Origin of the sequence: Streptomyces phaeolivaceus (assembly GCF_009184865.1) — a bacterium.
GTDB classification, from domain to species: Bacteria; Actinomycetota; Actinomycetes; order Streptomycetales; family Streptomycetaceae; genus Streptomyces; species Streptomyces phaeolivaceus.
Genome location: NZ_CP045096.1, coordinates 6,478,325 through 6,535,995, shown reverse-complemented (window position 1 = coordinate 6,535,995; position 57,671 = coordinate 6,478,325). Strand labels below are relative to the sequence as shown.

The 57,671-nt window shown below is 71.4% G+C and carries 51 protein-coding genes, 1 tRNA gene and 1 pseudogene (2 of these 53 running past the window's edge); 26 read left to right on the top strand and 27 right to left on the bottom strand.

Translation table 11 applies throughout. From position 1 onward, the window contains the following. A protein-coding gene (locus tag F9278_RS30320; RefSeq protein WP_152171154.1) for a tyrosine-type recombinase/integrase crosses the window boundary here: on the top strand, positions 1-518 show its end. 847 nt of this gene lie to the left of the window's left edge; the window shows 518 of its 1,365 coding nt (coding positions 848-1,365); its start codon lies off the left edge, out of view; the stop codon is at positions 516-518. Between the two features lie 158 nt (positions 519-676). On the opposite strand, the gene F9278_RS30315 is transcribed toward F9278_RS30320, so the two are convergent. Beyond that, a tRNA-Tyr gene (locus F9278_RS30315) sits at positions 677-758 on the bottom strand. A 169-nt stretch (positions 759-927) separates the two neighbouring features. On the opposite strand from F9278_RS30315, the gene F9278_RS30310 reads away from it, so the two are divergent. Further along, positions 928-1,416, top strand: a complete 489-nt coding sequence (locus tag F9278_RS30310; RefSeq protein ID WP_152171153.1) for a YajQ family cyclic di-GMP-binding protein — start codon at positions 928-930, stop codon at positions 1,414-1,416. Positions 1,417-1,487: 71 nt separating this feature from the next. Here F9278_RS30310 and F9278_RS30305 read toward each other — a convergent pair whose 3' ends face one another. After that, positions 1,488-1,754: a GlsB/YeaQ/YmgE family stress response membrane protein gene (locus tag F9278_RS30305; RefSeq protein WP_152171152.1), complete on the bottom strand. Its 267-nt coding sequence runs from the start codon at positions 1,752-1,754 to the stop codon at positions 1,488-1,490. A 190-nt stretch (positions 1,755-1,944) separates the two neighbouring features. Here F9278_RS30305 and F9278_RS30300 point away from each other — a divergent pair, with 190 nt between their 5' ends. Further along, entirely contained in the window at positions 1,945-3,204 is a 1,260-nt protein-coding gene (locus tag F9278_RS30300; RefSeq protein ID WP_152171151.1) for an APC family permease, read from the top strand. A 10-nt stretch (positions 3,205-3,214) separates the two neighbouring features. Here the strand turns inward: F9278_RS30300 and F9278_RS30295 are convergent, their stop codons facing one another. The 13 genes from F9278_RS30295 to F9278_RS30235 all read right to left on the bottom strand — a co-directional run bounded on the left by F9278_RS30295 (position 3,215) and on the right by F9278_RS30235 (position 15,908). Then, positions 3,215-4,387 carry a barstar family protein gene (locus F9278_RS30295; RefSeq protein ID WP_152171150.1) on the bottom strand — a complete coding sequence of 391 codons (1,173 nt, stop codon included), beginning with the start codon at positions 4,385-4,387 and terminating at the stop codon, positions 3,215-3,217. Between the two features lie 25 nt (positions 4,388-4,412). Further along, entirely contained in the window at positions 4,413-4,811 is a 399-nt protein-coding gene (locus tag F9278_RS30290; protein WP_152171149.1) for a YccF domain-containing protein, read from the bottom strand. Further along, entirely contained in the window at positions 4,808-5,671 is an 864-nt protein-coding gene (gene htpX / locus F9278_RS30285) for a zinc metalloprotease HtpX (protein WP_152171148.1), read from the bottom strand. Before htpX ends, F9278_RS30290 begins: the two co-directional genes overlap by 4 nt. A gap of 162 nt (positions 5,672-5,833) precedes the next feature. After that, positions 5,834-7,441 carry an NADH-quinone oxidoreductase subunit N gene (locus F9278_RS30280; RefSeq protein WP_404819029.1) on the bottom strand — a complete coding sequence of 536 codons (1,608 nt, stop codon included), beginning with the start codon at positions 7,439-7,441 and terminating at the stop codon, positions 5,834-5,836. A 5-nt stretch (positions 7,442-7,446) separates the two neighbouring features. Then, positions 7,447-9,030, bottom strand: coding sequence for a complex I subunit 4 family protein (locus F9278_RS30275; RefSeq protein WP_152171147.1), 1,584 nt, complete (start codon positions 9,028-9,030; stop codon positions 7,447-7,449). A gap of 6 nt (positions 9,031-9,036) precedes the next feature. Then, the gene (locus tag F9278_RS30270) at positions 9,037-11,031 is read right to left on the bottom strand and encodes an NADH-quinone oxidoreductase subunit 5 family protein (RefSeq protein WP_152171146.1); all 1,995 of its coding nucleotides are present in this window, start codon (positions 11,029-11,031) and stop codon (positions 9,037-9,039) included. Further along, positions 11,028-11,438 (bottom strand): NADH-quinone oxidoreductase subunit NuoK, encoded by a 411-nt coding sequence (gene nuoK / locus F9278_RS30265; protein WP_152171145.1) that lies wholly within the window; start codon positions 11,436-11,438, stop codon positions 11,028-11,030. The genes F9278_RS30270 and nuoK overlap by 4 nt, the downstream gene beginning before the upstream one ends. Then, positions 11,438-12,097 (bottom strand): NADH-quinone oxidoreductase subunit J family protein, encoded by a 660-nt coding sequence (locus tag F9278_RS30260; RefSeq protein WP_152171144.1) that lies wholly within the window; start codon positions 12,095-12,097, stop codon positions 11,438-11,440. The genes nuoK and F9278_RS30260 overlap by 1 nt, the downstream gene beginning before the upstream one ends. Then, positions 12,094-12,660: a NuoI/complex I 23 kDa subunit family protein gene (locus tag F9278_RS30255; RefSeq protein WP_152171143.1), complete on the bottom strand. Its 567-nt coding sequence runs from the start codon at positions 12,658-12,660 to the stop codon at positions 12,094-12,096. The genes F9278_RS30260 and F9278_RS30255 overlap by 4 nt, the downstream gene beginning before the upstream one ends. 2 nt (positions 12,661-12,662) lie before the next feature. Continuing rightward, complete coding sequence (locus F9278_RS30250; protein WP_152171142.1) at positions 12,663-13,631, bottom strand: complex I subunit 1/NuoH family protein; 969 nt, start codon at positions 13,629-13,631, stop codon at positions 12,663-12,665. Next, positions 13,628-14,815, bottom strand: a complete 1,188-nt coding sequence (locus F9278_RS30245) for an NADH-quinone oxidoreductase subunit C (RefSeq protein WP_152171141.1) — start codon at positions 14,813-14,815, stop codon at positions 13,628-13,630. Before F9278_RS30245 ends, F9278_RS30250 begins: the two co-directional genes overlap by 4 nt. Then, positions 14,812-15,498: an NADH-quinone oxidoreductase subunit B gene (locus tag F9278_RS30240; protein WP_152171140.1), complete on the bottom strand. Its 687-nt coding sequence runs from the start codon at positions 15,496-15,498 to the stop codon at positions 14,812-14,814. Before F9278_RS30240 ends, F9278_RS30245 begins: the two co-directional genes overlap by 4 nt. Beyond that, on the bottom strand, positions 15,489-15,908 hold the full coding sequence (locus tag F9278_RS30235) for an NADH-quinone oxidoreductase subunit A (RefSeq protein ID WP_152171139.1): 420 nt from the start codon (positions 15,906-15,908) through the stop codon (positions 15,489-15,491). The genes F9278_RS30240 and F9278_RS30235 overlap by 10 nt, the downstream gene beginning before the upstream one ends. A 238-nt stretch (positions 15,909-16,146) precedes the next feature. Here F9278_RS30235 and F9278_RS30230 point away from each other — a divergent pair, with 238 nt between their 5' ends. The 6 genes from F9278_RS30230 (at position 16,147) to F9278_RS30210 (ending at position 23,226) form a co-directional block, all read left to right on the top strand. Continuing rightward, positions 16,147-17,373, top strand: a complete 1,227-nt coding sequence (locus F9278_RS30230) for a sensor histidine kinase (protein ID WP_152171138.1) — start codon at positions 16,147-16,149, stop codon at positions 17,371-17,373. A gap of 279 nt (positions 17,374-17,652) precedes the next feature. After that, positions 17,653-18,984 carry a sensor histidine kinase gene (locus F9278_RS30225; protein WP_152171137.1) on the top strand — a complete coding sequence of 444 codons (1,332 nt, stop codon included), beginning with the start codon at positions 17,653-17,655 and terminating at the stop codon, positions 18,982-18,984. 257 nt (positions 18,985-19,241) lie between these two features. Next, positions 19,242-19,901, top strand: coding sequence for a response regulator transcription factor (locus F9278_RS30220; RefSeq protein ID WP_319023147.1), 660 nt, complete (start codon positions 19,242-19,244; stop codon positions 19,899-19,901). A gap of 12 nt (positions 19,902-19,913) precedes the next feature. Beyond that, entirely contained in the window at positions 19,914-20,045 is a 132-nt protein-coding gene (locus F9278_RS48275; protein ID WP_264300187.1) for a hypothetical protein, read from the top strand. Between the two features lie 153 nt (positions 20,046-20,198). Next, positions 20,199-22,136, top strand: coding sequence for a 2-oxoacid:acceptor oxidoreductase subunit alpha (locus F9278_RS30215; RefSeq protein ID WP_152171135.1), 1,938 nt, complete (start codon positions 20,199-20,201; stop codon positions 22,134-22,136). After that, the gene (locus F9278_RS30210) at positions 22,129-23,226 is read left to right on the top strand and encodes a 2-oxoacid:ferredoxin oxidoreductase subunit beta (RefSeq protein ID WP_152171134.1); all 1,098 of its coding nucleotides are present in this window, start codon (positions 22,129-22,131) and stop codon (positions 23,224-23,226) included. The genes F9278_RS30215 and F9278_RS30210 overlap by 8 nt, the downstream gene beginning before the upstream one ends. Before the next feature lie 38 nt (positions 23,227-23,264). Here F9278_RS30210 and F9278_RS30205 read toward each other — a convergent pair whose 3' ends face one another. After that, positions 23,265-23,663 carry a winged helix-turn-helix transcriptional regulator gene (locus F9278_RS30205; RefSeq protein WP_193241702.1) on the bottom strand — a complete coding sequence of 133 codons (399 nt, stop codon included), beginning with the start codon at positions 23,661-23,663 and terminating at the stop codon, positions 23,265-23,267. Between the two features lie 91 nt (positions 23,664-23,754). Between F9278_RS30205 and F9278_RS30200 the strand changes: the two genes are divergently transcribed. The 3 genes from F9278_RS30200 (at position 23,755) to F9278_RS30190 (ending at position 26,874) form a co-directional block, all read left to right on the top strand. Next, positions 23,755-24,609 (top strand): SDR family oxidoreductase, encoded by an 855-nt coding sequence (locus F9278_RS30200; protein ID WP_152171133.1) that lies wholly within the window; start codon positions 23,755-23,757, stop codon positions 24,607-24,609. Between the two features lie 195 nt (positions 24,610-24,804). Next, complete coding sequence (gene rarD, locus F9278_RS30195) at positions 24,805-25,776, top strand: EamA family transporter RarD (protein WP_152171132.1); 972 nt, start codon at positions 24,805-24,807, stop codon at positions 25,774-25,776. Positions 25,777-25,896: 120 nt separating this feature from the next. Further along, positions 25,897-26,874 (top strand): M28 family metallopeptidase, encoded by a 978-nt coding sequence (locus F9278_RS30190; RefSeq protein ID WP_152171131.1) that lies wholly within the window; start codon positions 25,897-25,899, stop codon positions 26,872-26,874. A gap of 104 nt (positions 26,875-26,978) precedes the next feature. Here F9278_RS30190 and F9278_RS30185 read toward each other — a convergent pair whose 3' ends face one another. Both F9278_RS30185 and F9278_RS47525 read right to left on the bottom strand, forming a co-directional pair. Then, positions 26,979-29,504: a tetratricopeptide repeat protein gene (locus F9278_RS30185; protein ID WP_152171130.1), complete on the bottom strand. Its 2,526-nt coding sequence runs from the start codon at positions 29,502-29,504 to the stop codon at positions 26,979-26,981. A gap of 447 nt (positions 29,505-29,951) precedes the next feature. Further along, a complete protein-coding gene (locus F9278_RS47525) occupies positions 29,952-30,284 on the bottom strand; it encodes a lysozyme family protein (RefSeq protein WP_226967027.1) in 333 nt (110 codons plus the stop codon). 324 nt (positions 30,285-30,608) lie between these two features. On the opposite strand from F9278_RS47525, the gene F9278_RS30170 reads away from it, so the two are divergent. The 4 genes and pseudogenes from F9278_RS30170 (at position 30,609) to F9278_RS30160 (ending at position 33,904) form a co-directional block, all read left to right on the top strand. Further along, positions 30,609-31,133 carry a DUF6668 family protein gene (locus F9278_RS30170; protein ID WP_152174217.1) on the top strand — a complete coding sequence of 175 codons (525 nt, stop codon included), beginning with the start codon at positions 30,609-30,611 and terminating at the stop codon, positions 31,131-31,133. A gap of 420 nt (positions 31,134-31,553) precedes the next feature. Further along, a pseudogene (locus F9278_RS48855) lies at positions 31,554-32,168 on the top strand (amidase family protein); the annotation flags it as partial. Next, a complete protein-coding gene (locus F9278_RS49065) occupies positions 32,142-33,113 on the top strand; it encodes an amidase family protein (RefSeq protein ID WP_450373566.1) in 972 nt (323 codons plus the stop codon). The pseudogene F9278_RS48855 and the gene F9278_RS49065, both read left to right, overlap by 27 nt. 143 nt (positions 33,114-33,256) lie before the next feature. Further along, on the top strand, positions 33,257-33,904 hold the full coding sequence (locus tag F9278_RS30160; protein WP_152171128.1) for a flavodoxin family protein: 648 nt from the start codon (positions 33,257-33,259) through the stop codon (positions 33,902-33,904). A 22-nt stretch (positions 33,905-33,926) separates the two neighbouring features. Here the strand turns inward: F9278_RS30160 and F9278_RS30155 are convergent, their stop codons facing one another. The 5 genes from F9278_RS30155 to F9278_RS30135 form a co-directional block, all read right to left on the bottom strand. Next, the gene (locus F9278_RS30155; protein ID WP_152171127.1) at positions 33,927-34,865 is read right to left on the bottom strand and encodes an ABC transporter permease; all 939 of its coding nucleotides are present in this window, start codon (positions 34,863-34,865) and stop codon (positions 33,927-33,929) included. Beyond that, entirely contained in the window at positions 34,852-35,796 is a 945-nt protein-coding gene (locus tag F9278_RS30150) for an ABC transporter ATP-binding protein (protein ID WP_152171126.1), read from the bottom strand. The genes F9278_RS30155 and F9278_RS30150 overlap by 14 nt, the downstream gene beginning before the upstream one ends. Before the next feature lie 121 nt (positions 35,797-35,917). After that, positions 35,918-37,276 (bottom strand): LolA family protein, encoded by a 1,359-nt coding sequence (locus F9278_RS30145; RefSeq protein ID WP_152171125.1) that lies wholly within the window; start codon positions 37,274-37,276, stop codon positions 35,918-35,920. Between the two features lie 223 nt (positions 37,277-37,499). Continuing rightward, entirely contained in the window at positions 37,500-38,237 is a 738-nt protein-coding gene (locus tag F9278_RS30140) for a DUF3455 domain-containing protein (protein WP_152171124.1), read from the bottom strand. 191 nt (positions 38,238-38,428) lie between these two features. Next, complete coding sequence (locus F9278_RS30135) at positions 38,429-39,439, bottom strand: polyprenyl synthetase family protein (protein ID WP_152171123.1); 1,011 nt, start codon at positions 39,437-39,439, stop codon at positions 38,429-38,431. Between the two features lie 745 nt (positions 39,440-40,184). Here F9278_RS30135 and F9278_RS30130 point away from each other — a divergent pair. Further along, entirely contained in the window at positions 40,185-40,946 is a 762-nt protein-coding gene (locus F9278_RS30130) for a LysM peptidoglycan-binding domain-containing protein (protein WP_152171122.1), read from the top strand. A gap of 86 nt (positions 40,947-41,032) precedes the next feature. Here the strand turns inward: F9278_RS30130 and F9278_RS30125 are convergent, their stop codons facing one another. The 3 genes from F9278_RS30125 to F9278_RS30115 form a co-directional block, all read right to left on the bottom strand. Further along, positions 41,033-41,839 (bottom strand): HAD family hydrolase, encoded by an 807-nt coding sequence (locus F9278_RS30125; protein ID WP_152171121.1) that lies wholly within the window; start codon positions 41,837-41,839, stop codon positions 41,033-41,035. A 198-nt stretch (positions 41,840-42,037) separates the two neighbouring features. Beyond that, the gene (locus tag F9278_RS30120; protein WP_152171120.1) at positions 42,038-43,240 is read right to left on the bottom strand and encodes an NAD(P)-binding domain-containing protein; all 1,203 of its coding nucleotides are present in this window, start codon (positions 43,238-43,240) and stop codon (positions 42,038-42,040) included. A 72-nt stretch (positions 43,241-43,312) separates the two neighbouring features. Continuing rightward, a complete protein-coding gene (locus tag F9278_RS30115; protein ID WP_404818958.1) occupies positions 43,313-44,590 on the bottom strand; it encodes a carboxylate--amine ligase in 1,278 nt (425 codons plus the stop codon). 190 nt (positions 44,591-44,780) lie between these two features. Between F9278_RS30115 and fahA the strand changes: the two genes are divergently transcribed. The 9 genes from fahA (at position 44,781) to F9278_RS30065 (ending at position 56,251) form a co-directional block, all read left to right on the top strand. Continuing rightward, entirely contained in the window at positions 44,781-46,049 is a 1,269-nt protein-coding gene (gene fahA, locus F9278_RS30110) for a fumarylacetoacetase (protein WP_152171118.1), read from the top strand. Between the two features lie 264 nt (positions 46,050-46,313). After that, positions 46,314-47,114: a GntR family transcriptional regulator gene (locus F9278_RS30105; protein WP_152171117.1), complete on the top strand. Its 801-nt coding sequence runs from the start codon at positions 46,314-46,316 to the stop codon at positions 47,112-47,114. 59 nt (positions 47,115-47,173) lie between these two features. After that, positions 47,174-47,401, top strand: coding sequence for a 4Fe-4S dicluster domain-containing protein (locus F9278_RS30100; protein WP_030379773.1), 228 nt, complete (start codon positions 47,174-47,176; stop codon positions 47,399-47,401). 27 nt (positions 47,402-47,428) lie between these two features. Further along, positions 47,429-48,781, top strand: coding sequence for an ABC transporter substrate-binding protein (locus F9278_RS30095; protein ID WP_152171116.1), 1,353 nt, complete (start codon positions 47,429-47,431; stop codon positions 48,779-48,781). After that, complete coding sequence (locus F9278_RS30090; RefSeq protein ID WP_152171115.1) at positions 48,778-49,731, top strand: ABC transporter permease; 954 nt, start codon at positions 48,778-48,780, stop codon at positions 49,729-49,731. Before F9278_RS30095 ends, F9278_RS30090 begins: the two co-directional genes overlap by 4 nt. Before the next feature lie 328 nt (positions 49,732-50,059). Beyond that, on the top strand, positions 50,060-50,758 hold the full coding sequence (locus tag F9278_RS30080) for an ABC transporter ATP-binding protein (protein WP_152174216.1): 699 nt from the start codon (positions 50,060-50,062) through the stop codon (positions 50,756-50,758). A gap of 19 nt (positions 50,759-50,777) precedes the next feature. Next, positions 50,778-53,588, top strand: coding sequence for a fumarate reductase/succinate dehydrogenase flavoprotein subunit (locus tag F9278_RS30075; RefSeq protein WP_152171114.1), 2,811 nt, complete (start codon positions 50,778-50,780; stop codon positions 53,586-53,588). A 1,296-nt stretch (positions 53,589-54,884) separates the two neighbouring features. After that, positions 54,885-55,610, top strand: a complete 726-nt coding sequence (locus F9278_RS30070; RefSeq protein WP_226967026.1) for a Crp/Fnr family transcriptional regulator — start codon at positions 54,885-54,887, stop codon at positions 55,608-55,610. 122 nt (positions 55,611-55,732) lie between these two features. Further along, complete coding sequence (locus F9278_RS30065) at positions 55,733-56,251, top strand: hypothetical protein (protein WP_152171113.1); 519 nt, start codon at positions 55,733-55,735, stop codon at positions 56,249-56,251. 116 nt (positions 56,252-56,367) lie between these two features. Here the strand turns inward: F9278_RS30065 and recQ are convergent, their stop codons facing one another. Then, positions 56,368-57,671: the 3' portion of a DNA helicase RecQ gene (recQ, locus tag F9278_RS30060; RefSeq protein ID WP_152171112.1), read on the bottom strand. 748 nt of this gene lie beyond the right edge of the window; only the last 1,304 of its 2,052 coding nucleotides appear in the window; the start codon falls outside the window, past its right edge — the gene reads right to left on this strand; the stop codon is at positions 56,368-56,370.

Here is a 57,671-nt window from a genome sequence, read left to right as displayed (position 1 = left end):
AGAACTGCGAACTTCCCCTGTCCGGTTGGGGCACCCTGCACCTGGACGGCTCCCGCCCGCGAGTCGGGCGAGGGTGGACCGACTCCGGGCAACCCCACGACGAACGCGGCCTCAAGTGGCGGGCGGAGCGCGAGATCCGGCACGTCCCCATCCCGCCGCACTTCACCGCCATGCTCCGGGAGCACGTCCAAGCCCACGGCGTGGCACCGGACGGCCGGCTCTTCCGCACGGCACGCGGCGGGCTCGTGCAGGAGAGCGGGTACGGCGAAGTGTGGGCGAGGGCGCGGAAGAAGGCGCTCACCGCGCAGCAGCACGCGTCACCGCTCGGAGCGCGGCCCTATGATCTTCGCCACGCCTGCGTCTCGCTGTGGCTCAACTCCGGGGTCGACCCGGTGGAGGTCGCCCGGCGTGCCGGGCATTCCGTGGCAGTCCTGTTGAAGGTCTACGCGAAGTGCCTGGACGGAGCCACCGCCATGGCGAACGCCCGGATCGACGACGCGCTCAAGCGCTGGCAGTGACCCACGGCGCCCCACAGATGCCCCACACGCGCTGGTCAACACGTGATCCAGGGTGAGACAAAGTGGGGCAATCCACCATGAAACGCCCCACGGGCGCCCTGGAAAGCAAAAGGGCCCGCGATCAGCATTCCTGCTGGTCACGGGCCCTTTTATCCACGTGGCGGCGCCAGGATTCGAACCTGGGTAGGCTAAGCCGACGGATTTACAGTCCGCTCCCATTGGCCACTCGGGCACACCGCCTGGGATTTTGTCGTCCTTCGAACCGCTTTTCGGCGGCGCTCCGTGGCGACGACGTAAACGATACCTGATGCCCGGGGGTGCTCCGCCACCTGATTGATCAGTACCCGGAGGTGCTGGTGTGGCTAGGCTTGTCGCCCCCCGATACCCCGATTTCAAGGAGCCACAGGACATGGCCGACTCCAGTTTCGACATCGTCTCGAAGGTCGAGCGGCAGGAGGTCGACAACGCCCTCAACCAGGCCGCCAAGGAGATCTCGCAGCGCTACGACTTCAAGGGCGTCGGCGCCTCGATCTCGTGGTCCGGCGAGAAGATCCTGATGGAGGCGAACTCCGAGGACCGGGTGAAGGCCATCCTCGACGTCTTCCAGTCCAAGCTGATCAAGCGCGGGATCTCCCTGAAGTCGCTGGACGCGGGTGAGCCCCAGCTGTCCGGCAAGGAGTACAAGCTCTTCGCGTCGATCGAGGAGGGCATCTCCCAGGAGAACGCCAAGAAGGTGGCGAAGATCATCCGCGACGAGGGTCCCAAGGGCGTCAAGGCCCAGGTCCAGGGCGACGAGCTGCGCGTCAGCTCCAAGAGCCGCGACGACCTGCAGACCGTGATCGCCCTGCTCAAGGGCCAGGACTTCGACTTCGCGGTGCAGTTCGTCAACTACCGGTGAGCAAGGTGAGCCATGGGTAGAGGGCGGGTCCCCCGGCTCCGTTCCGGCCGGGAGGCCCGCCCCCTTCGCGGTCAGCGGCGGGAGTGGCCGAACAGGATGCGGTAGGCGATCAGCAGGACCAGGGAGCCGCCGATCGCGGCGGCCCAGGTGGCGCCGTCGTAGAAGTTCTCGGAGATCGGGTGGTCCAGCCAGCGGGAGGAGATCCAGCCGCCGGTGAAGGCGCCCGCGACGCCGATGAGGGTGGTGCCGAGGAAGCCGCCCGGGTCCCGGCCCGGCAGCAGGAACTTGGCGATGGCGCCGGCCAACAGCCCCAGAACGATCCAGCCGATGATGCTCATTCCGTGAACCTGCCCTTTCGTGCCGTACCTCTGCCGCACCCGGGCTGTGTTTCCCCCCACACCACACCCTGACGCGCCTTGCCGTGCGTGCTTGCCGTGCGTGCTTGCCGTGCCTTGTGTTCATGCCTTGTTGTCGGGGTGGACGTTCCGGTGACGGCCGGCGGTTGCGGTGGTCAGTAGGGTGCGGCGCATGACACAGGCCGGATCGGGTGCGGTGGGACTGCGCCGGTCGCTCGGGGTCGGGGACGCGGTGGTCGTCGGGCTCGGGGCGATGGTGGGCGCGGGCATCTTCGCCGCGCCGGGGCCGGCCGCGCGCGCCGCCGGGTCGGGGCTGCTGCTCGGGCTCGGGATCGCCGCCGTGGTGGCGTACTGCAACGCGATGTCGTCGGCGCGGCTGGCGGCCGTGTATCCGGCGTCGGGCGGCACCTATGTGTACGGGCGGGAGCGGCTCGGGGACTTCTGGGGGTACCTGGCCGGCTGGTCGTTCGTCGTCGGCAAGACGGCCTCGTGCGCGGCGATGGCGCTGACCGTGGGGGCGTACGTGTGGCCGGGGCAGGCGCACGCCGTCGCGGTGGCGGCGGTGGTGGCGCTGACCGCCGTGAACTACGGCGGCGTGCGGAAGGCCGCCTGGCTGACGCGGGCGATCGTGGCCGTGGTGCTGGCGGTGCTCGCCGCCGTGGTGGTCGTCTGTCTCGGGTCCGGCGAGGCCGCCGCCGGGCGGCTGGACAACGGAGGGTCGGGGGGCGTGGGCGGGGTGCTCCAGGCGGCCGGGCTGCTGTTCTTCGCGTTCGCCGGGTACGCGCGGATCGCGACGCTCGGCGAGGAGGTACGGGATCCGGCGCGGACCATCCCGCGCGCGATCCCGCTCGCGCTGGGCATCGCGCTGGTCGTGTACGCGGCCGTGGCGGTCGCCGTGCTCTCGGTGCTGGGCGCCGACGGCCTGGCGCGGGCCTCGGCCCCGCTGGCCGACGCGGTGCGGGCGGCCGGGGTGCCGGGGCTGGTGCCCGTGGTGCGGGTGGGGGCGGCCGTGGCCGCGCTCGGCTCGCTGCTGGCGCTCATCCTGGGCGTCTCCCGCACGACCCTCGCGATGGCCCGGGACCGGCATCTGCCGGGGGCCCTGGCCGCCGTGCACCCGCGTTTCCAGGTGCCGCACCGGGCCGAGCTGGCCGTCGGTGCCGTGGTCGCCGTGCTGGCCGCCACCGTCGACGTCCGGGGCGCGATCGGGTTCTCCTCCTTCGGCGTCCTCACGTACTACGCGGTCGCCAACGCGTCCGCCTGGACGCTGAGTTCGGCACCGGTCGCACGGGTCGTACCGGCGGTCGGGCTCGTCGGGTGCGCCGTGCTGGCGTGCGCGCTGCCGGTGTCGTCGGTGGGCGCGGGCGCCGCCGTGCTGGCAGTGGGGGCGGCGGCGTACGGCGTACGGCGGTGGTGGGCGGGGCGGGGGCGCTGAGCCCGGACCTTCATCGGGCGAGGCGTACGTCGATGTGGTGCGCGGTGAGGAAGGCGATCACTTCCTCGAAGGTCTCCGGGCGGGTGTCGACTCGGGGCGAGAGGCCGAGGTGGGCGCGGGCGATCGGGGCGTCGTGCCAGACCAGGGTGAAGGGCGCGGTGGCGCCGAAGCCGCCGCGCAGGGCGTCGGCGACCTCGGCGAGGCGGCTGCCGAAGTGGCCGCCGGGGCCGTTGACGGCCTCGCCGAGGGCACAGAAGAACGCCTCGGCGTCGGTGAGGTGGCGGCCGTCGAGGTGGTAGGTGGTGCCGGCGGGGGCGTCGGGCGCGGTCGTGTCGCGGTTGGCGCGGGTCGTGCGGAGCCAGAAGGCGCGACCCGCCATGTCGCAGCCGGCCCAGAGGTTGGGTTCCGCGGGGCGGCCCCGGTCCCACAGGGACCAGACCTGTGCGGCGGCCGTCGGTGGCCGGTCGGACCAGGGTTCGAGGGTGAGATCGACGAGGCCGGGGCCCCGGCCCGACGGGATCCACGCGGTGAGTTCGCCCTCCACGGCGGCCTGGACGGTACGTCCATGGGCGTCGACCCGCAGCAGTTTGGCGTGCCCCAGGTCCTCCTCGCCCGCGTCCAGCGCGGCCCGCAGGGCGCCGCGCGGCGCGCAGCCGAGGAGCCGTATCGGGGGGTCGTCGTCGCGTTCGGGCGGGTCCTCGTCGAGGCGCGCCAAGTCCTCGCACGCGCCGCGTGGTTCGGCCTCGGGGCCGAAGAGCCGGAAGCCCCAGGACAGGGGGCGGCGGCGCGGGTGGTCGGACGGGTTGTCGGGGTGCGGGGCGCCCTCGACCGTGGCGTCCCGCAGGGCCGGGTCGCCCGGGCTCGGGCGGTCGCCGAGGACGCGTACGTCGTCCAGGCGCCACTCGTGGACGGGCTCGCCGCTCTCGTCGAGGATCTCCAGAACGAGGCGGCCGAGCGGTGCGGAACCGTCGGCACGCGCGCGCGTGAGGGCCGTGCGCAGAGCGGCCTCGGGGGCGCAGCCGAGGAGTTCGTATCCGCCGCGCGGTGCCGGGGGCGGGTCGCCGAAGAGGTTCTCGGTGTGTGTGCAGGAGGCCCAGGTCTCCTCGGGGCCGTACTCGCCGTGGAACGCGGCTTCCGCGTCGTACGACAGCAGGACGTATCTCGGCCGTTCCGTGTCCCCCACCCCGCCCCTCCCCCGGAGTGCCGCTCTACCAGCGCTGCTGGGCGAACGGCTGGTCCGAGCGGACGATCTCGCGGCCCAGGGGCATCAGGGAGACCGGGACGAGCTTGAAGTTGGCGATGCCGAAGGGGATGCCGATGATCGTCAGGCAGAGGACCAGGCCGGTGAAGATATGGGTCAGGGCCAGCCACCAGCCCGCCAGGAGCAGCCACAGGATGTTGCCCACGCAGGACGGCGCGCCCGCGTCACGGCGCTCGACCGCGCTGTACCCGAAGGGCCACAGGGCGTAGACGCCGATCCGGAACGAGGCGATTCCGAACGGGATACCGATGATCGTGATGCACAGAAGCAATCCTGCGAACAGGTAGCCGAGGAAGAGCCAGAAGCCGCTGAGGATCAGCCAGATGATGTTCAGAATGGTCTTCACTGGGGGCGACCTGCCATCTTCTCGAGTCGGGCGATGCGTTCCGCCATCGGCGGGTGTGTCGAGAACATTCTGGAGAATCCCCGGCCCGGCCGGAAGGGGTTCGCGATCATCATGTGGCTCGCGGTCTCGATCCGGGGCTCCGGGGGCAGCGGAAGCTGCTTGGTCCCTGTTTCCAGTTTGCGAAGGGCACTGGCGAGCGCAAGTGGATCGCCGGTGAGCTGGGCGCCGGCGGCGTCCGCCTCGTACTCCCGGGAGCGGCTGATCGCGAGCTGGATGAGGCTCGCGGCGAGCGGGCCCAGGATCATGATCAGCAGCATGCCGAGGAGGCCGGGGCCGTCGTCGTCGTCCGAGCGGCCGATGGGGATCAGCCAGGCGAAGTTCACCAGGAACATGATCACGGAGGCGAGGGCGCCCGCGACCGACGAGATCAGGATGTCGCGGTTGTGGACATGGCTCAGCTCATGGCCGATGACACCGCGCAGCTCGCGTTCGTCGAGCAGGCGGAGGATGCCGTCGGTGCAGCACACGGCCGCGTTGCGCGGGTTGCGGCCGGTCGCGAAGGCGTTCGGGGCGTCCGTCGGGGAGATGTACAGCCGGGGCATGGGCTGGCGGGCCTGCATGGAGAGCTCGCGGACCATACGGTAGAGCGCCGGGGCCTCGAACTCGCTCACCGGGCGCGCGCGCATCGCGCGTAGAGCCAGCTTGTCGCTGTTCCAGTACGCGTACGCGTTCGTGCCGAGGGCGACGACGACCGCGATGATCAGACCCGTACGGCCGAAGAGGCTTCCTATGACGATGATGAGTGCGGACAGTCCCCCGAGGAGTACGGCGGTCCTGAGCCCGTTGTGCCGGCGGTGCACGGTACGCCCTCCAAGTCGTGCGGCGGGGGAACCCATTGCCTGCTGTCGCTGCTGACTCCACTTCTCAGTGGACCCTCCCGTACTGGTCAACGCCAGGCGGGGGGTACTAGTTCCCTTGTGCGCGCGGCCCGGCCGGAGGGCCGTCCGGGTGAGGAGAGCGGTCTAGAAGAGGACGGTGTCGGCGAAGCGCAGGACGAGCTGGGGTGCGCCGGAGAGGGCGATGCCGACGATTCCGGTGAGGGCGAGCGCGGCGGTGAGGGGCGCGGGCACGCGGTGCGGTGCGGGGGCTTCGGCGGTTGCGCCCTCGGTCGCGTCCTCACGCGCGCGGAACAGCAGGGCCGTCCACTGGAGGTAGTAGAAGAGGGCGATCACGACGTTGACGGCCATGACGACGGCGAGCCAGCCGAGGCCCGCGCCGACGGCCGCCGAGAAGACGGTGACCTTCGCGAACAGGCCGATGACGCCCGGCGGCAGTCCGGCGAGGCAGAGCAGGAAGAAGGCCAGGAGCAGGGCGGCGAGGGGGTGCGACGCGTACAGGCCCCGGTAGTCGGCGAGCCGGTTCAGGGGCTTCGTACGGCCGACGAGGGCGGCCACGGCGAAGGCGCCGAGGTTCACCGCCGCGTACATCAGGGCGTACGCCACGGTGGCGCCGATGGCCCTCTCGGCGTCGGCGGCGTCGTCGGCGTACGCGGCGGCCGCGATCGGTACGAGGAGGTAGCCGGCCTGGCCGACGGAGGACCAGGCGAGCAGCCGGACCGCGCTGTACGCGCGCGTGGAGCGCTGTCTCAGGGCGCCGAGGTTGCCGACGGTCATGGTGAGGGCGGCCAGCGCGGCGAGGGCGGGGCCCCAGACGTCGGCGTACGACGGGAGGGCGACGACGGTGATCAGGATCAGCCCGGAGAAGCCGACCGCCTTGCCGACGACGGAGAGGTAGGCGGCCACCGGCAGGGGGGCGCCCACATAGGTGTCGGGGACCCAGAAGTGGAACGGGACGGCGGCCGTCTTGAAGGCGAAGCCGATGAGGGTGAGGACGACACCGGCCTGGGTGAGGGTGTGGAACTGGCCGTCGACGTCCTGGATCCGGTCGGCGATCTCGGTGAGGTAGAGGGTGCCGGTGGTGGCGTAGAGGAAGCTGATGCCGAGGAGGCTGACGGCGGTCGCGGCGACGGACGACAGGAAGAACTTCAGGGCCGCTTCGGAGGACCGCCGGTCGCCGAGCCGGATGCCGACGAGGGCGAAGGCGGGCAGGGAGGCGACCTCCAGGGCGACGATCAGGGTGGCGAGGTCGCGGGAGGCGGGCAGCAGGGCGGCGCCGGCCGCGGACGACAGCAGCAGGAACCAGAACTCGCCCGCGGGCAGGGTCTGCTTCTCGTCGTTCAGGGCCGTCATCGACAGCAGGGCGGCGAGGAGTGCGCCGCCGAGGACGAGGAACTGGACGACGAGGGTGAAACGGTCGGCGGTGTAGCTGCAGACCTCCGGGGCGCCGGTCAGGCAGAAGGTGGCGCGGTCGCCGTCCAGGAGCGGCAGCAGGGCCAGGAGCGAGACGGTGAGGCCCGCGACGGACGCCCAGCCGAGGACGGTCTTCTTCGTGTCGCCCACGAACAGGTCGGCGACGAGGACGGCCAGGCCGACGACCGCGGCGATCGTGGGCGGCGCGACGGCGAGCCAGTCGACGGACTGGACGACGGACTCGGCCAGGGTCCGCGCCGGGCCCTGGGCCAGTGCGTGGGCCAGGGTCTCGGCCTGGGCGTGGACCGGCGGCTGGGCCAAGGGGCTCAACGGGTGCCTCCTGCGAGGAGCTGCTGCACGGCCGGGTCGGACAGGCCGAGGAGGGCCGCGGGCCAGAGGCCGGCGAGGACGGTGAGGGCGACGAGCGGGGTCCAGGCCGCGAACTCGTACGCCTGTACGTCGGCGAGGCCCGGACTCTCCCCCGGTTCCTGCGGGGCGGCGCCCATGCAGACGCGGCGGACCACGATCAGGAGGTACGCGGCGGTGAGGAGGGTGCCGAACGCGGCGATCGTCATGAAGGTGAGGAAGGCCGGGCGGCTGAGGCCCTCGGCGGGCTCGAACGCGCCGAACAGGGCCAGCATCTCGCCCCAGAACCCGGCGAGTCCGGGCAGCCCGAGGGAGGCGACGGCGGCGAAGGCGAGCAGGCCGCCGAGGCGCGGGGCCCGGCCGTAGAGGGCGGCGCCGGTCTCCCGCGCGAGGGTGTCCAGGTCGGTGGTGCCGGTGCGGTCCTTGAGGGCGCCGACCAGGAAGAACAGCAGGCCGGTGATGAGGCCGTGGGCGATGTTGGCGAAGAGGGCGCCGTTCACACCGGTCGGGGTCATCGTGGCGATGCCGAGGAGGACGAAGCCCATGTGGCCGACGGAGGAGTACGCGATGAGGCGCTTGAGGTCGCCCTTCGCGCCCTGCCGGGCGAGGGCGAGGCAGGCGAGGGAGCCGTAGATGATGCCGACGACCGCGAACGCGGCGAGGTAGGGCGCGAAGACGCGGAACCCGTCCGGGGTGATCGGCAGCAGGATGCGGACGAACCCGTAGGTGCCCATCTTCAGCAGGACGCCGGCCAGCAGGACCGAGCCGACGGTCGGGGCGGCGGTGTGGGCGTCCGGCAGCCAGCTGTGCAGCGGCCACATCGGGGTCTTCACGGCGAGCCCGACGCCGATGGACAAAGCGGCGATGACCTGCACGGATGTGGTCAGCTCGGGGTGATTGTCAGTGGCGAGTGCCACCATGTCGAATGTGCCCGCCCTGAGTCCGATCAGGAGCAGGCCCAACAGCATGACCACGGAACCGAGCAGGGTGTAGAGGATGAACTTCCAAGCGGCCTGTGTGCGTTGCTCACCGCCCCAGCGGGCGATGAGGAAGTACATCGGGATGAGCACCATCTCGAACGCGAGGAAGAACAGCAGCAGATCGAGGACGGCGAAGGTCGCGAGGGTGCCGGATTCGAGGACGAGGAGCAGGGCGACGAATGCCTTCGGGGACGGGCCCGTCGGCATCTTGAAGTAGGAGTAGAGCGCGCAGAGGAAGGTCAGCAGCGCGGTCAGGACCAGAAGGGGGAGGGAGATGCCGTCGATGCCGAGGTGGATGCGTACGTCGAGCGCCGGGATCCAGCTGATGTCCGTGCTGGCCTGCGTCTTCGACGGCTGGTCGTGGTCGAAGCCGAGCGCGAGGACGATCGCGGCGATGAGGATCACGCCGGTCACGGTGATCCCGTGGCGGAGCACGGCCTGCTCGGGTGACTTGCCCTTCAGTCCGGGCGGGGCCGGGAGGAGCGCGGCGGCGGCGCCGAGGAGCGGGCCGACGACGATCAACGCCAGAAGGACCTGCATCACGGACTCGTTGATATCGATCACGCCTGCTCACGCTCCCGTGGCGACGACGAGGGCGGCGACCACCAGGACGACGGTGCCGGCGAGCAGCGCGCTCACATAGGTCTGGACGTTGCCGGTCTGGGCCTTGCGTACGGCCGCGCCCAGCAGGCGGGGCACGGCGCCCGCGCCGTGGACATAGGTGTCGACGACCTCGCGGTCGAGGAACCGGACGAGACTCGCGGCGGCCTGGACCGGGCGGACGAAGAGGACCGTGTGGACGGCGTCGAGGTGGAAGCCGGCGGCGGCATGGCGGTGCAGCGGGCCGAGCAGGAGACGGCCCGGGTCCGCCGGGTCGGGTGCCGAGGCCACGTCGCCGTAGGCCGGGGTGTGGCTCGCGATGGCCTCCGCCTCGACCGTGGCGGCGTCCGCCCCGGGGTGGGCCGCGACCGCGCCCAGCGGGACGCGGGCCGCCCTGGCCCCGGCGGTCCGCCAGGCCCCGTACATCGTCAGGGCGCCGATCAGGGCGGCGCCCGTGCCGAGGACGGAGGTGGTGAGGGTGGGTGCCAGGTCTTCGCCGTCGAACCAGTCGGGGAGCCTGCCGTACGCGAACCCGCCGAAGGCGAGGGAGGGGACGGCGAGCACCCAGAGCACGAGGGTCATCGTGCGGGGCTGGCGGCCGTGGTCCGGGGCCTCGGCGCCCTTGCCGTGGAAGGCGAGCAGCCACAGGCGGGTGGCGTACGCGGCGGTGAGCAGGGCCGTGAGGACGCCGGCGACGAGGACGGTCCAGCCGGCGGCGCCGGGGACGGGCTGGGCGTGGCCGGCGGCGGCGTGCTCGGCGGCGCCGAGGACGGACTCCTTGGAGAAGAAGCCGCTGAAGGGCGGGATCGCGGCGAGCGCGAGGAGCGCCACGGTCATCGTCCAGAAGGCGTCGGGGACGCGGGCGCGCAGATGGCCCATGCGGGACATGGCGGCCAGCGAGTTGGTGCCGGCGGCGTGGATGATCACGCCGGCCGCGAGGAACAGCAGCGCCTTGAAGGCGCCGTGGGAGATGAGGTGGAAGACGGCGGGACCGCTGTCGCCGACGGCGAGGGCGCCGGTCATATAGCCGAGCTGGCCGATCGTCGAGTAGGCGAGGACGCGCTTGATGTCGTCCTGGGCGAGCGCGGCGAGACCCGAGCCGACCATGGTGATCGCGGCCATGACGGCGAGGACGAGCAGGGCCGCCGAGGAGGCGGCGAAGACCGGGAGGAGACGGGCGACGAAGTAGACACCGGCGGCGACCATCGTCGCGGCGTGGATCAGCGCGGAGACGGGCGTGGGGCCCGCCATCGCGTCGGGGAGCCAGGTGTGCAGGGGGAACTGGGCGGACTTTCCGGCGACTCCGGCGAGGAGGAGCAGAGCGATCAGCGTGGGGTGGTCCAGGCCGCCTTCGGAGACGGTGGCCAGGATCCGAGTGATCCGGAACGACCCGGCGTCCGTGGCGAGGGCGAACAGACCGATGAGGAAGGGGACATCGCCGAGCTTGGTGACCAGGAAGGCCTTCAGGGAGGCGGCACGGGCCTCCGGGGTCTCCCAGTAGTGGCCGACCAGGAAGTACGAGCAGATGCCCATGATCTCCCAGCCGACCAGGAGCACCATCAGATCGCCGGAGTAGACGACCAGGAGCATCGCGGAGGTGAAGAGGGAGACGAGGGCGGCGTACGAGGGGTAGCGCGGGTCGTCGCGGAGATAGCCCGTCGAGTAGACCTGCACACAGGTGGCGACCAGGCCGACCAGGACGGCGACGAGGGCGGCGAAGCCGTCGATGTACAGGGCGAGTTCGATCGGGACCGAGCCGGTCGGGGTGAGCTGGGTGGCCGCGTCCACGGCCGCGTCGCCGCCCTGGCGTACGGCGACCAGGACGGTGAGGGCGAAGGCCGTCAGGGTCGGGAGTACGGCGAGGGGGCGGACGAAGCCGGGGGCGGTGCGGCCGAGGAGCAGACCGGCGGCGGCGCCGAGGAACGGGAGGAGGGGGACGAGGACGGCGAGGGTGGTCGTGGTCACGCGGTGGCCTCAGCCTTCTCGCCCCGCTCGGGTCGGCCGGACCCCTGGGCCTCGTCGGGGTCTTCGGTGCCGTCGGACTCGGGCTCGTGGCCCTCGGCGGTGTCGCGGAGCTTGTCGATGTCGGCGGTGCCGCGATTGCGGTGGACGGCCAGGACGATCGCCAGGCCGATGCCGATCTCGGCGGCGGCGATGGTGATCGTGAACAGGGTCAGGGCCTGGCCGGAGTGCAGGGTCTCCTCGGCGGTCCTGCTGAGCCAGACGTCGAAGGCGACGAGGTTGAGGTTGACGGCGTTGAGCATCAGCTCGACGGACATCAGGACGAGGATCGCGTTGCGGCGGGCGAGGATGCCGTAGAGGCCGGTGCAGAAGAGGAGGGAGGAGAGGACGACGGGGTAGGCGAGGTGCATCAGCGGGCACCGCCCTCGGCCGACTCGGGTTCCGTGGGGGCCTTGGGGGCCTTGGGGGCTGTGGGGAGCGCGTCGGCCTTCGCCTTGCGGGAGAGGACGATCGCGCCGACCAGGGCCGCCAGGAGGAGGACGGAGAGGGCCTCGAAGGGGAGGACCCAGTTCTGGAAGAGGCTCTCGCCGGTGGTCTTCGTGGAGCCGGCGGCGGGGCCGTCGAGGTCGATCCAGGTGGTGCGGAAGGCGTCGACGACGACCCAGACGAGGGCGGCGGCCGAGGCGACGGCCACGGTGAGGGCGGCCCAGCGGTTGCCGGAGTCGGCGTCCGGGGAGCGGCCGATGGGGGCCTTGGTGAGCATCAGTCCGAAGAGGAGGAGGACGACGACGGAACCGACGTAGATGAGGACCTGCACCCAGGCGATGAACTCGGCGGTGAGCAGGAGGTATTCGACGGCGAGGCCGCCGAGGGCCACCACCAGCCAGAGGGCGGCGTGCACGAGCTGGCGGGTGGTGACGGTGACGATCGCCGCGCCGAGGGTGACCACACCGACGAGGAGGAAGGCGATCTCGACGCCGGTCGGGGAGAGAAAGCCCTGGGGTGCCTGGGCGAGGAGGCTGTGCGAGGCCTGGGCCGGGGCCTCGTGGAGTGCCTGGGCGAGGGTCATGAGTCGGCTCCCTCGGGGGTGTCCGGCTCCGGCTCGGCCAGGGTCGCGGCGAGTTTCTCGGCGGTCTTGCGGGCGGCGGCCAGTTCCTTGGGTTCCTCGGCGGCGGGGTCGAGGGCCGGTGGGGCGGGGACGGTCCACATCCACTCGCGGAGCTTGTCGCGTTCGTGGGTGAGTTCGTGGATGTCGGTCTCGGCGTACTCGAACTCCGGGGACCAGAAGAGGGCGTCGAAGGGGCAGACCTCGATGCAGATACCGCAGTACATGCAGAGGGAGAAGTCGATGGCGAAACGGTCGAGGACGTTGCGGCTGCGCTCACGGCCGCCGGGGGCGGCGGGCGGGACGGTCTCCTTGTGGGAGTCGATGTAGATGCACCAGTCCGGGCACTCGCGGGCGCACAGCATGCAGACCGTGCAGTTCTCCTCGAAGAGCCCGATGACACCACGGGTGCGGGGCGGAAGCTCGGGCTGGACGTCCGGGTACTGCTCGGTGACCGTCTTCTTCGTCATCGTGCGGAGGGTGACGGCCAGGCCCTTGGCTAGGCCGGAGCCGGGGATGGGGGCCATGGCTACTGGATCACCACCTTGACGACGCCGGTGAGGGCGATCTGGGCGAGGGAGAGGGGGACGAGGAGGGTCCAGGAGAGCTTCTGGAGCTGGTCCTCGCGCAGGCGGGGGTAGGTCACGCGGAGCCAGATGACGACGAAGGCGAGGGCGGCGGTCTTCAGCAGGGTCCAGACCCAGCCGAGGCCCTCGGCACCCCACGGGCCGTGCCAGCCGCCGAGGAAGAGGACGGTGGTCAGGCCGCACAGCACGACGATTCCGGCGTACTCGGCGAGGAGGAACAGCGCGAAGCGAAGGCCGGTGTACTCGGTGTAGGCGCCGAAGATGATCTCCGAGTCGGCGACGGGCATGTCGAACGGGGGGCGCTGGAGTTCGGCGAGGCCGGCGACGAAGAAGACGATCGCGCCGACGATCTGCCAGGGGAGCCACCACCACGCGAAGGCGTCCACGATGCCGACGAGGGAGACCGTGCCGGCCGCCATCGCCACGGAGGCGGCGGTGAGGAGCATCGGGAGTTCGTAGGCGAGGAGCTGGGCGGCGGTACGGAGGCCGCCGAGGAGGGAGAACTTGTTCGCGGAGGCCCAGCCGGCCATCAGCGAGCCGAGGACGCCCACGCCCATGACGGCGAGGACGAAGAAGATGCCGGCGTCGATGACCTCGCCGACGGCGCCCTCACCCGGGCCGATCGGGATGGCGAGGAGGACGAGGAGGTACGGGAGGAGGGCGACGGCCGGGGCGAGCTGGAAGACGCGGCGGTCGGCTCCGGCCGGGACGATGTCTTCCTTCTGCGCGAACTTGACGCCGTCCGCGACGAGTTGGGCCCAGCCGTGGAAACCGCCGGCGTACATGGGGCCGAGGCGGCCCTGCATGTGGGCCATCACCTTGTGCTCGGTCTGGCCGATGATCAAGGGGAAGGTCAGGAAGACGACGAACACGATGAGGAGTCGCAGGGCGACGTCCAGAGCGTCGTTCACCGCGTGCCTCCCGTGGGGGGTCGGGGGGTGGTCGGGTCTTCGGGGGTGCGCTCGTCGGCGGTGCCCGCGTCGGGTTCAGCCTCGGGCTGGGGCTGGGGTTCGGGCTTGGGCTCGGGCTCGCTCTCAGGGCCGGGCTCGCTCTCAGGGCCGGGCTCGTCGAAGGCCGGTCGGGCGTGGTGCCAGGGCGCGTCCGCGCTGCGGGGCTCGGGGCGCGGCTGCGCCGAGGGCTCGGTGGTGCCGGTGCCTTCGGTGCCGGTGCCTTCGATGCCGGTGCCTTCGATGCCGGTGCCTTCGATGCCGGTGCCTTCGATGCCGGTGCCTTCGATGCCGGTGCCTTCGGTGGCGGGGGGTTCGGTGGCGGGGGGTTCGGTGGCGGGGGGTTCGGTGGCGGGGGGTTCGGTGGCGGGGGGGCGCTGGCTCGCCGAGCCTCCCGATGCGGTGCGGGCGCGGCGGGGGGAGGGTGAAGCAGCCGGTGTGTCCGTAGCCGGGCCCGTGGTCGGTCGGCTCGGTGGTGGCTGGCTTGTTGAGCCCTCTGTTGCTGAGCGGGTGCGGCGGGGGGTGTCTGTTGTGCGGGGTGAGCGGGTGGGGCGGGTGGGGGCCTGGGGGAGTTGGCCCTTGAGGGGGCCCCATTCGTTGGGGTCGGGGACGCCGGGTGGGAGCATCTGGCGGCGTTTGGGGCCGCCGTGTCCCGCACCGGCCGCAGGCTCCCCGGGTTCCTTCGCGCCGGGCCAGGCCTTCGCCACGCGCGCGGCGAGGACGAAGTCCTTGCGGAGGGGGTGGCCCTCGAAGTTCTCGGGGAGAAGCAGGTGGTCCAGGCCGGGGTGACCCTCGAAGTGGACGCCGAACATCTCGTGGGTCTCGCGTTCGTGCCAGGCCGCGCCCGCGTAGATGTCCACGGCGGTCGGGAGGACCGGGGAGGCGTGCGGGATCGTCGTGCGCAGGAGGAGGCGGCGGACCGGGGAGAGGGCCACCACGTGGGCGGCGACACGGAAACCCGTGCCCGGTTCGTCGACCGCGCTCAGCCAGTCGAAATAGGTGCAGCCCAGGGTGGTGCGGGCCGTGCGCAGCGCCTCGGTCCAGGAGGCGGGCGGGACGTCCACGGTGAGGACGTCGTACGACTCGTCGGCCGTGGCCTCGGGGCCGAAGAGTTCCTCGGCGGGGGCGGGGAGCCAGCCGGTCGTCATCCGTCCCCCTTTTCCGGACCGGTTTCCGGACCCGTTTCCGGACCCGTTTCCGGACCCGCTTCCGCGCCGCCGGGCGCCGGGGGCCTCACCAGGCCGCTCTGCAGCGCCGCCGGCGACGGGCCGGAGCCGGTGCCCGTGCCGTACCGCTCCCCCAGCGACTCCCGGGCGATCTTCTCCTGGAGTTTCAGGATGCCCTGGAGAAGGGCCTCGGGGCGGGGCGGGCAGCCGGGGACGTACACGTCGACGGGGATGATCTGGTCGACGCCCTTGGTGACGGAGTAGGAGTCCCAGTAGGGGCCGCCGCAGTTGGAGCAGGCGCCGAAGGAGATGACGTACTTCGGTTCCGGCATCTGTTCGTACAGGCGCTTCACGGCCGGGGCCATCTTGTCCGTCACCGTGCCCGAGACGACCATGAGGTCCGCCTGCCGGGGGCCGGGGGCGAAGGGGATCACGCCGAGGCGGATGAAGTCGTGGCGGGCCATGGACGCGGCGATGAACTCGATCGCGCAGCAGGCCAGGCCGAAGTTGAAGACCCAGAGGGAGTAGCGGCGGCCCCAGTTGAGGATCACCTTCATCGGCTCGGGGGCGAGGCGGGCGAGGGCGCCCAGCCGTTTCGGCTCCGGGAGGAGGACGGGCTTTGGGGCGCCCGGCTCCGGGGGGTTCACTTTCGGCGTCACGTCCATGCCAGGACGCCCTTCTTGTATGCGTAGAGCAGGCCCACGGCGAGGAAACCGAGGAAGACGAACATCTCGACCAGGGTGGTCGCGCCGTAGCCGGGGTCGGCGAAGACCGTCGCCCAGGGGAAGAGGAAGATCGAGTCGATGGCGAAGATGACGTAGAGGAACGCGTAGACGTAGTAGCGGACCTGGGTGTGGGCCCAGCCCTCGCCGACCGGGTCGACGCCGCACTCGTACGTCAGGAGCTTCTCCCGGGTCGGGATCTCGGGCCGGAGCAGCCGTCCCGCGCCGAAGGCCACGGCGACGAAGAGCACGCCCACGGCGGCGAGCAGTCCGACCACCGAGTAGGACTGGAAGTACTCCGCCGCTACCGCGACGGTCGGTTCCGCCGCTACGACGACGGTCGGTTCCGGCACGTCCGTCCCTCGCTCCCTGGCCAGGCGATGCGTACGTACGGACATATGTGCTGCGGACGCCGTACGTACTTCGCTCTTCGCTGTTCGACGATCTGTACGCACGGGAGTCTAGGCCCTGCTAAAGAGACCGTAAGCAGCCCGTCACAGGTCGGCGTGCGCGGGGGTGGGGTTATCCCCAGGGGGGCCGGGCGGTCCACCTCATGGCGCGGGGCGGGGGCGGGCGGGCAGGCTGGGGCACATGACCGAACCCCTCTTCTCCCCGATCGGCACCGGACGGCCGTACGGGCGGCCGTTGCCCTCCAGTCAGACGCCCTCCGATCCGCTGCCGCCCGCGCGGTTCGCGTTCGGGGGACAGACCTGGCGGGAGATCGCGCATCTGCTGGCGAATCTGCCGCTCGCGCTGCTCGGGTTCGTGTATGTGACGACGGTGCTGTTCACCAGTGCCTTCCTCACGTTGACGGTGATCGGGTTTCCGCTGCTCGCCGCCGCGTTGATGGGGGCGCGGCAGTTGGGGCGGCTGGAGCGGATGCGGGCGCGGGCGCTGCTGCGGGCGCGGGTGGACGAGCCGAGTCCGCTGCCGTTCCGTGGGGGCGGGCGGCGGGCGGAGGAGGGGTTCTTCGCGCAGGTGTGGATGAGCGTGAAGGATCCGGTCGGCTGGCGTTCGATGCTGTACGAGCTGATCCGGATGCCGTGGGGTATCGCGACGTTCGTCATCACCCTCACGGGGTTGTTCGTGGCGTGGCCGGTGCTGCCGTACATCGTGCGGGGGCTGACGAACGTGGACCGGGTGATGGTGCGGTCGCTGTTGTCTCCGTCGGACGAGTTGGAGCGGCGGATCGCGGAGTTGGAGTCCGACCGGGGGGTCGTCGTCGACACCGCCGCCGCCGATCTGCGGCGGATCGAGCGGGATCTGCACGACGGGGCGCAGGCCCGGCTGGTGAATCTGGCGATGGGGCTCGGGCTCGCCAAGGAGAAGCTGTTGGAGGACCCCGACGCCGCCGCCTCGATGGTGGAGGAGGCGCACGGCGAGGTGAAGCTCGCCCTTCAGGAGCTGCGGGATCTGGCCCGGGGGATCCATCCGGCGGTGCTGACCGACCGGGGGCTCGACGCGGCGCTGTCGTCGGTCGCCTCGCGGTGCACGGCGCCGGTGAAGGTGACCGTGGATCTGGCGGTGCGGCCGGCCGCCGCGATCGAGGGGATCGCGTACTTCACGGTGTCCGAGCTGCTGCAGAACATCAGCAAGCACAGTGGGGCGAAGGCGGCGTCGGTGGATGTGTGGCGGTCCGAGGACCGGTTGCTGATACAGGTGTGGGACGACGGGCGTGGGGGTGCGCGGCTCGACGGGGGGAGCGGGATCGCCGGGCTGGCGGAGCGGTTGGGGGCGGTGGATGGGTTGTTCGTGATCGAGTCGCCGGTGGGGGGGCCTACGACGGTGACCGCGGAGTTGCCTTGGCGTGGGCGGTAGCGCGAAGCGGTGTTTGTGGGGCGCCTGCTCGTTGTGGGTGCCCCTTCTGTGTGGGCGGGTGCGGGTGCGTGGGGCTTCTCGCGCCCACGCGGCGGAGCCGCATATCGATACGGCCCCGCGCCCCTGGAGCAGGGGCCGCGCCCCCTGCTCCAGGGGCGCGGAGGGTGGGGAAAACCCCCCTATCGAGACGCCGACCCGCTCCATGGTTCCGGCGGCCGGGGGCCAGCAAGGTGGGGGTACGACATCGGGACTGCGGGACAGCGAAGGCGGGCGACGGTGATGGCCACGGAGTACGGGCATGGGTACGGGAGTTGGGGCGGGGAGCGGCGGCGTCGGGTGCCGGCCGGGCTGCGGGCGCCGTTCGAGGCGCGCAGCTGGCGGGAGTTCGGGTATGTGCTGCTGGGACTGCCGATCGGGATCATGCTGTTCACGTACGCCATCACGATGGTGTCGGTCGGTGCGGGGCTGCTGATCACCTTCCTCGGGGTGCCGGTGCTGGCGGCGGGGCTCGCCGGGTGCCGGGGGTTCGGCGCGCTGGAGCGGGCGCGGGCGCGGGCGCTGCTCGGGGCGGAGGTGTCCGCGCCGGAGCCGCTGCGGCCGAAGGGGCGCGGGGCGATGGCCTGGATGGGCGCCGTGCTGCGCAGCGGGTCGTCGTGGCGGCAACTGCTGTACGCGGTCGTGCAGTTCCCCTGGTCGGTGTTCTCCTTCGGGGTGGCGATCACCTTCTGGACGTACGGGTGGGCGCTGCTGACGTATCCGCTGTGGTTCTGGGTGTTCCCCGTGTGGGCCGGGCAGGACGGGTTGCAGCTGTACGGGGACGAGACGCACTCCGTGTATCTGGACAACCCGTTCGAGGTGACCGTGACCGCGCTGGTGGGGCTGCTCTTCACGATGGCGTCGCCGTGGATCGTGCGGGGGCTGACGACGGTCGACCGGGTGATGGTGGGCGCGCTGCTCGGGCCGTCGCGGCTGGGGGCGCGGGTCGTGGAGCTGGAGTCGGACCGGGGGGTCGTCGTCGACACCGCCGCCGCCGATCTGCGGCGGATCGAGCGGGATCTGCACGACGGGGCGCAGGCGCGGCTGGTGGCGCTGGCCATGGATCTGGGGCTGGCGAAGGAGAAGCTGGCGGAGGACCCCCGGGCGGCGGCGGTGATGGTCGACTCGGCGCACGGTGAGGTCAAGACCGCGCTCCAGGAGCTGCGGGATCTGGCGCGTGGCATCCACCCGGCCGTGCTGACCGACCGGGGGCTCGACGCGGCGCTGTCGTCGGTCGCCTCGCGGTGCGCGGTGCCGGTGGTGGTGGAGGTGGACCTGCCGGCGCGGCCGGTGCCGGCGATCGAGGGCATCGCGTACTTCACGGTGTCCGAGCTGCTGCAGAACGTCAGCAAGCACGCGGGGGCGTCCCGGGCGACCGTGGATGTGTGGAGGGTCGAGAACCGGCTGATGTTGCAGGTCATCGATGACGGGGTCGGCGGGGCGGACACGGGGGCCGGGTCCGGGCTGGCGGGGCTCGCCGAGCGGATCGGGGCGGTCGACGGGATCCTCGTCGTCGACTCGCCGGCCGGGGGGCCGACTCGGGTGACGGCGGAGTTGCCCTGGCGGGCGGCGTAGTCCCTGCCGAGTCCCTGCCGAGTCCCTGCGGGGCTGTGCGGGGCTGTGCGGGGCTGTGCGGGGCTGTGCGGGGCGCCTGCTCGCCGTGGGTGCCCCTTCGGCGTGCGCGGGTGCCGGTTTCGTCGTGGTTGTTCGCGCAGTGACCCGCGCCCCTTTGGGGCGCGGGTCACTGTGTTTCCCTCCGTGGGGCGCTCCGATGCTGGGATGCTGGGAGCTGTTGTACGGCTGTCGTGGGGGGACAAGGCGTGGAGGACAGGGTGCGGGTGGTCATCGCCGAGGATTCGGTGCTGTTGCGGGAGGGGTTGACGCGGCTGCTGACCGACCGGGGGCATGACGTCGTCGCGGGGGTCGGGGACGGGAACGCCCTGATCAAGACGATCACGGAGTTCGCGGCGCAGGGAGACCTGCCGGACGTGGTCGTCGCCGATGTGCGGATGCCGCCGACGCACACCGACGAGGGCGTGCGGGCCGCCGTACAGCTGCGGAAGCACCATCCGGAGCTGGGGGTGCTCGTGCTGTCCCAGTACGTGGAGGAGCGGTACGCCACCGAACTGCTCGCGGGGTCCAGCCGTGGCGTCGGATATCTGCTGAAGGACCGGGTGGCCGAGGTCCGGGAGTTCGTGGACGCGGTGGTGCGGGTGGCCCGGGGCGGTACGGCGCTGGACCCGGAGGTGGTCGCGCAGTTGCTCGGGCGCAGCCGGAAGCAGGATGTGCTGGCCGGGCTCACGCCGCGTGAGCGTGAGGTGCTGGGGCTGATGGCGGAGGGGCGGACCAACTCGGCGATCGCCCGGCAGCTGGTCGTCAGCGACGGGGCCGTCGAGAAGCACGTCAGCAATATCTTCCTGAAGCTCGGGCTGTCCCAGAGCGACGGGGACCACCGCCGGGTTCTGGCGGTGCTCACCTACCTCAATTCATGACCATCTGACACCGTGTCAGAAAGAGTGCTCGCCGGATGCCGGTCGATCGTCGACCGGCACCCCGACCGGCACCCCGACCGGCGATCGACCGAGAACCAGCGGCCCACCGTGCGCGTCTTCAAGGGAAGCGGCAGGGGCGGGTAAATCGTGACAAGTCAGGGCGTTCGGTGGTGGGAAAAACAGGATTGATCAGTCGAACGCGCAAGGGAAGGCCGCCCCCGCCGACGTAGGGTTGGTCTTGGGAGGGCCGGCGGGTCGGCCGTTCCCGGACAGCCGCCTCAAGGGAGGTCCAGTTCAGTGACCAGCCAGGTCAGCAGCCCAGCGGAGCAGGCCGACGAAGCCGCTCTGGGAGAACTGAGGGAACAGCGCAATCCGGCGGGGACGAAGGACGTCCGCCGACTCGATCGGGTGATCATTCGGTTCGCCGGGGACTCCGGTGACGGGATGCAGCTCACCGGCGACCGGTTCACCTCCGAAACGGCCTCCTTCGGCAACGACCTCTCCACCCTGCCGAACTTCCCCGCCGAGATCCGCGCCCCCGCCGGCACCCTCCCGGGTGTCTCCAGCTTCCAGCTGCACTTCGCCGACCACGACATCCTCACCCCGGGCGACGCCCCCAATGTGCTGGTCGCCATGAACCCGGCCGCTCTGAAGGCGAACATCGGGGACGTACCGCGCGGCGCGGAGATCATCGTCAACACGGACGAGTTCACCAAACGGGCGATGCAGAAGGTCGGGTACGCGGTCAGTCCGCTGGAGGACGGATCGCTGGACGGATACAGCGTCCATCCGGTGCCGCTGACCACCCTCACCGTCGAGGCACTCAAGGAATTCGCCCTCACCCGCAAGGAGGCCGAGCGCAGCAAGAACATGTTCGCGCTCGGCCTCCTGTCGTGGATGTACCACCGGCCGACCGAGGGCACGGAGAGGTTCCTGGCGGCCAAGTTCGCGGGGAAGCCGGACATCGCCGCCGCCAACCTCGCCGCCTTCCGCGCCGGGTGGAACTTCGGGGAGACGACCGAGGACTTCGCGGTCAGTTACGAGGTCGCGCCGGCCGCCGCCGCGTTCCCCGTCGGCACCTACCGGAACATCTCCGGGAACCTGGCGCTGTCGTACGGGCTGATCGCGGCCTCCCGGCAGGCCGATCTGCCGCTCTACCTGGGCTCCTATCCGATCACCCCGGCCTCGGACATCCTGCACGAGCTGAGCCGGCACAAGAACTTCGGTGTGCGGACCTTCCAGGCGGAGGACGAGATCGCCGGGATCGGGGCGGCGCTGGGGGCCGCGTTCGGGGGGTCTCTCGCGGTCACGACGACCTCCGGGCCGGGTGTGGCGCTGAAGTCGGAGACCATCGGGCTCGCCGTCTCCCTCGAACTGCCGCTGATCGTCGTCGACATCCAGCGCGGCGGGCCGTCCACCGGGCTGCCCACCAAGACCGAGCAGGCGGATCTGCTCCAGGCCATGTACGGCCGCAACGGCGAGGCACCGGTGCCGGTGGTCGCGTCGCGCACCCCGGCCGACTGTTTCGACGCGGCGATCGAGGCCGCCCGGATCGCGCTGACCTACCGCACCCCCGTGTTCCTGCTCTCGGACGGCTACCTCGCCAACGGCAGCGAGCCCTGGCGCATCCCCGAGATCGACGAACTCCCCGATCTGACCGTGCGGTTCACCCAGGGCCCCAACCACACCCTGGACGACGGCACCGAGGTCTTCTGGCCCTACAAACGCGACCCGCAGACGCTCGCCCGCCCCTGGGCGGTCCCGGGCACCACCGGCCTCGAACACCGCATCGGCGGCATCGAGAAGCAGGACGGCACGGGCAACATCTCCTACGACCCCGCCAACCACGACTTCATGGTCCGCACCCGGCAGGCGAAGATCGACGGGATCGACGTCCCCGACGTCGAGGTCGACGACCCGCACGGGGCCCGCACCCTGGTCCTGGGCTGGGGCTCGACGTACGGGCCGATCACGGCGGCGGTACGGCGACTGCGGACGGCCGGGGAGGCCATCGCCCAGGCCCATCTGCGGCATCTCAACCCCTTCCCGCGCAATCTGGGCGCGGTCCTCGGGCGCTACGACAAGGTGGTGATCCCCGAGATGAACCTCGGGCAGCTCGCCCTGCTCGTCCGGGCGAAGTACCTGGTCGACGCCCACTCCTACAACCAGGTGAACGGCATGCCGTTCAAGGCGGAGCAGCTCGCCACGGCTCTCAAGGAGGCCATCGATGGCTGACATCGGCAACGAGCTGTTGCAGCTGGTCCCCAAGGCCACCGCCAAGCAGTCCATGAAGGACTTCAAGTCCGATCAGGAAGTGCGCTGGTGCCCCGGCTGCGGCGACTACGCGATCCTCGCCGCCGTCCAGAGCTTCATGCCGGAACTGGGACTGGCGAAGGAGAACATCGTCTTCGTCTCCGGCATCGGCTGTTCCTCCCGCTTCCCGTACTACCTGGACACCTACGGGATGCATTCGATTCATGGGCGGGCGCCGGCCATCGCCACCGGACTCGCCACCTCGCGCCGCGACCTGTCGGTATGGGTGGTGACCGGTGACGGCGACGCGCTCTCCATCGGCGGCAACCACCTGATCCACGCCCTGCGCCGCAATGTGAACCTGAAGATCCTGCTCTTCAACAACCGGATCTACGGTCTGACCAAGGGCCAGTACTCCCCCACCTCCGAGGTCGGGAAGATCACCAAGTCCACACCGATGGGGTCGCTGGACGCACCCTTCAACCCGGTGTCGCTGGCGATCGGTGCGGAGGCGTCGTTCGTGGCGCGGACCGTGGACTCCGACCGCAAACATCTGACGGAGGTGCTGCGACAGGCCGCCGCCCACCCCGGCACGGCCCTCGTCGAGATCTACCAGAACTGCAACATCTTCAACGACGGCGCCTTCGAGGCCCTCAAGGACCGGCAGCAGGCCGAGGAAGCCGTGATCCGCCTGGAGCACGGCGAGCCGATCCGGTTCGGGACCGGGGGCACCTCCCGCTCGAGCGAAGCCGAGAGTGGGGGAAGGGCGCGGGGGGTCGTACGGGACGAGGCCACCGGGGATCTGAAGGTGGTCGACGTGACGGCCGAGAACGAGTCGCGGATCCTGGTCCACGACGCGCACGCCGCGTCCCCGACCACCGCGTTCGCACTCTCCCGGCTAGCCGATCCCGACACCCTCCACCACACCCCGATCGGTGTCCTGCGGTCCGTCGAACGGCCCGTCTACGACGCCCAGATGTCCGACCAGCTCGACACCGCCGTCCAGCGACACGGCAAGGGCGACCTGTCCGCGCTGCTGGCGGGCGGCGACACCTGGACCGTGGTCGGCTGACCCCGGCGCCCGGGGCCCGGCCGGTTCAGCCGGCCGGTTCAGCCCCGGGCCTCGTCGTACGCCTCCCGGGCCTGCTGTACGTCGTCCATGCGGTCCTTCGTCCAGGTCGCGAGGGCGCGTACCTGTTCGGCGACCTCGCGGCCGAGGTCGGTGAGGGAGTAGTCGACGCGGGGCGGGATGACGGCCTTGGCGTCGCGGTGGACCAGGCCGTCGCGTTCCAGGGTCTGGAGGGTCTGGGTGAGCATCTTCTCGCTGACCCGGCCGATGGCCCGGCGCAGCTCGCTGAAGCGGTACGACCGCTCCAGCAGCTCGATCAGGACCAGGACGCCCCAGCGGCTGGTGACATGCTCCAGAACCAGGCGGTAGGGGCACATGCCCTCGCCGTCCATCGCGTCGTACTTGCTCGCGGGCTGTGGGGTCACCTTACTTACGGCCATGCCAGTACCTTACTTCAAAGTGGGTACTTTCGCAGAGTTAGCGCACCCCCTAGGGTTAGTGGCGTACCCGCCCCCCTGGAGAGGTTTCACCATGAGCATCGTCGTCACCGGAGCGACCGGACACCTCGGCAAGTTCGTCATCGAAGGGCTGCTGGAGAAGGTTCCGGCCGAGCAGATCACGGCTGTCGTCCGCAGCGAGGAGAAGGGCGCCGGGTTCGCGGCGCGCGGGGTCAAGCTCGCCGTCGCCGACTACGACATCCCCGAGACCTTCGACGGCCTCTTCGCCGCCGGCGACAAGGTGCTGCTGATCTCCGGCAGCGAGATCGACAAGGGCCGGGTCGCGCAGCACCAGATCGTGATCGACGCCGCCAAGGCGGCCGGGGTCGCGCTCCTCGCCTACACCAGCGCGCCGGGCAGCCTGACGGCCGCGCTCGCCGACGACCACCGGGGCACCGAGAAGGCGCTGCTCGCCTCCGGTCTGCCGTACGCCCTGCTGCGCAACGGCTGGTACAACGAGAACTACACCGAGCATCTCGCGCCGGTGCTGCAGTTCAACGCCGTCACCCACGCCGCCGGTGAGGGCCGGGTCTCCTCGGCGGCCCGCGCGGACTACGCCGCCGCCGCGGTCGCCGTGCTGACCGGCGAGGGTCACGAGAACCAGACGTACGAGCTGGGCGGCGACGTCGCCTGGAGCTTCGCCGAGTACGCGGCCGAGCTGAGCGGGCAGACCGGCAAGGAGATTGCGAACAACCCGGTCTCCGTCGAGGCCTTCGCCGGCATCCTGACCGGCGCCGGGCTCCCGGAGCCGCTGGCCGCGGTCCTCGCGGGCGTCGACGCGTCCGTCGCGAAGGGCCAGCTGGTCGTCACCTCCGGCGACCTCACCCGCCTCATCGGCCGCCCGACCACCCCGATCGCCGACTCGATCGCGGTGGCCCTGAAGGCGTGACCCTCCGGGACGGCGGCCCCCTGCCCCCGGGGTCGCGCGGTCCCGTCGGTGTCCCTTGCTTCCCCTCTGTTGCCTCACCCCCGACTGTCATGACCGTATCCCGATACGGGCATGACACCCGGGGGTGCTCGGCGTTACCTTCGGGAGGCTGAGGTTCGGGGTCGCGGTGGCGCGGCCGGGCGAGGAGGAGGGGCCGTGGCGGCGCAGTCGAGGGGCGAACACCGGATAGGACTGCTGAACGGCTTCGCCGCGTACGGGATGTGGGGGCTCGTCCCGCTCTTCTGGCCCCTGCTGAAGCCGTCCGGCGCGGTGGAGATCCTCGCCCACCGCATGGTCTGGTCCCTCGCGGTCGTCGGCGTGCTGCTGCTGGTGCTGCGGCGCTGGTCCTGGGCCGGTGAGCTGATACGGCAGCCGCGCAGGCTCGCACTGGTCACGGTCGCGGCTGCGGTGATCACCGTCAACTGGGGCGTCTACATCTGGGCCGTGAACACGCACCAGGTGGTCGAGGCCTCCCTCGGGTACTTCATCAACCCGCTCGTCACCATCGCCATCGGCGTCCTGCTGCTGAAGGAACGGCTGCGCCCGGTCCAGTGGACGGCGGTCGGCGTCGGCTTCACGGCCGTCCTCGTCCTCACCGTCGGGTACGGGCGCCCGCCGTGGATCTCCCTCTGTCTCGCCTTCTCCTTCGCCACGTACGGGCTGGTCAAGAAGAAGGTCAACCTGGGCGGCGTCGAGTCGCTGGCCGCCGAGACCGCGATCCAGTTCCTGCCCGCGCTGGCCTATCTGCTGTGGCTGGGATCGCGCGGTGGCGCCACCTTCGGGCCGGAGGGCACCGGGCACGCGCTGCTGCTCGCGGCGACCGGACTGGTGACCGCGCTGCCGCTGGTCTGTTTCGGGGCCGCGGCGATCCGGGTGCCGCTGTCCACGCTGGGGCTGCTGCAGTATCTGGCGCCGGTGTTCCAGTTCCTGCTGGGCGTCTGGTACTTCGGTGAGGCCATGCCCCCCGAGCGGTGGGCGGGCTTCGCCCTGGTGTGGCTGGCGCTGTCGCTGCTGACCTGGGACGCGCTGCGGACGGCACGGTCGGCGCGGCGGCGGATGGCGGAGCTGGTCGCCGACGTCACCGACACCGGCGACGTCACCGAGGCGCGTTTTCCGCTGGCCAAATAGCACCCTTGACGGAGAGTCAGTCCTCGCCGCACCATCCAGGCACCTCATTCACCGGGTTCGCCATGGACACATCAACAGTGATGTCCATGGCGTTCCCCATGGAATTCGGAGCCCCCCACTATGAAGCTCTCTGTTCCAGCCACGGGACGCGCCACCGTCGCCGCCGCCGTCGCGATGGCCACGCTGTTCGCCGGCGGGTCCATGGCGGGGGCGGCACCCGCCCCGGACAAGGCGGTCGCCGCCCGGGACGCCGCGATCGCCGCCGCTCCCGACCTTCCCGTGGCCAACGTCAAGGCACACCTGACGCAGTTCCAGTCCATAGCCGCGGCCAACGGCGGCAACCGGGCGCACGGCCGCGCCGGTTACCTCGCGTCACTGAACTATGTGAAGGGCAAGCTCGACGCGGCGGGCTTCGTCACCACCACCCAGACCTTCACGTCCGGCGGTCGCACCGGCTACAACCTGATCGCGGACTGGCCCGGCGGCGACACCAATCAGGTTGTCATGGCCGGTTCACACCTGGACAGTGTCACCACGGGCGCCGGCATCAACGACAACGGCTCGGGTTCCGCGGCCGTACTGGAAGCGGCGCTGGCCGTGTCCCGCACGAACTACCAGCCCACCAAGCATCTGCGGTTCGCCTGGTGGGGCGCGGAGGAACTGGGCCTCGTCGGCTCCCGCTACTACGTCAACAACCTGACGGCGGCGAACCGGGCCCGGATCAGCGGCTACCTCAACTTCGACATGATCGGCTCGCCGAACCCCGGGTACTTCGTCTACGACGACGACCCCGTCATCGAGCAGACCTTCAAGGACTACTTCACGGGGATCGGCGTCGCGACCGAGATCGAGACCGAGGGTGACGGCCGGTCCGACCACGCGCCCTTCAAGAGCGCGGGCGTTCCCGTGGGCGGGCTCTTCACCGGGGCGAGCCGGGCGAAGACGGCCGCGCAGGTCGCCAAGTGGGGCGGTACGTCCGGCCAGGCCTTCGACCGCTGCTACCACTCCTCGTGCGACACCACGTCCAACATCAACGACACGGCGCTCGACCGTAACGGGGACGCGCTGGCGTACGCGGTGTGGGAGCTGTCCGAGTAGGAGTGGTCGTTCGTCGTTCTGGGTGCGCCTTCGGGTGCGGCTGTGTGGGGCTTCTCGCGCAGTTCCCCGCGCCCCTGAAGAGCCGGGGCTGCGCCCCCTGCTCTTCAGGGGGCGGAGTCCAGGGCGCGGGCCCGTTCGGTGAGGCGGGTCATGCGGGTGCGGGCCTTCTCCAGTTGTTCCAGGTCGTCGGCGGCGGGGCCCTCGTCGGCGGCCAGGTCGGTCCAGACGGCGATCAGGTCGCGGCCCAGATGCAGGCCCTGGAGCGGGTCGCGGACCGCGCGCCAGGCCGCCGCCGCGCTCTGGATGTTGCCGTACGCGGCACGCTGGTCGCGCAGCCGGTGGCGGAGGCCGGCCAGGTCGAGGGAGAGATGGAAGGAGCGCAGCGCGTCACCGGCCAAGTAGGCGATGTACGCGGTGAGTTCGCGGATTTTCAGGACCTCGGGGTGCTGCGGGCCCAGTGCCGCCGTCACCTGTGCGACGGTCTGCTCGGCCATCTCCGCGGCCTCCTGGATACGGCCCAGCTTCACCGCCTCGTTGATCCGCGACATGGACTCCGCGAACGGTGACGGCGTACCGCCGTCCTCCTCCGCCGTGTCCAGCACGGCCTCCGCGACCGCGTCGAACTCCCGTACCGGCGCGGGCTTCGGGGTGTTGTCCTCTTCCAGCACCTTCCACTCCGGGGCGGAGTAGGCGTCGGTGGCGGACTCCTCCGGAGGGGCCAGGACGGGGGGCGCGGGTTCGGGGGCGGGTTCGGGGGTCGGAGCGGCGGGCGGTGGCGGTGCCTGGACGGGCATCGGGGCGGGTGTCGGCGGCCACGGCTGGGGCTCCAGCGAGGCGGGGGCCGATTCCGGGGCCGGTGCAGGCGCCGGAAGCCAGGTCTGCGGCTGTGAGGTGTGCTGTGGCTCCGGGTACGGCTCAAGGCTCGGGGCGTGGGCGGCGGGGTGGGCCGGGGGCTGGTTGCGGAGCCAGGGGTGTCGCTCCTGGCCGGTGGTCACCCGCTCCGGAGTCGGCTCTTCGGAACCGGGGGCGTGGGCGGAGTCCCGTACGGGCGCCGGGGACTGGGACTGGCTCGGAGGCCAGGACCGGGGTTCCAGGGAGGTCGGGGCCGGGGGCGGGGGCGGGGGCGGGGTGTAGGGCGAGGGGTCGGACGCGGTCGTGGCCCGGTCCTGGTGCCAGGGCTCAGAGGTCGTTCGGGCCGCGTGCGGTTCGATGTCCATGGCCGGGCCGAACTCGCCCGTCGGGGGCGAGACCGTACCGGCCGGGGTGGCCGGGGTGGCCGGGGTGGCCGGAGCGGCCGGAGCGGCCGGAGCGGCCGGAGCGGCGTCGTGGGCGGGCTCGGGTGAGGAGGGGGTGCCGTCCGGGGCCGGCTGAACGCCCGGCAGGGTCAGCGGGAGGCCCGGGGTGCGGGTCGGGCGGGCCAGTGGCCCGTCCTTCGGCTCCGGCACCGCTCGCAGCACGAACGTCGACGGCGGGACCCTGCCCGGCGACGGCGCCGACTCCGCCGGGCCCGCCGACTGGTCCTGCTCCTCCTTCGCCGCCGTGAGCGGCATCGTCCGGGGCTCCCGCTTCGCCGCCGGGACAGGAGCGGGCGCGGGTTCCGCCGGGGAGTGGTCCGACTTGGCCTCGGCAGCGGGCGCCTCCGGCGTGCGCCGGGCCTCCGGTGCGTACGCGGATCCGGGCGCGGGCGCGGGCGCGGGCGCGGGGCCGTGCGCGGATTCGGGCGCCTGCGCAGGCACGTGTGCGGCTTCGGGTGCGTACGCGGGCGTGCGCGTGGACTCAGGCGTGCGCGTGGACTCAGGCGTGCGCGTGGACTCAGGCGTGCGCGTGGACTCAGGCGTGCGCGTGGACTCAGGCGTGCGCGTGGACTCAGGCGTGCGCGTGGACTCGGAAGCGGGCGCCGCTTCAGATGTGCGCGGGGCTTCAGACGGGTAGGCGGCTCCGGGCGTCGGCTTCGCCGCCGTCAGCGGAAGCGTGCTCGGCTCTCGCTTCGGCCGCTGCGGCTCCGGCGCCGGAGCGACCGGCTCCGCCGAGGGCATCGCCTTGCCTGCTGCCAGCCTCATCGTGCTGGGCTCCGGCTTCGGCTGCTCTTGAACGCGCGCCTGTGCCCCGGAGTGCGCCGCCGACTCCGGTACCGAGCGCAGTAGATGGGTCGGCCTGTCCCGGCGCGGGCCTCGCGCGGGGGCCGGCGGCTCGGCGGGCTGCGGTGCGGCCCCCGGGCTCGTTCCGGCGACCGAGTAGCCGCCCGTCCCGGGGGCCGGGTGCTCGCCCACTCGTGCCGTGCCGCTCCCCGCAGCCCCCGTGAAACCCCTCGGCTCGCCCACCCGTACGGGTTCCCCGGCGTAGTGGCTGGAGCCGTCGACGTGGATCCGGAGGGGGACGGCGTAGCCGATGCGTTCGTCGTGGACCATCGCAAGGACGGGGTGGCCGGTGGCGAGGGCCAGGCGGTGGAGGTAGTCGAGGGCGGCGGTATGGGGGGACTCCCCGGCGGCCGGTGGCACCGGCACACCGCCGACCGTCGCACCGGTTTCGGCGGAGACCCGTACGTCGATCGGGGTCAGCCCCGCCGACGCACGCCCCGCGCGCTTGAGTTCCTTGAGTTCCCGCTTCTGTTCGCGGCTGAGTCGAGTCATCGTTCCCTCACTCGGGTCGGGCAGAAGGGGAAGGGGAAGCAGCGGGAGTGGTCGGGGGGCGGCGTTCCGTGGTGTTCTCGCTGGAACCCTCCGGCGCGGACACCGCTGCCTCCACCGTACGCACCTCGTCCACCCGCCATGGTTCCACCCGCCATGGTTCCACCCGCCATGGTTCGCCCTTGCCCGAACGCACCAGCTTCACGTACACCGTGTCCTGCGGGCCGGTCCCGGTCGTCGGCGCCACCACGACCGTTCGCCGAACCGCCCGCCGGACCTCCCTGCCGAGGCCACCGACGCCGGCCCCGTACCACCTGTCGCGCTCGTCACGCCCGACACGCATCCCGCGTGGGCCGTGCGCGGCGCGCCTCGTGTCCACCCTCGTTCCCCTCCTCACCTCAGTGTCCCGCCTCGCCGTTCGCCTCGTCCATGCCGTCCGTGCCGCCCGCGTCATCCCTGCAACCCCAACCATGGCACCGGGTTGACGCAGGTGCCTTCCGCATCACCTCGACGAAGGGCTGGGCACCCGTCGAGTAGCGGACCCGAGGGTGAGGTGCATGTGCTTGCTCGGTCCCGGCTCACCCAGGTGCCGGGCATGAACCGACTCAACCACTCGGCAGCGACCGGGGACTTGGCGTTCGGGTTCCAGTCCGAATCGGCCTCGATCCGCGCGGCGTTCACGGCGGGCTCGATGACGTCGCACATGGCGTCCGCCTTGAGCGCCCAAGGCATGTACTCGGCCGGCACCTGGTCCGAGTCGAGGCCGCCGCCGGCTGCGGTCATGACGGCCCCTCCCCCGTTGGACATCTGCTCCCCTCAGCTCAGCGTCGAAGTGGCGGGACCGTGAAATCCGGTGAAGAACGTCGGTGCCGAACTTCGGTCGTGTTCCTGCCACTTGGGTCCAGTCGGACAAGTCTCTCCGCTCCCGCGCGTTCCGCGCGTCACCGGCGCGTCACAGGCTCGTCGCAGGAACTCACGTCCCGATTCCCAAGCCGTCCACGGGCCGTGAGGATCAGAGGGTGGGCGCGTACAACAGGTGCACAGGACTCAGGAAGACTGCTGTGATCAACGGCGGAGACTGAGAATGTGGAGAGCGGTGATGCGGTGATGCGGCCGGACACGGAACAGGCGGCGGCCGGGCCGGAGATCTGGGTGCGGGGGCCGGTGACGGAGCCGGCGGCGCGGCCACCGGAGCCGCCGCCCCGGGCGACCGCGAGCGCGCGGCGGTTCGCATGGGTCGCCACGCACGGCGGCGCCGGGTCCACCACCCTCGCGACGGTCTTCGGCGGCCATGACGCGGGCCGCAACTGGCCTCAACCGGAACACGGCGAACCGGCGTCGGTGCTCCTGGTGGGGCGGACGCACGCCGCCGGGCTCGACGCGGTCTCGCACACCCTGGACATCTTCCGGCGGGGCGACGCGCCGCCGGGGCTCGACCTGGACGCGATCGTGCTGGTCGCGGACGCGCCCGGCCGGCTGCCCCGGCAGCTGGTGCAGCGCGTGAAGGTGATCGGTTCCGTCATAGACGTCTACCGCGTGCCCTGGGTGCCCGCCTGGCGCACCGGCGATCTCACCGGCCCGCCGCCCCGGGAGAGCGCGGCACTGGCCCGACTGACCGGGCGGACCCCATGAGCAGCGCCCTGTACGCCGCCGCCCCTCCCCCGACCCCCGACCGCCGGCCGTGGCCACCGACGAGCTGAACGAGGGGGCTGATCTACGGCGATCCAGTCGCGGACGCCGCCAGGCGCCGTATCGGTGGAGTGAGCGGGAACGGGTGGGGCGGGGCCCGCCGCGGCCGGGGCCCATCGACGGGCCGCCCCCAGCTCCCAGCTCCCAGCTCCCAGGAAACCCGGCAGGTTCGACGCGTCCCAACGATCCCGGCCGGCCCGGCGTACCCAGCTCGACCAACCCGAGAAGGCCATGCAGCCGCGCACCTCACCCCCCTCCTACTCACCGACGCCGGGCACCCTCCCCGACGCCGGCTTCCCACCTGACCGCCTTTCCCTCAGCCCTCCTTCACCCGGCGGCCTCCCGTCCCTCTCCGCCGAGCGGATCGCCGCCGGTGTGCGTGGAGGGGAGTTCCGGGCCGTCGAGGTCGTCGCGGCGGCGCTCGCCCGGATCGAGCGGGTCGAGCCGGTGCTGTGCGCGTTCGTCGAGGTGTGGGCGGAGGAGGCCTTGGCGTGGGCGGGGGAGGTGGATGCGCGGGTCGCCGGGGGTGAGTGGTTGCCGTTGGCCGGGGTGCCGATCGGGGTGAAGGGGCGCAACGGGCGGCGTACGGCGGCGGCGCGGGCGCTGGTCGCGGCCGGGTGCGTGCCCGTGGGGGCGACGTCGGTGCCCGGCCCCGGTACGCCCTGGCAGACCTGGGGCCAAGGGTCCGGCGGCCGGACCGTCAACCCCTGGCGGGCCGACCGGACGCCGGGCGGCTCCTCGGCCGGGTCCGCGGCGGCGGTGGCCGCGGGCCTGGTGCCGATGGCGACCGGCTCGGACGGCGCCGGCTCGGTCCGTATCCCGGCCGCGTGGTGCGGCGTGGTCGGCCTGAAGACCACGAACGGCCACCTGCCGTCCCCCGACCGCACCGGCCTCGCCGCCCCCGGCGTCCTCACCCGCCACGCCTCGGACGCGACGGCGTACTGGCGCTGCGTGGCGGCGGCGGACGCCTCACAGGGCCCGGCGGACGGGGGCGAGGGAAACACCGGTCGGGAAGGCCTGGGCCGAGGGGCAGTCAGCGGGAGCGCCGTCAGCGGGAGCAGGGAGGAGCACAGCGGCCGACGCGGCCGACAGACGCCGGTCTCGGCCGGGACGGCCGGAACCGGGGCGACCGAAGCGGCCGGGACGGCCGGGACGGCCGGGACGGCCGGGACGGCCGGAGCGACCCGTACGGCTGGGATCGGCGCCGCGCACCCGACCCGCGCGGCCGAGGCACGCGCGGTCGAGGCACGCGCGGCCCGAGCGAGCGATGCCCAGGAGCCGGCCCGCCTCGCTGAATCAACCCGCCCGGCCCGGCCCGAGTCAACGCCCTCAGCGACCCCGACCACACCCCCGTCGGCCGACCGTCTCCCGGCCCCCGACCACGCCCCGTCCCCGCCCCACGCCCCTTCTCCGCCCCTCGCCGTCTGGTCCGCCGACCTCGGCTTCGCCGATATCGATTCCGGACCCGCCGCGATCGCCCATGACGCCGTGCTGCGGCTCGCGGACGCGGGTGTCGTACGGCTGCTCGTGCGGCGAACGGACGACACCCTGTGCCTGCGGGACCCGGCCCCGGCCTGGCTCGCCCTCCGCGCCACGCCGGCACCGGACACCGACCCGCGCGCCGCCCAGGACCTCCGCGCCGAGAACGACCGGCGGCTCGCCGCGCTCTTCGCCGAGGCCGATCTGATCCTGACCCCGACCACACCCAACGCCCCGCACGGCCACGAAGGCCCCGGCGACCGCTACTCCACGTCCCTCACCTGGGCGTTCAACCTCAGCGGTCACCCGGCGATGAGCATCCCGGCCGGTGTCGACCCCGACGGCTGCCCGGTCGGGCTGCAGTTGGTGGCCCGGCACGGCGAGGAGGAGCTGCTGCTGCGCGTGGCCGAGGCCGCCGAAGCGGTCCACGCCCCGTCGGCGTGACACCCCCGACACCCCCTCAACATCGCATGCGTGCGCATATATTGCCCATGCATGTAATCAGCGTGCGCCGCGCACCCGCAGCACACCCGCAGCACCGCGTACCCGCCTCGCACCCGCGTACCCGCATCCCCAGGGGGTACCCCATGACCCGCCGCTTTCTCTGCGTGCTCGGCAGCAGTCGGCCGGGCGGTAATTCCGAGATGCTGGCCGGCGCGGCGGCCGAGCAGTTGCCCGAGGGGGTCGAGCAGCGCTGGCTGGATCTCGCGGAGCATCCGTTGCCGGACTTCGAGGACCTGCGGCACGACAGTGACCATGTACGGCCGGCGGGCGACAACCGGGCACTGCTGCTGGACGCCACGCTCGCCGCCACGGACCTCGTGATCGTGTCGCCGCTGTACTGGTACTCCGTGTCGGCCCACGTGAAGCGCTATCTCGACCACTGGTCGGGCTGGCTGCGCACCCCCGGGCTCGACTTCAAGAAGAACATGGCCGGCCGCACCCTCCGGGGTGTCACCGCGCTCGCCCACTACGAGGAGGAGATCGCCGAGCCCCTCATCGGCACGCTCAACCACTCCGCCGCGTACATGGGCATGCTCCCCCACTGCCTCAAGGGCGTGGGAGGTACCCCCATCGGCGGAGTGCTGCTGGGCAACGGCAGCAAGCCCGGTGACGTACTCCGGGACACGGCCGCCCTGACCCGCGCGAAGACGTTCCTCACCGAGCCCCGGGAAGCGCCGTTCGCCCGCTTCCCCTACGACTCCGACGAGGCCGCCGCCAGAGCGCGCCACTGAGCGCGCCCCTGAGCGTGTCGTGTCACGCCGTGATGTCCTTCGCCGTGAACCTCGCCCACGCCGCCGATCCGAACACCGCCGCGTACAGGGCCTGGAGGCCGAAGTTGCGTCGCAGGTCCTCCCAGTAGACCGGCTCGCGCATGAGGTCGGCGAAGGAGAGCCAGTAGTGGGAGAAGAAGTACGGGTGGAGGGCGTCGAGCTGCGGGATCTGGTCGAGGATCTGCACGGTGATGAGGAGCCCCACCGTGGTGGCCATCGCGGCGATACCGCTGTTGGTGAGGGTGGAGACGAACAGCCCGAGGGCCGCGATCCCGATCAGTGACGCGGCCACCGCCAGCGCGATCAGCAGCGCCCGCCACAGTCCCTCGGCGAAGCCGATCCGGGTGCCGGAGATCGTCGTCAGATCCCCGAGCGGGAACAGCAACGCCCCCACCGCCAGCGCGGAGGCCGCCACGACGAGGGTCGCGACCAGGCAGAACGTCATGACCGTCGCGTACTTGGTGAGCAGCAGCCGGGTCCGGCCTGCGGGCGAGACCAGCAGATAGCGGAGCGTGCCCGCGTTCGCCTCGCCCGCGATCGCGTCCCCGGCGATCACACCGACGGCCATCGGCAGGAAGAAGGGGAGCGTCGCGGCCAGGGCCGTGAAGACGAGGAACAGCCCGTTGTTGGTGATCTGCGCGATGAACGCGGGCCCGCCACCACCGCCGCCCCCACCGCCCGGTCCGCCGCCCGCCGACGAGCCGTCACCCGTCTCGATCCACACCGCGAGCCCGACCAGGATCGGCACCGCCGCGAGCACGGCCAGCAGCGCGATGGTCCGCCAGCGCCGGAAGGTCGTCAGCAGTTCGTTGCGGAACAGCCCGAAGGTCCACACGAGGCTCGGTTCCCGGGCCGCCACCACCCCGGCCGTCCCGGTCGCCCTACTTACCTCGCCCGCCTCGGTCGTCTCAGCCCGCGACATCGAAACCCTCCCCCGTGAGCGCCACGAACGCGTCCTCCAGGGAGGCGCGTTCGAGGGCGAAGCCACGGACCCGGACGCCCGCGGTGACCAGTGCGGCGTTGAGTTCGGCGAGGTCGCGGTCGGGTGGTGGCGGTTCGGCGGTCACGCGGTCCCCCTCCGTGACGACCACGTCCCCGACGCCCTGTTCCTTGAGCACCCGGGCCGCGTCCGCGAGGTCGGGGGTGATGACGACCAGCCGGCCCCGCGCGCCGGCGGCTAGTTCGGCCACCGGGCCCTGGGTGAGGAGCCGGCCCTTCGCCATGACGGCCACATCGGTGCACACCTGCTCGATCTCGTCGAGGAGATGCGAGGAGAGGAAGACGGTGGTGCCGTCGGACGCCAACTCCCGTACCAGGGAACGGATTTCACGCATCCCCTGTGGGTCGAGCCCGTTCGTCGGCTCGTCGAGGACGAGGAGACGGCGCGGCTGGAGCAGGGCCGCCGCGAGGCCCAGCCGCTGTTTCATGCCCAGCGAGTACGCCTTCGCCTTCTTGCCCGCGGCTGCCGCGAGCCCCACCCGGTCGAGCGCGGCGGCGACCCGCGTACGCCGGGTGCGCGGGTCGGCGGTCGGGTCGGCGGAGTCGTAGCGCAGCAGGTTGTCGCGGCCGGAGAGGAACCCGTACAGCGCGGGGCCCTCGATGAGCGCGCCCACGTGCGGGAGGACGGTCCGGGTGGAGCGCGGCATGGGCAGGCCGAGGACCTGCGCGGTGCCCGAGGTCGGCTCGATCAGGCCCATCAGCATGCGGATGGTGGTGGTCTTGCCCGAGCCGTTCGGGCCGAGGAAGCCGAAGACGCTGCCGCTGGGAACCGTGAGTTCCAGATGGTCCACGGCGACCTGGCCGCCGCGGAAGGTCTTGGTCAGCCCCTGGGTGTGGATGGCCGCGTCGCTCATGACTCCCCTCGGGTACGGCCGGTCGGCCGGAACGGCCATCTCGCCGCCCCGGCCCACCGATCGGTCCTGCTGCTCCCTGCCGCTTCCCTGTCGCTGTCCGCCCGCGGCTGCCTCGCTGCCGCTACTTCGCCGCGTCGGCCGCCTTCACCAGCGCGTCCTTGGTGACGGCACCCGCGTACACCTTGCCGTCGTCGGTGAAGAGGACGTTGACGAGCCGGGTCTTGAAGACCGTACCCGAGCCGAAGTCGCCCTTGACCTGGTCGCCGAGGGAGTTCAGGAATCCGTCGACCCGGGCGTCGCCGGACGAGTCGCCGCCGGTGGGCAGGCCGCCCTCGGCGCCGCTGTCGAACACGGCGACGGTGCTCCAGCCCTTGCCGATGGTCTTCAGCCCGTCGAGCCCGCTCGCGAACTCCTCCTCGGACGCCCCGGAGCCCTTCGGCCCCTTGCCGTCCTCGGACGCCCCGCCCTTGCCGGGACCCTCGAACGTGGAGTCGCCGGACCCGGACTCGTGGTGGCCCGACTTCTCGACCTCGTCGGCCTCGGTGACCTTCGCGCCCTTCGGCGGGGTGAAGTCGAACGTCGAGGCGCTCGGCTTGCCGAAGTCGACCTTCGTGAAGCCCGCGTCCACGACGGCCGCGCCGCCGCTCGCCGGGGTGAGCGTGAACTTCAGCGGCAGCCCCGTCTTCTCGTCGACGGCGATCGAGATCGCGCCGACCGTCGAACCGGACTGCTTGGGCTTGATCACCAGCTTGTACGCGTCCCGCCCGGCGATCCGCGCGGTCCCGTCGACGGTCACGGACGTGGTGTCGTCGACGGCCTTCAGGGCCTCCTCGGCGAGCTGCTGAGGTGTGGCGGGCACATCCTCCGGCCCCTGCCGGTCCTTGCCCTCGCCGCCCTTGTCCTTGCCCTTGCCCTCGCCCTCGCCGTCGGGGCCGGCCTCGGTCGCGTGGTAGACCTCGTTCGAGGCGCTGTCGTACGCCCACAGCTCGTCGCCGTTGTGGATGACGCTGTACTCGGCGGCCTCGTCCAGCAGCGACAGCTTCTGCTTGTCGGGGCCGTCGGTGGCGACCCTCAGCGTGTGGGTGCCGGTGGCGAGTTCGAGGAGCTTGGCGGAGGGGTCGGCGGCCGATCCGCCGTCACCCCCGGAGGGCGCCTGCGAGGCCAGGCCGCCCGTGAGACCGCCCAGGTCGGGCAGGCCCAGATCCGTGGTGATCTTCACCGTGCCGGACACCTGCTGGACGTCCGAGGCGGCGATCTTCTCGATGAGTTCCTGTGCGCTGATCTTCGGCAGATCGGGGTCACCGGAGCCGGCGAAGGCCGGGACGAGCCCGATGGTCGCGGCCGCCAAGCCCAGCACGGTGACCGGGACGACGTACCGCGCGGCCCTGCGTCGCCGTGCCGAGCGCATCTCCTCGGCCTCGGCCGCGAGCGCGGCGGCGTCGCCGGACCGGGCGCTGTCGTCGGTTTCGTACGGTGCCATGTGTGCCTTACCTCCGTCGTCGGCGGCGGCGTCTGGTCGGTAGCCGCCATTCTCACCCGAATCGGTGAGGAGTGGTGATACCCATCTGACCAAATCGGCCGCCATGAATCGTCAGACTCGGGACTCAACTCCGTGTACTGCTACGGGATGACATGACGGGGCGGTACCTCCCCCCGACCCGTAGGGGTCGCCGGGGGGAGACACCGCCGATCGAACAGCCTCTCTAGTTGTGGAGGGCGTTGCCGGCGTTGATGAACACGTGGTCGGCCTGGTACGGGACGCCGACGATCGTGCCCGGTGCGCAGGAGCCGGCCGGTGCCACGCCGCCGACGGTGTTGAGCCGGAGGATCTCGGCGGTGTTCGCCAGCAGCCCGCGGTGCTTGCCGGACTGCGTGGCCCTGAGGTCCAGTTCGGGGATGTTGCCGTCGCCGTTGGGCGACTTGGAGATGAGGGAGCCGGTGACGGCGCTGCGGTCGGGCGCGATCCACTGCGGGGTACCGCAGCCGGGCTTCACGAAGGAGTGCGCGATACGGCCGCCGAGCACGGCGGAGACGTCCCGCTGGACGAAGGCGTAGCCGCCGCCCTCGGCCTTCTCGCACTCGTAGATCCGCTTGCCCCGGACCACGGACGCCTGGAAGTTGCGCAGGGCGTACCGGAAGTCGAAGTCGGTCGTCACCTTGTGGAACTGGCCGCGGACGGCCCCGCCCGGGAACTGGGCGGTGTGCAGGTTGGCGGCGAGGACGGTCCCGCCCCGCCCGGTGCCGGCACCGCCGAAGAGGCCGCCGCCCGCACCCGTGTGCCCGCCGTGCCGTACGGCGATCTCCTGCCCGCCGCCCCCGCGGCTGCCGCTGTCGGCGACCGCCGGGATCACGGCGGCGGCGACACCGGCCGCGGTGGCCACCGCGATGCCGGAGACGATCAGACCCTTACGACGCGAGGCGTATGCAATGAAAGATCCCATGATTCCGTTTTCTCCCCGTAACTCAGCTAACGCCCCCCGCGTCAGCTTCCGGGCGTTGATACGGAGTGGATCTGAATCTGGACTCAGTCCAAGGAAGTGATCTGGGTCACACAACAAATCGGGCCCGCCCCCAGATTGCGGACGGGCCCGGGGAGTCGGGGCGCCTGAGGTCCCTGAGGTCCCTGAGGTGTCTAACCGGCGCGGTGGACCACCGCGTCGCACAGCTCCACGAGCGCCGCCTTCGCGTCGCACTCGGGCAGCGGTGCCAGCGTGGCCCGCGCCTCCTCCGCGTAGCGGATGGTGTCGCGGCGGGCCTGCTCCAGGGCGGGGTGGACGCGCAGCCGGGCCAGCGCCTCGGCGTGCCGGGCGTCGTCGGTGAGGTCGGAGTCGAGCAGTTCGCACAGGGCGATGTCGTCCGGCAGCCCGAGCCGGCCGGCCTGCTCGCGCAGCCGCAGCACCGGCATGGTCGGCACGCCCTCACGCAGATCCGTGCCCGGTGTCTTGCCGGACTCGTGCGTGTCGGAGGCGATGTCGAGGAAGTCGTCCGCGAGCTGGAAGGCGATGCCGAGCCGCTCGCCGTACTGGGTCAGCACATCGACGACCGTCTCGTCGGCGCCCGCCATCAGCGCGCCGAGACGTCCGGCGACCGCGACCAGCGAGCCGGTCTTGCCGCCCAGCACATCGAGGTAGTGCTCGATCGGGTCGCGTCCGTCGCGCGGTCCGGCGGTCTCCAGGATCTGTCCGGTGACCAGCCGTTCGAACGCCTCGGCCTGGATGCGGACGGCGTCGGGGCCGAGGTCGGCGAGGACGTGCGAGGCGCGGGCGAACAGGAAGTCACCCGTGAGCACGGCAAGGGAGTTGCCCCAGCGGGCGTTGGCGCTCGGCACGCCCCGGCGCACCTCGGCCTCGTCCATCACGTCGTCGTGGTACAGCGTCGCGAGATGCGTCAGCTCGACCACCACCGCCGAGGGCACGACACCCGGCGCGTACGGGTCGCCGAACTGTGCCGCGAGCATCACCAGCAGCGGCCGGAACCGCTTCCCGCCGGCCCGCAGCAGATGCTGGGCGGCCTCCTGGATGAAGGGGACCTCGCTCTTGGTCGCCTCCAGCAGACCTGCCTCGACGGCCGCCATTCCGGCCTGGACATCGGCTTCGAGAGCCTGGTCCCGCGCGCTCAGCCCAAACGGCTCGACGACGGTCACGAGGGTTCTCCTGTCTGCTGACGCCTACTGACGGTCACACGGTCACATGGTCGGTCACGCGGTCGGTCCGGGTCGCTCTCACGGTCGATGACAAAGTTTGTCGATCTGTCGCCGTCATCACCCGAGTCAGCGTATCCGGTCACCTTTCGATCACCACGAGCGCCCACGCGTCCAGGCGCGTACGGCATCCGCGCGAGGCCCGCCCCGGGTACCCGTCCGTCGCCCGGGGACGCCCGTGAACAGCGGGACCGAGTTGCCCTATTTGCCGCATACTCTTCATTTCATCCGACTCCTCCCGTGAGTTGAGTCACCCGCTCCGCACGGCCCACCCCTCCGCCACAGCGGCGACTTTCCCTTTGCGGTAGGCAAGTTGACCCGGAAATCAACATCGCCAATTGCCACCGAATCACACCAAACTCAAGGTCAACTAGACCAAACCGCCAAACCAGGACTTGTTCGGATCGTGTGCTCTCGCATACGTTCACACCTCGTCCGGACGGACCGCCGAATCCTGCCGCCGCCCCGGACTCCCCACCCATCACCACTCATCCACGCACGGCAGGAGCGGGGGACCCAGGTAGGCGCCGGTCCGAGATTTCCCCACCGGACCGGCTCGGGGTGAAGCCACACGCAGTACGCCCAGCGGACGCGGCACGCACAGCGACCGCCGGGACGACGCGCGTGGCCGGGCATCTCCAGCCCGAACCCGACAGCTCACCTCGCAGGCGACGGAGAGGAATCCGCCATGCCCGCACGAGGCAAACACCGTCGTACCACCAGAAGGAACGCGCTGACCCGTGGCATCGTCGCCGCCGGAACGGGCGGGGCCGCGCTGGCCCTCCCGCTCACGGTCGCCACGACCGCGAGCGCCGCCACCCCGGCCCAGGCCGCCACCTCCGTCCAGGCGGCCCCGCAGTCGGCGCCGGCCGCGGCGAAGGCCAAGTCCACGACGTACACCGTGGTCTCCGGGGACACGCTGTCCTCCATCGCCCGCGCGCACCACACCAAGGGCGGCTGGCAGCGGCTCTACAAGGACAACCGCGCGGCCGTCGGCGACAACCCGGCGCTGATCCGTCCGGGCCTGAAGCTGAAGCTGAACGGCGCGAAGGCGGCCACCGCCTCGAAGGCGTCGACCACGAAGGCCGCCGGGACCGCCACGGCCACCCAGGCCTCGGTCAAGACATACGCGAACAACCTCGACGGCTGGATCCGCGAGTCGCTGGACATCATGGCGCAAAAGGGAATTCCCGGGACGTACGACGGGATCTACCGCAACATCATCCGGGAGTCCTCGGGCAACCCGAACGCCATCAACAACTGGGACTCCAACGCCGCCGCGGGCACCCCGTCGAAGGGCCTGCTCCAGGTCATCGACCCGACCTTCGCCGCGTACCACGTCTCCGGCACCCCGTACGACCCGTACGACCCGGTCGCCAACATCACCGCGGCGTGCAACTACGCCGCCGACCGGTACGGCTCGATCGACAACGTGTTCGGCGCGTACTGAGCCCCACAGGCTCGGCATCGCTCCGAATCGCTCCACAGCGCTCCACACTCGTTCCCCTGGGCCGGCGGGCCCAGGGGAACGTCTGTTCAGCGGAACAGCCGGTCCAGCACCACCGCGATCCCGTCGTCCTCGTTGGAGAGGGTCACCTCGTCGGCGACGGCCTTGAGTTCGGGGTGGGCGTTGGCCATCGCGACCCCGTGCGCGGCCCAGTCGAACATCGGGATGTCGTTGGGCATGTCCCCGAAGGCGATGGTCCGCTCCGCGGTCAGCCCGAGATGATCGGCGGCCAGGGCGAGCCCCGTGGCCTTGGTGATGCCGCATGGCTGGAGTTCGACGGTGCCGGGCCCCGACATGGTGACCGTCGCCAGCGAACCCACCGCCATCCGGGCCGCGGAGGCCAACTCGTCGTCCGACAGATACGGATGGCGCAGCAGCACCTTGCTGATCGGCTCGCACCACAGGTCGTCCCGGCGCGGTACGCGTACGGCGGGCAGCGTGGGGTGCGGCATCAGATAGCCCGGCTCGATCAGGGTGAGGCCGTCGACCCCGTCCTGGTCCACGGCGGCGTACACCTGTCCGACCTCCGCCTCGATCTTGCCGAGCGCGGTCTCGGCGAGATCCCTGTCCAGGGTGACGGACCACAGCAGCCGGTCCGCGCCGGGGTCGTACAACTGCGCGCCCTGTCCGCACACCGCGAGCCCCCTGCTGCCGAGGTCGTCGAAGAGGGGGCGCACTCTCGGCGCCGGCCGTCCCGTCACCACGAGGTGCTGAGCACCGGCCTCCGTGGCCCGTGCCAGCGCGGCGAGGGACCGGTCGGAGAGTGTGTCGTCACTGCGCAGGAGCGTTCCGTCCAGGTCAGTGGCGATGAGTGAATATGCGGTGGGAGCGGCCATGATCAGAGAATACGGATGCCACGCCCCATCGGTTCGACGCGAACCGGACGCCGTCCGGCACCCCGACCGCCCCGCACGTCCCGTACGTCAACATGCTTTGCCCGAACGGGGGTTCAGCGAGGCGGAGGGGTCACTGTCCGGGTGCGGGTCCGGTGGGGGCTGGTCGCGCAGTTCCCCGCGCCCCTGGGCAACCCGGGCTCACCCGTGCGCCACAGCCAGATGCCGAGCCAACCGGGGCGAGGCGAACTCCGTCCCGCACACGAACCGCATCACCGGCCCGTACGACGCCGCCGCCGGCAACCCCGTGAAGTACAGCCCCGGTATCGACGACCGGAACCCCGCCCCCAGCACCGGCGTCCCCCGGCTCACCCCCAACTCCGTACGCAGCTCGTGCCCCAGGAACCCCATCGCCCCGAGGTCCACCCGATACCCGGTCGCCGCGATCACATGGTCCGCGCCCAACTCCCCCGTACGCCCGTCCTGTTCACGCACCACCACATGCGGACGCCCGTCGATGACCCCGGCGCGCACCACCCGCGCCACCTCCCGCGCCTCGACCCGCCCCTCGAACCGCTCGCGCAACCACCAGGCGCCGAGCGGCCCGAGCACCCGGCGGACCAGATGGTGCCGGGTGGCGGCGGGCAGATACCGGTACGGGTGCGGGTAGTAGCTGAGCGCCCACAGCGACCAGGCCCGCCCGAACGGCGACTCGGGGCGCAGCCTCGGCTGCTTCCACGGGGGCGCGCCGAACGCCACGGCCCCCCGGCCGCGCGCGACCACCCGCACCCGCGCGCCGGCCTCGGCCGCCAGGACCGCCGTCTCCAGCGCGGACTGTCCCGCGCCGACCACGATCAGGTCCTTGCCCTTGAACCGGTCCAGCTCGGCGTGCTGGGAGCTGTGCGAGACGGGCCCCGTGGGGGTGGGTCCGTCCACGGCCGCGCCCGCCAGTTCGGCCGGCAGATGCGCCAGCCCGAACAGCCCGCTCGCCACGACGACGGCCCGTGCCGCGAACAACTCCCCCGAGTCCAGCTTCAGTTCGAAGCCGCCGCCCTTGTTCCGGTCCACGGACACCACCCGTACCCGCTCCAGCTCGGGCACGAGCCGCTGCTGGAACCACTCCCCGTAGGCGATGAAGGTCTCGACGGGGATGATGTCCTCGTCCGTCACCAGCCGCCGGATCCCCGCCGCGTCGCAGTAGTCGGCGAGGGTGTGACCGGGCTGCGGGGCGTCGATGTTCGATGCCGCCGGGGTCGACTTGAGAAGCATTCCGGCGGGCATGTTGTCCCGCCAGCTCACCATGGGTTCACCGAAGACACGGACCGGAATGCCGTGCGCGCGCAGATGCGCGGCGGTCGACAGACCGAACGGCCCGGCACCGATGACTGCTACCGGTTGAATCACGAAGTCCCTCCCAGGACGCGTCTTGCCTACTTCGTGTGCCTTTCCCGCTGCTTGCACGCCGCGCGTGTACGGCTAGGGCCGCACACGCCCGTTGCCGAGGCGGTTGGTCCGCCACAGGTGGTACAGATGCTTCGCGCCCGGCCGTACGAAGCGCGCGAGCATCGTGAGGAACGGCAGCGGGTCGTCGCCCGCGAGCCACGCCAGCTCCGTACCGCTCGCGCGCGCCGGCGCGTGCGGCGTGGTGTATCCGCTGCGCCGGTAGGCGAGCAGCGCCGGCAGATCGATGTTCTCCACGATGTACCGGCGCCCGGCGAGCTGTTCCCCCTCCGGCACCGGCCGTCCGGTGAGATCGAGGTGCATGGCGCGGACGACGTCGATGCCGGCCTCGTTCTCGAACAGACGGAACTGCGCGCCCATCCGGGGGTTGAAGTCGAGCAGCTTGTACCGCCCGTCCCGCCGGTCGAAGCGCAGGTCGAGGTCGATGACACCGGCGAACCCGATCTGTTTGATGAACCGGGCGGCGATGTCCGCGAGTTCGGGGTTGTCGACGACGTACGCGTTCGCCGTCATCCCCGCGTGCGGCGGCCACGACCGCACCTTGACCCCGGTGAACATCGCGCGCGGTGCGGAGTCCGCGTCGAAGTAGGCGTGCACGATCCAGTCCTCGGCGTCCTCCCGGGGCAGATACTCCTGGAGGATCACCCCGGGGCGGTCGCCCCAGCCGCGGGCCAGCCGCAGCAGCCCCTCCCGGTCGGCGATGCGGGTCGTGCCGTTCACCGCGGGCTGCCTGCGCCGCTCGAACGCCTCCCGGTTCTTGGCCACCACCGGGAAGCGGGCCCGCTCCGCGAACCGTTCGACCTCGTCGTACGACTGCGGGAACGAGCTGGTGGGGCTGGCGATGCCGTGTTCCACGCACAGTTCGTGGAGCCCCTGTTTGCTGGCGAGGCGGCGCGGGAGCTTCCCGTCGACGCGTGGGAAGAGGAACCGGGTCGCCAGTTCCTCCTGGTGCTCGGCGATGAGCACCGCGGCTTCCTCGTCGGTCGGTATGAGCACGGCGGGACGGCCGATCCGCCGCCCGATGCGCAGCAGGCCCTCCACCAACCACTCGGGCTCCTCCGTCCCGGTGGTCGGCCATACGAACGCGCGCCGCAGATAGCGCGAGACGGCGGCCGGTGTGTACCGGTCCTCCGTGATCGCGTACATCGGCACTCCGAGCCGCCCCAGGCTGCGGATGGCTCCGACGCCGCCATGGTGCAGCGGATAGTCGCCGAGCTTCACCACGAGCCCCGGAACGCTTCGGTCCGCCTGTACCGGCGCACCCCAAGTACCCCTGGCCACGGGTCCCCCCACGTGTCCCCCCTACCGGACGGACCCACCCCGTCCGCGTCCCCCAGAGGACGCTAAGCCGGAACCTTTCCTTCCGACCCTCCCCTATCAGGACATTACGAACTCTTTAGACACTCCCCGATCTCCGCGCCTCCCCGTAACGTGTGCCGCGACCAGAGGAACGACGGAACGCACGAGAGCGAGGCACCACCCGATGCCCCCCTTCGATGTCCCCGAAGGCGATCCCTTCGCCGTCCCCGAGGGCCACCCCTTCGCCGTCCCGGAGGGCCATCCCTTCGGCCCGCACAACCTCCCCTACGGCGTGTTCTCCGCCGCCGGTTCCGACGCCCGTACGGTCGGGGTCCGTCTCGGGGACCATGTCCTGGACGCCGCCGCGGCGGCCCACGCCCTCGGTTCCCCGTACGCCGCGCTGCTCGCCCACCCGACGCTGAACCCCCTGCTGGCGGCGGGGCGCACGGCCTGGTCGGACCTGCGCCGGGCGCTCACGGCTTGGCTGACGGTGCCCTCGCACCGGGAGACGATCGCCCCGCACTTCCACCCGCTGTCCGCCGTGACCCTCCATCTGCCCTTCGAGGTCGCCGACTACGTCGACTTCTACGCCTCCGAGAACCACGCGCGGAACGTGGGGCGGATCTTCCGCCCCGACTCCCCGGACCCGCTGACCCCCAACTGGAAGCATCTGCCCATCGGTTACCACGGCCGGTCCGGCACGGTCGTGGTGTCCGGCACGGAGGTGGTACGGCCGTCCGGGCAGCGCAAGGCACCCGCCGACCCGGCGCCGGTCTTCGGCCCGTCCGTCCGTCTGGACATCGAGGCGGAGGTCGGCTTCGTGGTGGGGACGCCCTCCGAGCAGGGCCGTCCGGTGGGGCTGGGGGAGTTCCGCGACCACGTCTTCGGGATCTGCCTCCTCAACGACTGGTCGGCGCGCGACCTCCAGGCCTGGGAGTACGTCCCCCTCGGCCCCTTCCTCGGCAAGTCCTTCGCCACCTCCGTCTCGGCCTGGATCACACCGCTGGACGCGCTGGACGAGGCGCGGGTGGCTCCGCCGGAGCGGACGCACGCGCTGCTGCCCTATCTGGACGACTCGGCGCCGGACGTGGACCCCGGCGGCTACGACCTGCGCATCTCCGTCGCCGTCAACGGGCACGTCGTCTCGGAGCCGCCCTTCACCACGATGTACTGGACCGCCGCGCAACAGCTGGCCCATATGACCGTCAACGGCGCCTCCCTGCGCACGGGCGACCTCTACGGCTCCGGCACGGTCAGCGGGGGCGCCCCCGGCGAACGGGGCTCCCTCCTTGAGCTGACCTGGAACGGACGGGACCCTCTCGACCTCCCGTCGGGCAAGCGGACGTTCCTGGAGGACGGCGACGAGGTGACCCTCACGGCGTGGGCCCCGGGACCGGGCGGGACGCGGGTGGGACTGGGTGAGGTGACGGGGAGGGTGGCCCCCCGGGAGTAGCGCGGGCGCCTGCTCGCCGTAGGGGTGCGGTGTCGTGGGCGGCATGCGGTGCGTCGTGGCTGCTCGCGCGGTTCCCCGCGCCCCTGAAGGGGCGCGGTTGCATCCCAGCCACCGGCACGCCGTTCCCACCCACTGGACACCCCGGTGGCAGATCTTGCTCACACCACCGCGAAACCCCAGCTCAAACCCCTGATCGCCACCACCCCACATGGCGCAACACTCCCGCAACATTCCTTTCCCCACCATCTCGGTATGGTTCGAAACATGCCACCCACCGACCGCATCCGGGACCACGCCGGCCAGGGCGCGACCACCGTCGCCGCCCACCGCGCGCGGCGCCGGCTGCGCGCGGACCAGGCCCGGCAGCTCGCCGATCTCCTCCGCCGCCAACTCCTCACCGACGGCTTCGAGAACGGCACCCTCCCCCACGAGTCCACCCTCGCCACGGACTACCGCGCCACCCGCAACACGGTCCGCGAGGCCCTGGACCTGCTCCGCGCCGAAGGCCTCGTGGAACGCTTCCCCGGCGTGGGCACCGTCGTCGTCGCCCGGAAGTACCCCCACGGCCTCGACCACCTGATGGGCCTCGCGGAAACCCTCCGCGAACACGGCACGGTCACCAACGAGGTCCGCACCATGGGCCCCGCCCCGGCCCCCACCCCCGTGGCCGACCGCCTCCACCTCCCACCCGGCACCGACGTCCTCTACATCGAACGTCTGCGCCGCCTCAACGGCCTCCCCCTCTCGCTCGACCTCACCTACATCCCGCTCGCCCTCGGCACCCTCGACATCGGCACGGCCCTGCTCGGCGCCGATCTGGAGAACACCGATGTCTTCCGTCTGCTGGAGACGATCACCGGCCGCCGTCTGGGCCACGCCGAGATCACCCTGGAGGCGGTGAACGCGGACACCCACTCCGCCGCCGTACTCGAAGCACCCCGCGGCTCGGCCGTACTGATGCTGGAACGCCTCACCCACCTCGCCGACGGCCGCCCCGTCGACCTGGAGTTCATCCGCTTCCGCGGCGACCGCATCACGATGAGCGGCCTGCTGCACCGGTCGTAGCGACCCCGTAGCGACCCCGTAGAGCCCCCTTTCTGTTCCGCCCCTCCCTGGAGACAGCCATGGCTTTGGCGCCCCAGCGGGCCGACGTGCCCGTGACCATCGACGAGTCGAAGTGCATCGACGGCTGCACCCTCTGTGTGGACATGTGCCCGCTGGACTCCCTGGCCATCGACGAGAGCAACGGCAAGGCCTACATGCACGTCGACGAGTGCTGGTACTGCGGCCCGTGCGCGGCCCGCTGTCCCACCGGCGCCGTCACGGTCAACATGCCCTACCTGCTCCGCTGAACGCTCCGGTGAGAGGCCCGAACTCCCATGAAACACAAAGCAGTCGCCACCAGCGCCGCCCTCCTGCTGCCGCTCGCCCTGACCGGCTGCGGCAACGGCGGTGACACCGCGGCGGACGGCGGGACGGTCACCGTCACCGTCGGCTACCAGTCCAAGACCATCAACACCGTCACCGCCGGCACCCTGTTGCGCTCCCTCGGCTACTTCGAGGACGAGCTGAACGCGCTGGGCGGGAAGACCACGTACAAGGTCGACTGGCAGGACTACGCGACCGGCGCCCCCATCACCGCCCAGATGACCGCCGGGAAGATGGACATCGGCTCGATGGGCGACTTCCCGCTGCTGCTCAACGCGGCCCGAGGCAAACAGCTCGGCAAGCCCACCCGGCTGGTCGCGGCCACCGGCTACAACCTGCGCGGCGGCCTCAACACCATCGTCACGGCCCCGGACTCGAAGCTGAGCACGCTGAAGGACCTCAAGGGCAAGAAGGTCTCGACGAGCGTCGGTTCGGCGGCCGACGGCACCCTCGTACGCGCGCTGCGGGACGCCGGTCTCGACGCCGACAAGGACATCGAGAAGCTCAACCAGCAGCCGGCCGTCGGCGCCTCCGCGCTCTCCGGGGGCAGCGCGGACGCGCTGTCGCAGTTCGTGGCGTGGCCGGGTCTGCTGACGTACCAGGGCAAGGCGAAGGCCCTGTACGACGGCGCGCAGCTCGACCTTCCCACCTTCCACGGTGTGACCGCCCGCGAGGACTTCGCGAAGCGGCGCCCGGCCGTGCTGGAGGCCTTCCTCAAGGCCCAGGCCAAGGCCACGGACTATCTCAACGAGCACCCGGTGGAGGCCGCCGAGAAGGTCGCCGACGCCACCGGCCTGCCCGCCGAGGTCGTCTACCTCTACAACGGCGCGCACGGCATCGCGACCTTCGACCCGGCCCTGAAGCCCGCGCTGACCGCCGCCCTGAAGAAGGACGTCCCGATCCTCAAGGCCGCGAAGCTGACGGGCGACGTGGACGTGGACGCCTTCGTCGACGACCGTTACGTCCGCAAGGCGCTCGGCACGGCGGCCTACGACAAGCAGCTCGCCGCCGTCCCCGCCCCGGCGGCCAGCGAGGTCTGGCCCAAGGACGCCACCGAGACGAAGTCCTTCGGGACACCGGCGGAACTGCTCGCCTACGTCGCCGGACACAAGGACGCGATCCGTGCCGCGTACGTCCCCGACGCCACGACCGGCACGCAGTGGTTCGCCGACAAGGCGGTGTGGGTGGCCGACGGGGACCAGCTCCTTCCCTTCGTCGCCCCGGCCACCGCTCGGGCGTACCTCGCCGGACACGACGGCGCCGAGGTCGTCACCTACGCCGCCGCGCTGGAGCGGGCGTCGTGAGCCGCCCCGCCAAAGCCGACGGCCGCCCGCGCACGCGGGCGCCCGGCTCCCGGCCGCCCGCGACCCGCTACGCCCTGCGCGCCCTGTCGCTCGTCACGGCCCTCACCCTCTGGCAGCTGCTGACCGGCCTGGACGTCGACGTCTGGCTGCGGTTCTCGCAGTTCCCCACGGTCACGGACGTCGCGCACGCCTTCGCGGACCGGGTCTCCGGGCCGGACTACTGGACGGACCTGACCGACAGCCTCACCCGCATCCTGACCGGCTTCCTGCTGGCGGCGGTGCTGGGAGTCGCGGTCGGCATCCTGATCGCCCGGTCCCGGCTCGCCGAGGACCTGCTCGGCCCGGTCCTGGAGGTGATCCGCCCGATCCCGGCGATCGCCCTGGTCCCGGTCGCGATCCTGCTCTTCCCCTCGAACGAGCAGGGCATCGTCTTCATCACCTTCACCGCCGCGTTCTTCCCGGTCCTGGTCTCCACCCGGCACGCCGTACGGGCGCTGACCCCGGTGTGGGAGGAGGCCGTCCGCACGATGGGCGGCGGCCGGTGGCGGATCCTCGCCTCCGTCGTCCTGCCTGGCGCGCTGCCGGGCATCTTCGGCGGCCTGTCGGTCGGCATCGGGGTGTCCTGGATCTGTGTGATCTCCGCCGAGATGATCTCCGGCCAGTACGGCGTCGGCTACCGCACCTGGCAGGACTACACCGTCGTCAACTACCCGGGTGTCTTCGTCGGCATGGCCACGATCGGCGTCCTGGGCTGGCTGACGTCGACCGCCGTGGAACTGCTCGGCCGCCGGCTCACCCACTGGCTCCCGCGCACGTCGTACGCCCCCGCCGCGCGCCCCCGGGTGCCCCGGCCCGCGGCGGCACCGGGCGCTCCGGCTTCCGCCACCACCGTCACCACCGTCACCACCACCGCCGAGGCCGAGGAGGCACGTGATGAGCACCTCGTCTGAGACGCGGGCCCAGACCCGTGAGGAGACACCGACGCGCGAGGCGGACGACAAGCTGGCGTACGGCGAGCAGGCGGACGACAAGCTGGCGGACCACAAGCAGGCGGACGAAAAGCAGGCGGACCACAAGCAGGCGGACGGCGAGCAGGCGGACCACAAGCAGGCGGACGGCGAGCAGGCGGACCACAAGCAGGCGGACGGCGAGCAGGCGGACCACAAGCAGGCGGACCACAAGCAGGCGGACGGCGAGCAGGCGGACGGCGAGCAGGCGGACCACAAGCAGGCGCCCGCCGGCGTACGCGGCACGCGCCTCGCGCTCCGGGGCGCCGATCTGGGCCGCCCGGACGCGGTCGCCCTGACCGGCGTCGACCTGGACATCGCCCCCGGTGAGATCCTCACCGTCGTCGGCCCGTCCGGCTGCGGCAAGTCGACCCTGCTGCGCACCCTGGCCGGCCTGCTGCCGCAGCTCGGCGGTGAGATCACCCAGGACGGGAGCCCCCTGACCGGCCCGTCCGCCGAACGCGCCCTCGTCTTCCAGGAGGACGCCCTCCTGCCCTGGCGCACCCTGCGCGCGAACGTCGAACTCCCGCTCGCCATCCGCGGTCTGCCCCGCGCCGCCCGCCGTACCCAGGCGGACGAGTGGCTGACCCGGGTCGGACTCGCCGACCACACCCGGCAGTTGCCGCACCGCGTCTCCGGCGGACAGCGCCAGCGCGCGCAACTGGCCCGCGCCCTCGCCGGGCGTCCCCACGCCGTACTGATGGACGAGCCGTTCGGCGCGCTCGACGCGCAGACCCGGGCCGGGATGCAGGACCTGCTGGTGGAGGTGTTGCGGGGCACGGGCGCCACGGTCGTCTTCGTCACCCATGACGTGGACGAGGCCCTGTTCCTCGGCGACCGCGTGGCCCTCCTCGGCGCCGGCCGGCTGACCGCCGTACGGGACGTCCCGCGCCCCCGGGACCGCGCCGCCCACGACGACCCGGCACGCGTGGCCCTGCGCCGCGACGTCCTGACCTCCCTCAGCAACTGAGTATCTGAAAGGCACCCCGGTGGACACGGTGGAGACCCCCCTCACGATCCCGGCGCTCGCCGACGCCGAGGAACTGACCTGCGACGTCCTCGTCATCGGCGGCGGCACCGCGGGCACGATGGCGGCCCTGACCGCCGCCGAGCACGGCGCGAACGTCCTCCTCCTGGAGAAGGCGCACGTCCGGCACTCGGGCGCCCTCGCCATGGGCATGGACGGCGTCAACAACGCCGTCATCCCCGGCCGCGCCGAACCCGACGACTACGTCGCCGAGATCACCCGCGCCAACGACGGCATCGTCGACCAGTCCACGGTCCGCCAGACCGCCACCCGAGGCTTCGACATGGTCCGGCGGCTGGAGTCGTACGGGGTGAAGTTCGAGAAGGACGAGCACAACGAGTACGCGGTCCGCCAGGTCCACCGCTCCGGCTCGTACGTGCTGCCGATGCCCGAGGGCAAGGACGTCAAGAAGGTCCTCTACCGGCAGCTGCGGCGCCGCGAGATGCGGGAGAGGATCCGCGTCGAGAACCGGGTGATGCCGGTGCGCGTGCTCACGGCGGGCGAGGGAGCGGACCGGAGGGCGGTGGGCGCGGCGGGCTTCAACACCCGCACCGGACAGTTCGTCACGGTCCGCGCGGGCGCGGTCGTCCTCGCGACCGGCGCCTGCGGGCGCCTCGGTCTGCCGGCCTCGGGCTACCTCTACGGCACGTACGAGAACCCCACCAACGCGGGCGACGGCTACGCCATGGCGTATCACGCGGGCGCCGAACTCACCGGCATCGAGTGCTTCCAGATCAACCCGCTCATCAAGGACTACAACGGCCCCGCCTGCGCCTACGTCGCCAACCCCTTCGGCGGCTACCAGGTCAACCGGCACGGCGAACGCTTCGTCGACTCCGACTACTGGTCCGGCCAGATGATGGCCGAGTTCGCCGCCGAGATCGCCTCCGACCGCGCCCCCGTCTATCTGAAGCTGAGCCACCTCCCGGAGGAGTCCGTCGCGGCCCTCGAATCGATCCTGCACACGACGGAACGCCCCACGCGCGGCACCTTCCACTCCGGCCGGGGCCACGACTACCGCACCCACGACATCGAGATGCACATCTCGGAGATCGGCCTGTGCGGCGGCCACTCCGCCTCGGGTGTCCGCGTCGACGACCAGGCCCGTACGACCGTGCCCCGCCTCTACGCCGCCGGTGACCTCGCCTGCGTCCCGCACAACTACATGATCGGCGCCTTCGTCTTCGGCGACCTCGCGGGCGCGGACGCCTCCCGATACTCCCCGTACGAGGGCGAGTTGCCGGAAAGCCAGCTCCGCGACGCGCACGAGCTGATCTACCGCCCGCTGCGCAACCCGGACGGGCCCCCGCAGCCCCAGGTCGAGTACAAGCTCCGCCGCTTCGTCAACGACTACGTGGCGCCCCCGAAGTCCGGCTCCCGCCTCTCCCTCGCCCTCAACGCGTTCGAGCGCATGCGCGACGACATCGCCGGGATGGGCGCCCGCACCCCGCACGAACTCATGCGCTGCGCCGAGGTCTCCTTCATCCGCGACTGCGCCGAGATGGCCGCCCGCGCCTCCCTGGCCCGCACCGAGTCCCGCTGGGGCCTCTACCACGACCGCCTCGACCACCCCCACCGCGACGACACCTCCTGGTTCCACCACCTCGACCTCCACAAGTCCCCTTCCGGCGCGATGGAGTTCACGGCCCGCCCGGTCGCCCCCTACCTCGTCCCGATCGACGAGTTCACCCCGACCGGCGGCCCCTCCCGCCACCTGGGCGAGATCCACGCGGAGAACGTGGCGACGGCGGGGTCCCGGGACGTTGCCCCGGTGGCGGCGGGAGTGGACGGGGGCACGGGCTCGGGTGCCGCCGCCGGGGCCGGCGCCGATCTGGAGTTGGGGGTGGGGTTGGACTCCCCCCACATCTCCTCCGCCCGCCTCCTCGAACTGGTCGCCCTCGCCGAGGAGCAGCCCGAACTCGACGCCCTGCGCCCCTACTTGGCCGACCCGACGCCGGCCGTCCGCCGCGAAGCCGTCGCCGTGCTCACGGAGACCCTTCCGCCGGGAACCGGCTCCGCCCTCGCCGAGGCGCTCCGCGACGGCGCCGCCGAGGTACGCGCCGCCGCCGCGGCCTCCCTCCGCGAACTCGTCGAGACACTCCCGCCCGAGCCCGCCCTCCGCGACGGCCTGGCCGCCGCCCTGACCGAGCCCGACCCGGTCGTCCGCGCCGCCGCCCTGGACGTCCTGCGCGCCCTGAGCCTCGGCGACACCACCCTGTTCGCCGGCTCCCTGACGGACTCCGACATCACCGTCCGTATCGAGGCCGTGCGTGCCCTCGTCTCGGTCGACGCGGCCACCGAACTCGCCCTCGCGGCGCCCGCCGACCCGTCCCGCGAGGTCCGCGTCACGATCGCCAAGGCCTTGGCGACGATCGCGACGAACGCCCCGGTCCCCCAGCCGCCCGGCCCGGCCACGCTCACCGCCCTCACGACACTCACCGCCGATCCCGACCCCTTGGTGCGCGCCGCCGCCTACGCCGCCCTGGGCGCGGTCGGCTGCCCCCCTCAGCTCGCGCCCCGGGCGGTGTCGGCCCTCTCGGACCCCGCCTGGCAGGTCCGGTCCGGCGCCGCCACCGCCCTCTCCACCGCGCCCACCCCCCTGGCCGTCCCCGCCCTCGCGTCGACCCTCACCGACCCCAACGCCGACGTCCGCAAAGCCACCGTCCTCTCCCTCACCCACCACACCACCTCAGAAGCGGCCCGGACGGCCCTCACCACAGCCACCAAGGACTCCGACGCCGACGTCAGGGCCTACGCGTCCCGGGCACTGTGACTTCACGGAGAGTTCCTCCGGCACTACACGTCGTACGGCTCCCGCCGATGTCAACCATCCGCCCCGTCAACAATGCTGACGGGGCGTGAGAAATTAGCCGGGCACGCGAGTTCCGCGACATCTCCCCTTGTTGATTAGTCGATAATCAAATCCTCGGCGGAATGTCGCCGAAGCGTACATTTCAACCCTTCACATGGCCGACGCATTCACGCCGGACCGACATACCTGAAATTCACTCACCCGCCACCGGGAAATCCCCACCACGCCAGGCGTCACCCTCACCGGAAAGATTAAGCGGCACACTTTTGCGCGCTTTATCGCACGCTTTCCGCTTGGTTGAAACCTTGAACTCCCGCCCGGACGCGCGAGAGCACAGGACATTGTCCGGTCAAACCGCGCCCCAGAGGCGTTCATTGCTCACTTTTCTCACGCCAGCACGAAAGGTGAACGCCATCAACCGGTACCACAAAAGGTGCTCAACGCAGAAACATTGACGAATCACCCATCAATACGGGACGTCTCGTCTCCATCAGGGCGGGCTTCAATTCCCGCCCACGAACCCCTCCCGGGAGGGAGTAGCACACGGCACCTTCCTTGCCGCAGTTACCTTTTCGCGGCTCATGGTGTTTACTGGATGCAGGTCTGAGCCTTGGTGGGTCCAGGCCCTTTCATAGGAGGCCCCGGGGGTGGTTCCCCAGGGCCTCCTTGCTTTTGGCCGCACTTCCCGCAGCGACACGCCCGCCCGCACTCGGCAGAAAATTCCCTGCTCTTGCTCCCGACTTTCCCATGCCGCACGGTCAACTTGGCGTAAAGAAAAGAACACCGAACGTGACAGTGGACGCCTGGTTCAGCTAATGGTCTAGCCCACACACAAACCCCTCCCGCGAAGGGTTTGTTTTCCGGTGCCAACGGATACCACCACCCACCCTGAATTCCGTACCGGCGGTGCATGTGCGACTGGCGATTTCCTCACACAGAGATGTAGCGTTGACGCCCTGACGTTCTTCGAGTCGCAAGCGGACCTAAACCAGCCGGTGATCATGCGATGGAGAGGGCGCTGGACCCACCAACTCGGGTGCGCCTGCGGTCGGCAGGCGCACCCGGGCCTCCCCCGTCTCCTCTCGGGAAGGACTCGGACCCTGATGCAGACCGCCATCCCCGATGGCGTCGTCACGCCGTGCGCGCCCTTCGTCCAGGGCGTCGACAGCCGCAGGCTGACAGACCGTCATCGTCACACGCTGTCACGGCCATACGCCTCCGCTTCGTCCGCCGACGCGACCGCAAAGGGAGGCTGACGTGCCTCCCAGGGTCGACACATTCCGTACCGTGGACGTCCTCAACGGCCGGCAGCAGATGCCCGACGGCAGCTTTCTACGTCATCTCCCCACTGACGTCTGGCAGTTGCTCGTGCGGGACTGGGGCTCGGACGCCCGTGTCCATCAGCGCGGCGAGAAACTGCCGCTCGGCCGGGACGACCGGCATGTGTACATCGTCCTCGGCGGCTGTGTCCTCCAGGAACGCTTTCCCCTCGGCACCAAGATCGCTCGATTCCGTGGTGTCGGCCAACTCCTGGGTGAAGCCAAGCTCATCGACCCCGAGGCATCGGTCGGCACCGTCTGCCTGACCACCACCTGGATCATGCCCTGCCCCGTCCCACGCATGAACGTTCTGCTCAACCAACACCTCGACGCTCGACTCGCCCTGCTGCGCAGCCTGGAACATCGCAACCGCAGCGACGAGATGATCTACGGCACCGCCACCCGTACACCGATACAGCGGGTGGGTGGACTTCTGCTGCACCTCGCCGCCGTCTCCGGCACCAGGAGCACCGCAGAACCGGACCATCACACCATTCTCGGACCGACCCAACGGGACATCGCCGACGCCCTGCTGATGGGAATGTCCACCGTGGAGAACGCGCTCCGCGCCCTCCGCGACACCCACAACGTGATCACCAGCACCTACCGGCAGTTCGTGGTGACCGACCTCCCCTCGCTCCGGCGCATCGTCACCGCTTCATAGACGCGCCGGGTCTCCGCCGCACACCCCATCCGGTTCCGCCCCCACCCCACGACGACTCCCCGCGGCGTCGCAGGGCCCCACGAGGGTCCCTCCCGCCCGCGCCCCGAACGGATCGGACCACGATGACCCTCAGCTCGACCGCCTTGGCGATCGGCACCAACGCCGGCTCCCTGCTGGTGGCCGCCTTGGTCGGCGCGCTCATGCCCACCGTCGCCTACTTCGGCATCCGCCACCACGCCCAGGTTTTCGCGTGGATGAAACAGACCCGCGACACCGACGAGAACGCCAAGGACCTGGAGGACGCGCACAGCTATGTCAAAGAGGTCTTCGAGGCACTGTGCGAACTCGCCCAACAGCCTTGCGGAGTCACCGAACTCGCGCCGCTGAAGCGACTGCGCCACCTCATCAAGGCGTCAGCCGACCAACTGGAGGTACTGCACAGCGAACTTCATGCCGTCGTCGAACACCTGGACGTCTATCTCACCACCGCTCTCCCCGAGTTGACCGCCACGCCACGGTTGTCCTACTCGCAGCACCACATCCAGTTGGAGCGCGCCATGCGGCAGGAACACGCTCGCACCGAACTCGAACGCGCCGTGAGCAGGGCGCAGCAGCGGATCAGGGCTCTGCGGCGGACCTGAGCAGGCACGGAAGTCACGGAAGCCCCGGCAGCGGACCTGACGCAAGTCACGGAAGCCCCGGCAGCCGTCTGGGCCGGTGACCCCACAGTGTTCCCCCCTGACCCGTCGGCTGTCCCCTACGCCCAGTCCTCCGGCTCCGGCTCCGGCTCGTCGTCCGGCCAGTCGAAGGCGTCCTCCGGGCCCGCGTCCGCGGCGGACGTCTCGCGGGCCGGGCTTCTGGGCCCGTCGGGTGCGGGGGCCGCCGCAGGGGCGCCGCCCAACGAAGTCAGCACCCCCAGTACGCCCTCCCCGTACGTCGCCAGTTTCTTCTCGCCGATTCCGCTGATCGTGCCGAGTTCGGCGACGGACGCGGGCGCGGTGGCCACGATCTCGCGGAGGGTGGCGTCGTGGAAGATGACGTACGCGGGGACGCCCTGTTCGCGGGCCTGTTCGGCGCGCCAGGCGCGGAGCGCCTCGAAGACGGGGATCAGGTCGTCCGACAGCTCGACGGCCGCCGCCTTGGCCTTGCGGTCGCCCCGGCCGGAGCCGGAGGATCCCGATCCGCCGCCGGACGCCGACCGCGTGGTCGCCGGCTTCTTCGGCTCCTTGCGCAGCGGCACGTCCCGCTCTCGGCGCAGCACCGCCCCGCTCTCCTCGGTGAGCACGAGCGTGCCGTACTCGCCCTCGACCGCGAGGATGCCCTGTGCGAGCAACTGTCTTACGACGCCCCGCCATTCGCCCTCGGCCAGCTCCTCACCGATGCCGAAGACGGAGAGCTGGTCGTGGTCGAACTGGATGACCTTCGCGGTCCGCCGCCCCAGCAGGATGTCGACGATCTGCACGGCGCCGAACTTCTGTCCCCGCTCCCGCTGCAGCCGCACCACGGCGGAGAGCACCTTCTGCGAGGCGACCGTGCCGTCCCAGGTCTCCGGCGGTACGAGGCAGGTGTCGCAGTTGCCGCAGCCCTCGGCCTGGGGTTCCTGGCCGAAGTACTGCAGGAGCTGACCGCGCCGGCACTGGGCGGTCTCGCAGAGCGCCAGCATCGCGTCCAGGTGGGAGGCGGCCCGGCGGCGGAACGCCTCGTCGCCCTCGCTGCCCTGGATCATCTTCCGCTGCTGTATGACGTCGTTCAGGCCGTACGCCATCCAAGCCGTGGACGGCAGCCCGTCGCGGCCGGCGCGGCCGGTCTCCTGGTAGTAGCCCTCCACCGACTTCGGCAGGTCCAGGTGGGCGACGAACCGTACGTCGGGCTTGTCGATGCCCATGCCGAAGGCGATCGTGGCGACGACCACGAGCCCGTCCTCGCGCAGGAACCGGGACTGGTGTGCCGCGCGGGTGCCCGCGTCGAGTCCCGCGTGGTACGGGACCGCCGCGACGCCGTTCTTGCTCAGGAATTCGGCCGTGCGCTCGACGGAGTTCCTGGACAGGCAGTAGACGATGC

Excerpts from the sequence above, each read along its gene's own strand:
- F9278_RS30160 (WP_152171128.1), top strand. The coding sequence starts at position 33,257 with ATGACCCGCCGCTTTCTCTGCGTGCTCGGCAGCAGTCGGCCGGGCGGT.
- F9278_RS30230 (WP_152171138.1), top strand. The coding sequence starts at position 16,147 with ATGACCGAACCCCTCTTCTCCCCGATCGGCACCGGACGGCCGTACGGG.
- F9278_RS30260 (WP_152171144.1), bottom strand. The coding sequence starts at position 12,097 with ATGACCCTCGCCCAGGCACTCCACGAGGCCCCGGCCCAGGCCTCGCAC.
- F9278_RS30095 (WP_152171116.1), top strand. The coding sequence starts at position 47,429 with ATGAAACACAAAGCAGTCGCCACCAGCGCCGCCCTCCTGCTGCCGCTC.
- F9278_RS30245 (WP_152171141.1), bottom strand. The coding sequence starts at position 14,815 with ATGACGACCGGCTGGCTCCCCGCCCCCGCCGAGGAACTCTTCGGCCCC.
- F9278_RS30300 (WP_152171151.1), top strand. The coding sequence starts at position 1,945 with ATGACACAGGCCGGATCGGGTGCGGTGGGACTGCGCCGGTCGCTCGGG.
- F9278_RS30200 (WP_152171133.1), top strand. The coding sequence starts at position 23,755 with ATGAGCATCGTCGTCACCGGAGCGACCGGACACCTCGGCAAGTTCGTC.
- F9278_RS47525 (WP_226967027.1), bottom strand. The coding sequence starts at position 30,284 with ATGACCGCAGCCGGCGGCGGCCTCGACTCGGACCAGGTGCCGGCCGAG.
- F9278_RS30155 (WP_152171127.1), bottom strand. The coding sequence starts at position 34,865 with ATGTCGCGGGCTGAGACGACCGAGGCGGGCGAGGTAAGTAGGGCGACC.
- F9278_RS30225 (WP_152171137.1), top strand. The coding sequence starts at position 17,653 with ATGGCCACGGAGTACGGGCATGGGTACGGGAGTTGGGGCGGGGAGCGG.
- nuoK (WP_152171145.1), bottom strand. The coding sequence starts at position 11,438 with ATGCACCTCGCCTACCCCGTCGTCCTCTCCTCCCTCCTCTTCTGCACC.
- F9278_RS30140 (WP_152171124.1), bottom strand. The coding sequence starts at position 38,237 with ATGGGATCTTTCATTGCATACGCCTCGCGTCGTAAGGGTCTGATCGTC.
- F9278_RS30210 (WP_152171134.1), top strand. The coding sequence starts at position 22,129 with ATGGCTGACATCGGCAACGAGCTGTTGCAGCTGGTCCCCAAGGCCACC.
- F9278_RS30100 (WP_030379773.1), top strand. The coding sequence starts at position 47,174 with ATGGCTTTGGCGCCCCAGCGGGCCGACGTGCCCGTGACCATCGACGAG.
- F9278_RS30145 (WP_152171125.1), bottom strand. The coding sequence starts at position 37,276 with ATGGCACCGTACGAAACCGACGACAGCGCCCGGTCCGGCGACGCCGCC.
- F9278_RS30125 (WP_152171121.1), bottom strand. The coding sequence starts at position 41,839 with ATGGCCGCTCCCACCGCATATTCACTCATCGCCACTGACCTGGACGGA.
- fahA (WP_152171118.1), top strand. The coding sequence starts at position 44,781 with ATGCCCCCCTTCGATGTCCCCGAAGGCGATCCCTTCGCCGTCCCCGAG.
- F9278_RS30205 (WP_193241702.1), bottom strand. The coding sequence starts at position 23,663 with ATGGCCGTAAGTAAGGTGACCCCACAGCCCGCGAGCAAGTACGACGCG.
- F9278_RS30130 (WP_152171122.1), top strand. The coding sequence starts at position 40,185 with ATGCCCGCACGAGGCAAACACCGTCGTACCACCAGAAGGAACGCGCTG.
- F9278_RS30190 (WP_152171131.1), top strand. The coding sequence starts at position 25,897 with ATGAAGCTCTCTGTTCCAGCCACGGGACGCGCCACCGTCGCCGCCGCC.
- F9278_RS30240 (WP_152171140.1), bottom strand. The coding sequence starts at position 15,498 with ATGGACGTGACGCCGAAAGTGAACCCCCCGGAGCCGGGCGCCCCAAAG.
- F9278_RS30150 (WP_152171126.1), bottom strand. The coding sequence starts at position 35,796 with ATGAGCGACGCGGCCATCCACACCCAGGGGCTGACCAAGACCTTCCGC.
- F9278_RS30105 (WP_152171117.1), top strand. The coding sequence starts at position 46,314 with ATGCCACCCACCGACCGCATCCGGGACCACGCCGGCCAGGGCGCGACC.
- F9278_RS30170 (WP_152174217.1), top strand. The coding sequence starts at position 30,609 with ATGCGGCCGGACACGGAACAGGCGGCGGCCGGGCCGGAGATCTGGGTG.
- F9278_RS30185 (WP_152171130.1), bottom strand. The coding sequence starts at position 29,504 with ATGACTCGACTCAGCCGCGAACAGAAGCGGGAACTCAAGGAACTCAAG.
- F9278_RS30065 (WP_152171113.1), top strand. The coding sequence starts at position 55,733 with ATGACCCTCAGCTCGACCGCCTTGGCGATCGGCACCAACGCCGGCTCC.
- F9278_RS30310 (WP_152171153.1), top strand. The coding sequence starts at position 928 with ATGGCCGACTCCAGTTTCGACATCGTCTCGAAGGTCGAGCGGCAGGAG.
- F9278_RS30255 (WP_152171143.1), bottom strand. The coding sequence starts at position 12,660 with ATGGCCCCCATCCCCGGCTCCGGCCTAGCCAAGGGCCTGGCCGTCACC.
- F9278_RS30305 (WP_152171152.1), bottom strand. The coding sequence starts at position 1,754 with ATGAGCATCATCGGCTGGATCGTTCTGGGGCTGTTGGCCGGCGCCATC.